Source organism: Brevibacillus sp. 7WMA2 (assembly GCF_010748895.1).
Classification (GTDB): domain Bacteria; phylum Bacillota; class Bacilli; order Brevibacillales; family Brevibacillaceae; genus Brevibacillus_B; species Brevibacillus_B halotolerans.
Genome location: NZ_CP048799.1, coordinates 2,445,634 through 2,497,500 on the forward strand (window position 1 = coordinate 2,445,634; position 51,867 = coordinate 2,497,500).

57 protein-coding genes, 1 rRNA gene and 1 riboswitch (1 of these 59 only partly in view) are annotated in these 51,867 nt (G+C 40.5%); of the genes, 14 read left to right on the forward strand and 44 right to left on the reverse strand.

What is annotated here, in order from left to right:
• The first annotated feature begins 217 nt into the window (after positions 1-217).
• Complete coding sequence (locus GOP56_RS09735) at positions 218-1,486, forward strand: helix-turn-helix domain-containing protein (RefSeq protein ID WP_003336644.1); 1,269 nt, start codon at positions 218-220, stop codon at positions 1,484-1,486.
• Between the two features lie 203 nt (positions 1,487-1,689).
• On the opposite strand, the gene GOP56_RS09740 is transcribed toward GOP56_RS09735, so the two are convergent.
• A complete protein-coding gene (locus tag GOP56_RS09740; protein WP_003336643.1) occupies positions 1,690-2,154 on the reverse strand; it encodes a pyridoxamine 5'-phosphate oxidase family protein in 465 nt (154 codons plus the stop codon).
• Between the two features lie 118 nt (positions 2,155-2,272).
• Here GOP56_RS09740 and GOP56_RS09745 point away from each other — a divergent pair, with 118 nt between their 5' ends.
• Positions 2,273-2,611: a DUF5665 domain-containing protein gene (locus GOP56_RS09745; RefSeq protein ID WP_022584272.1), complete on the forward strand. Its 339-nt coding sequence runs from the start codon at positions 2,273-2,275 to the stop codon at positions 2,609-2,611.
• Positions 2,612-2,680: 69 nt separating this feature from the next.
• Here the strand turns inward: GOP56_RS09745 and GOP56_RS09750 are convergent, their stop codons facing one another.
• On the reverse strand, positions 2,681-4,141 hold the full coding sequence (locus tag GOP56_RS09750) for a hypothetical protein (protein WP_163245455.1): 1,461 nt from the start codon (positions 4,139-4,141) through the stop codon (positions 2,681-2,683).
• 130 nt (positions 4,142-4,271) lie between these two features.
• Here GOP56_RS09750 and GOP56_RS23360 point away from each other — a divergent pair, with 130 nt between their 5' ends.
• Entirely contained in the window at positions 4,272-4,445 is a 174-nt protein-coding gene (locus GOP56_RS23360) for a hypothetical protein (protein WP_003336640.1), read from the forward strand.
• A 130-nt stretch (positions 4,446-4,575) separates the two neighbouring features.
• On the opposite strand, the gene GOP56_RS09755 is transcribed toward GOP56_RS23360, so the two are convergent.
• The 4 genes from GOP56_RS09755 to typA all read right to left on the reverse strand — a co-directional run bounded on the left by GOP56_RS09755 (position 4,576) and on the right by typA (position 8,017).
• Positions 4,576-4,848, reverse strand: a complete 273-nt coding sequence (locus GOP56_RS09755) for a hypothetical protein (RefSeq protein ID WP_121472647.1) — start codon at positions 4,846-4,848, stop codon at positions 4,576-4,578.
• Positions 4,845-5,183 carry a YlaH-like family protein gene (locus GOP56_RS09760; RefSeq protein ID WP_003336638.1) on the reverse strand — a complete coding sequence of 113 codons (339 nt, stop codon included), beginning with the start codon at positions 5,181-5,183 and terminating at the stop codon, positions 4,845-4,847. Before GOP56_RS09760 ends, GOP56_RS09755 begins: the two co-directional genes overlap by 4 nt.
• 21 nt (positions 5,184-5,204) lie before the next feature.
• Entirely contained in the window at positions 5,205-6,035 is an 831-nt protein-coding gene (locus GOP56_RS09765) for a deoxyribonuclease IV (RefSeq protein WP_163245456.1), read from the reverse strand.
• A gap of 155 nt (positions 6,036-6,190) precedes the next feature.
• Complete coding sequence (gene typA / locus GOP56_RS09770) at positions 6,191-8,017, reverse strand: translational GTPase TypA (RefSeq protein ID WP_003345512.1); 1,827 nt, start codon at positions 8,015-8,017, stop codon at positions 6,191-6,193.
• A 194-nt stretch (positions 8,018-8,211) separates the two neighbouring features.
• Between typA and GOP56_RS09775 the strand changes: the two genes are divergently transcribed.
• The 3 genes from GOP56_RS09775 (at position 8,212) to GOP56_RS09785 (ending at position 11,678) form a co-directional block, all read left to right on the forward strand.
• Positions 8,212-9,528, forward strand: a complete 1,317-nt coding sequence (locus tag GOP56_RS09775) for a hypothetical protein (RefSeq protein WP_163245457.1) — start codon at positions 8,212-8,214, stop codon at positions 9,526-9,528.
• A gap of 101 nt (positions 9,529-9,629) precedes the next feature.
• On the forward strand, positions 9,630-10,817 hold the full coding sequence (locus tag GOP56_RS09780; RefSeq protein ID WP_163245458.1) for a hypothetical protein: 1,188 nt from the start codon (positions 9,630-9,632) through the stop codon (positions 10,815-10,817).
• 51 nt (positions 10,818-10,868) lie between these two features.
• Positions 10,869-11,678: a YhcN/YlaJ family sporulation lipoprotein gene (locus GOP56_RS09785; RefSeq protein ID WP_163245459.1), complete on the forward strand. Its 810-nt coding sequence runs from the start codon at positions 10,869-10,871 to the stop codon at positions 11,676-11,678.
• Positions 11,679-11,793: 115 nt separating this feature from the next.
• Here GOP56_RS09785 and speD read toward each other — a convergent pair whose 3' ends face one another.
• From speD to GOP56_RS09805, 4 genes are all read right to left on the reverse strand, one after another.
• Positions 11,794-12,198, reverse strand: coding sequence for an adenosylmethionine decarboxylase (speD, locus tag GOP56_RS09790; protein WP_003336632.1), 405 nt, complete (start codon positions 12,196-12,198; stop codon positions 11,794-11,796).
• 324 nt (positions 12,199-12,522) lie between these two features.
• Positions 12,523-13,119: a hypothetical protein gene (locus GOP56_RS09795; protein ID WP_003336631.1), complete on the reverse strand. Its 597-nt coding sequence runs from the start codon at positions 13,117-13,119 to the stop codon at positions 12,523-12,525.
• Between the two features lie 342 nt (positions 13,120-13,461).
• Complete coding sequence (locus GOP56_RS09800) at positions 13,462-13,968, reverse strand: DUF4446 family protein (protein WP_022584266.1); 507 nt, start codon at positions 13,966-13,968, stop codon at positions 13,462-13,464.
• Between the two features lie 218 nt (positions 13,969-14,186).
• Complete coding sequence (locus tag GOP56_RS09805; protein ID WP_003345517.1) at positions 14,187-14,789, reverse strand: hypothetical protein; 603 nt, start codon at positions 14,787-14,789, stop codon at positions 14,187-14,189.
• Between the two features lie 405 nt (positions 14,790-15,194).
• On the opposite strand from GOP56_RS09805, the gene GOP56_RS09810 reads away from it, so the two are divergent.
• Positions 15,195-15,827, forward strand: a complete 633-nt coding sequence (locus GOP56_RS09810; RefSeq protein WP_003336628.1) for a YktB family protein — start codon at positions 15,195-15,197, stop codon at positions 15,825-15,827.
• Positions 15,828-15,931: 104 nt separating this feature from the next.
• On the opposite strand, the gene GOP56_RS09815 is transcribed toward GOP56_RS09810, so the two are convergent.
• Positions 15,932-16,915 carry an NAD(P)H-dependent flavin oxidoreductase gene (locus tag GOP56_RS09815; protein WP_163245460.1) on the reverse strand — a complete coding sequence of 328 codons (984 nt, stop codon included), beginning with the start codon at positions 16,913-16,915 and terminating at the stop codon, positions 15,932-15,934.
• Between the two features lie 164 nt (positions 16,916-17,079).
• Between GOP56_RS09815 and GOP56_RS09820 the strand changes: the two genes are divergently transcribed.
• Positions 17,080-18,552: an aminotransferase class I/II-fold pyridoxal phosphate-dependent enzyme gene (locus GOP56_RS09820; RefSeq protein ID WP_003345521.1), complete on the forward strand. Its 1,473-nt coding sequence runs from the start codon at positions 17,080-17,082 to the stop codon at positions 18,550-18,552.
• 68 nt (positions 18,553-18,620) lie between these two features.
• Here the strand turns inward: GOP56_RS09820 and GOP56_RS09825 are convergent.
• Positions 18,621-19,810, reverse strand: a protein-coding gene (locus tag GOP56_RS09825; protein ID WP_163245331.1) for an IS3 family transposase whose coding sequence is annotated in 2 segments (ribosomal slippage) — positions 18,621-19,522 and positions 19,522-19,810 — 1,191 coding nt in all. Because the reading frame shifts where the segments join, the coding sequence is not laid out codon by codon here.
• A gap of 220 nt (positions 19,811-20,030) precedes the next feature.
• Between GOP56_RS09825 and GOP56_RS09830 the strand changes: the two genes are divergently transcribed.
• Complete coding sequence (locus GOP56_RS09830; protein ID WP_003345523.1) at positions 20,031-20,552, forward strand: hypothetical protein; 522 nt, start codon at positions 20,031-20,033, stop codon at positions 20,550-20,552.
• Positions 20,553-20,634: 82 nt separating this feature from the next.
• On the opposite strand, the gene GOP56_RS09835 is transcribed toward GOP56_RS09830, so the two are convergent.
• From GOP56_RS09835 to GOP56_RS09850, 4 genes are all read right to left on the reverse strand, one after another.
• Positions 20,635-22,590 (reverse strand): TolB family protein, encoded by a 1,956-nt coding sequence (locus GOP56_RS09835; RefSeq protein ID WP_163245461.1) that lies wholly within the window; start codon positions 22,588-22,590, stop codon positions 20,635-20,637.
• A gap of 179 nt (positions 22,591-22,769) precedes the next feature.
• Positions 22,770-22,892 (reverse strand): GapA-binding peptide SR1P, encoded by a 123-nt coding sequence (locus GOP56_RS09840; RefSeq protein WP_081476759.1) that lies wholly within the window; start codon positions 22,890-22,892, stop codon positions 22,770-22,772.
• 294 nt (positions 22,893-23,186) lie between these two features.
• On the reverse strand, positions 23,187-23,483 hold the full coding sequence (locus tag GOP56_RS09845; protein ID WP_003336622.1) for a DUF3055 domain-containing protein: 297 nt from the start codon (positions 23,481-23,483) through the stop codon (positions 23,187-23,189).
• Between the two features lie 215 nt (positions 23,484-23,698).
• Positions 23,699-24,223, reverse strand: coding sequence for a MarR family winged helix-turn-helix transcriptional regulator (locus GOP56_RS09850; protein ID WP_003336621.1), 525 nt, complete (start codon positions 24,221-24,223; stop codon positions 23,699-23,701).
• Positions 24,224-24,405: 182 nt separating this feature from the next.
• Between GOP56_RS09850 and GOP56_RS09855 the strand changes: the two genes are divergently transcribed.
• Both GOP56_RS09855 and GOP56_RS09860 read left to right on the forward strand, forming a co-directional pair.
• Positions 24,406-24,834, forward strand: a complete 429-nt coding sequence (locus GOP56_RS09855; RefSeq protein WP_163245462.1) for a DUF1885 family protein — start codon at positions 24,406-24,408, stop codon at positions 24,832-24,834.
• Positions 24,835-25,061: 227 nt separating this feature from the next.
• Complete coding sequence (locus tag GOP56_RS09860) at positions 25,062-25,610, forward strand: glycoside hydrolase family 73 protein (protein ID WP_254068680.1); 549 nt, start codon at positions 25,062-25,064, stop codon at positions 25,608-25,610.
• Positions 25,611-25,658: 48 nt separating this feature from the next.
• Here GOP56_RS09860 and GOP56_RS09865 read toward each other — a convergent pair whose 3' ends face one another.
• The 17 genes from GOP56_RS09865 to GOP56_RS09940 form a co-directional block, all read right to left on the reverse strand.
• Positions 25,659-26,024, reverse strand: coding sequence for a DUF4912 domain-containing protein (locus tag GOP56_RS09865; protein ID WP_003345537.1), 366 nt, complete (start codon positions 26,022-26,024; stop codon positions 25,659-25,661).
• A 96-nt stretch (positions 26,025-26,120) separates the two neighbouring features.
• Complete coding sequence (locus GOP56_RS09870; RefSeq protein WP_003336617.1) at positions 26,121-26,714, reverse strand: hypothetical protein; 594 nt, start codon at positions 26,712-26,714, stop codon at positions 26,121-26,123.
• 334 nt (positions 26,715-27,048) lie between these two features.
• Positions 27,049-28,191 carry an N-acetyldiaminopimelate deacetylase gene (locus GOP56_RS09875; protein WP_121472652.1) on the reverse strand — a complete coding sequence of 381 codons (1,143 nt, stop codon included), beginning with the start codon at positions 28,189-28,191 and terminating at the stop codon, positions 27,049-27,051.
• Positions 28,192-29,412 (reverse strand): aspartate aminotransferase family protein, encoded by a 1,221-nt coding sequence (locus GOP56_RS09880; RefSeq protein ID WP_121472653.1) that lies wholly within the window; start codon positions 29,410-29,412, stop codon positions 28,192-28,194.
• Between the two features lie 74 nt (positions 29,413-29,486).
• Positions 29,487-30,197: a 2,3,4,5-tetrahydropyridine-2,6-dicarboxylate N-acetyltransferase gene (dapD, locus tag GOP56_RS09885; protein ID WP_003336613.1), complete on the reverse strand. Its 711-nt coding sequence runs from the start codon at positions 30,195-30,197 to the stop codon at positions 29,487-29,489.
• Positions 30,198-30,332: 135 nt separating this feature from the next.
• Positions 30,333-30,517, reverse strand: a riboswitch (Lysine riboswitch).
• Positions 30,518-30,591: 74 nt separating this feature from the next.
• Entirely contained in the window at positions 30,592-30,858 is a 267-nt protein-coding gene (locus tag GOP56_RS09890) for a hypothetical protein (protein ID WP_068791615.1), read from the reverse strand.
• A gap of 132 nt (positions 30,859-30,990) precedes the next feature.
• The gene (locus GOP56_RS09895; RefSeq protein ID WP_003336611.1) at positions 30,991-31,191 is read right to left on the reverse strand and encodes a hypothetical protein; all 201 of its coding nucleotides are present in this window, start codon (positions 31,189-31,191) and stop codon (positions 30,991-30,993) included.
• A gap of 141 nt (positions 31,192-31,332) precedes the next feature.
• Positions 31,333-32,505, reverse strand: coding sequence for a WG repeat-containing protein (locus tag GOP56_RS09900; protein WP_163245463.1), 1,173 nt, complete (start codon positions 32,503-32,505; stop codon positions 31,333-31,335).
• 316 nt (positions 32,506-32,821) lie between these two features.
• Entirely contained in the window at positions 32,822-33,565 is a 744-nt protein-coding gene (locus GOP56_RS09905) for an amino acid ABC transporter ATP-binding protein (protein WP_163245464.1), read from the reverse strand.
• Positions 33,566-33,580: 15 nt separating this feature from the next.
• A complete protein-coding gene (locus GOP56_RS09910) occupies positions 33,581-34,261 on the reverse strand; it encodes an amino acid ABC transporter permease (RefSeq protein WP_003345549.1) in 681 nt (226 codons plus the stop codon).
• A 15-nt stretch (positions 34,262-34,276) separates the two neighbouring features.
• Positions 34,277-35,104 carry an amino acid ABC transporter substrate-binding protein gene (locus GOP56_RS09915; protein ID WP_163245465.1) on the reverse strand — a complete coding sequence of 276 codons (828 nt, stop codon included), beginning with the start codon at positions 35,102-35,104 and terminating at the stop codon, positions 34,277-34,279.
• A gap of 113 nt (positions 35,105-35,217) precedes the next feature.
• A complete protein-coding gene (locus tag GOP56_RS09920) occupies positions 35,218-36,456 on the reverse strand; it encodes an MFS transporter (protein WP_003336606.1) in 1,239 nt (412 codons plus the stop codon).
• A gap of 139 nt (positions 36,457-36,595) precedes the next feature.
• Complete coding sequence (locus tag GOP56_RS09925) at positions 36,596-36,910, reverse strand: YbjQ family protein (RefSeq protein ID WP_003336605.1); 315 nt, start codon at positions 36,908-36,910, stop codon at positions 36,596-36,598.
• Between the two features lie 79 nt (positions 36,911-36,989).
• Positions 36,990-37,139, reverse strand: a complete 150-nt coding sequence (locus GOP56_RS23365) for a hypothetical protein (RefSeq protein WP_003336603.1) — start codon at positions 37,137-37,139, stop codon at positions 36,990-36,992.
• Positions 37,140-37,318: 179 nt separating this feature from the next.
• Positions 37,319-37,729 (reverse strand): phage holin family protein, encoded by a 411-nt coding sequence (locus tag GOP56_RS09930; RefSeq protein WP_003336602.1) that lies wholly within the window; start codon positions 37,727-37,729, stop codon positions 37,319-37,321.
• Positions 37,730-37,793: 64 nt separating this feature from the next.
• Positions 37,794-38,570: a HipA family kinase gene (locus GOP56_RS09935; RefSeq protein ID WP_163245466.1), complete on the reverse strand. Its 777-nt coding sequence runs from the start codon at positions 38,568-38,570 to the stop codon at positions 37,794-37,796.
• A 147-nt stretch (positions 38,571-38,717) separates the two neighbouring features.
• Entirely contained in the window at positions 38,718-38,933 is a 216-nt protein-coding gene (locus tag GOP56_RS09940; RefSeq protein WP_035319185.1) for a hypothetical protein, read from the reverse strand.
• A 207-nt stretch (positions 38,934-39,140) separates the two neighbouring features.
• Between GOP56_RS09940 and GOP56_RS09945 the strand changes: the two genes are divergently transcribed.
• On the forward strand, positions 39,141-39,377 hold the full coding sequence (locus GOP56_RS09945; RefSeq protein ID WP_003345559.1) for a hypothetical protein: 237 nt from the start codon (positions 39,141-39,143) through the stop codon (positions 39,375-39,377).
• Positions 39,378-39,447: 70 nt separating this feature from the next.
• Here the strand turns inward: GOP56_RS09945 and GOP56_RS09950 are convergent, their stop codons facing one another.
• From GOP56_RS09950 to GOP56_RS09980, 7 genes are all read right to left on the reverse strand, one after another.
• The gene (locus tag GOP56_RS09950) at positions 39,448-40,545 is read right to left on the reverse strand and encodes a glycosyltransferase (RefSeq protein ID WP_163245467.1); all 1,098 of its coding nucleotides are present in this window, start codon (positions 40,543-40,545) and stop codon (positions 39,448-39,450) included.
• 20 nt (positions 40,546-40,565) lie between these two features.
• A complete protein-coding gene (locus GOP56_RS09955; RefSeq protein WP_163245468.1) occupies positions 40,566-41,387 on the reverse strand; it encodes a glycosyltransferase family 2 protein in 822 nt (273 codons plus the stop codon).
• Positions 41,377-42,243: a dTDP-4-dehydrorhamnose reductase gene (gene rfbD / locus GOP56_RS09960; RefSeq protein WP_163245469.1), complete on the reverse strand. Its 867-nt coding sequence runs from the start codon at positions 42,241-42,243 to the stop codon at positions 41,377-41,379. Before rfbD ends, GOP56_RS09955 begins: the two co-directional genes overlap by 11 nt.
• A 27-nt stretch (positions 42,244-42,270) precedes the next feature.
• Positions 42,271-43,326: a dTDP-glucose 4,6-dehydratase gene (rfbB, locus tag GOP56_RS09965; RefSeq protein WP_003345568.1), complete on the reverse strand. Its 1,056-nt coding sequence runs from the start codon at positions 43,324-43,326 to the stop codon at positions 42,271-42,273.
• A gap of 14 nt (positions 43,327-43,340) precedes the next feature.
• Positions 43,341-43,796 (reverse strand): dTDP-4-dehydrorhamnose 3,5-epimerase family protein, encoded by a 456-nt coding sequence (locus GOP56_RS09970; protein WP_163245470.1) that lies wholly within the window; start codon positions 43,794-43,796, stop codon positions 43,341-43,343.
• 23 nt (positions 43,797-43,819) lie between these two features.
• Positions 43,820-44,554 carry a sugar phosphate nucleotidyltransferase gene (locus GOP56_RS09975; RefSeq protein WP_096885939.1) on the reverse strand — a complete coding sequence of 245 codons (735 nt, stop codon included), beginning with the start codon at positions 44,552-44,554 and terminating at the stop codon, positions 43,820-43,822.
• Between the two features lie 160 nt (positions 44,555-44,714).
• Positions 44,715-45,671 carry a glycosyltransferase family 2 protein gene (locus GOP56_RS09980; RefSeq protein ID WP_163245471.1) on the reverse strand — a complete coding sequence of 319 codons (957 nt, stop codon included), beginning with the start codon at positions 45,669-45,671 and terminating at the stop codon, positions 44,715-44,717.
• Positions 45,672-45,933: 262 nt separating this feature from the next.
• On the opposite strand from GOP56_RS09980, the gene GOP56_RS09985 reads away from it, so the two are divergent.
• The gene (locus GOP56_RS09985; protein ID WP_163245472.1) at positions 45,934-46,629 is read left to right on the forward strand and encodes a glycosyltransferase family protein; all 696 of its coding nucleotides are present in this window, start codon (positions 45,934-45,936) and stop codon (positions 46,627-46,629) included.
• A gap of 139 nt (positions 46,630-46,768) precedes the next feature.
• Here GOP56_RS09985 and GOP56_RS09990 read toward each other — a convergent pair whose 3' ends face one another.
• On the reverse strand, positions 46,769-48,193 hold the full coding sequence (locus GOP56_RS09990) for an IS1182 family transposase (RefSeq protein ID WP_163245454.1): 1,425 nt from the start codon (positions 48,191-48,193) through the stop codon (positions 46,769-46,771).
• A gap of 134 nt (positions 48,194-48,327) precedes the next feature.
• On the reverse strand, positions 48,328-49,026 hold the full coding sequence (locus GOP56_RS09995; RefSeq protein WP_163245473.1) for a class I SAM-dependent methyltransferase: 699 nt from the start codon (positions 49,024-49,026) through the stop codon (positions 48,328-48,330).
• Positions 49,027-49,193: 167 nt separating this feature from the next.
• Here GOP56_RS09995 and GOP56_RS10000 point away from each other — a divergent pair, with 167 nt between their 5' ends.
• On the forward strand, positions 49,194-49,757 hold the full coding sequence (locus GOP56_RS10000; RefSeq protein WP_003336588.1) for a class I SAM-dependent methyltransferase: 564 nt from the start codon (positions 49,194-49,196) through the stop codon (positions 49,755-49,757).
• A 79-nt stretch (positions 49,758-49,836) separates the two neighbouring features.
• On the opposite strand, the gene GOP56_RS24190 is transcribed toward GOP56_RS10000, so the two are convergent.
• Positions 49,837-49,959: a hypothetical protein gene (locus tag GOP56_RS24190; protein WP_003345578.1), complete on the reverse strand. Its 123-nt coding sequence runs from the start codon at positions 49,957-49,959 to the stop codon at positions 49,837-49,839.
• A 291-nt stretch (positions 49,960-50,250) separates the two neighbouring features.
• Positions 50,251-51,867, reverse strand: a 23S ribosomal RNA gene (locus GOP56_RS10005); it runs 1,313 nt beyond the window's last position.

The following is a 51,867-nucleotide window of genomic DNA, read 5'->3' on the forward strand; positions in this document are numbered from 1 at the left end:
CTTTTAACAAACACGAAAAAGAGGCTTTATATCGCCTCTTTTTCGTGTTTGTTTATATTTGCTAATAAAAAAAGACTGCTTACTTAGACTAAAACTTTAATTTTGATACTGTCTTTTTCTTTCACAACCTAAATTTAATTGTTACATTTTGTATAATAAGTTGTATAATGATAATATTCACGAAACAATCAAAATTAATAACAAGGGTGTTTGCTATATGACGCAAGTAGGAAAAAGACTGCGCGAATTCCGCAAAAGGCTAAAGATGACACAAGGAGATTTGGCAGAAGGCATTTGTAATCGCAGCTATGTCAGTCAAATCGAAAAAGGTCAGGTTATTCCTTCGCCTGAAATTTTGGAACAATTGGCAAAACGACTACATACCGAAATTAAAGAACTATGGACTGAAACCGAAAACCCTTCTTTCACGCTTGTCGAAATTCAAAATTCCTTACGCCACATTATTAATCGTATTGATGAACAGGAGTGGGAAATTGCCCGTAAGTGGTTGTTAAAGCTTCAAGGTGCTGTTATTCCACAATCTGAAGAGGGTGTGTATCTCTGGGCAAAAGGAAAGATAGCTGAAGTGGACGGTCGCTTGGAACAAGCAGAAGATCACTATAGCAATAGTATTGTTCTCACCCAAGACTCAGATAACCCTACTGTCCTGATTCGCGCTCTAGACTCCCTCGGTCACTTCTATTGTGAGCACGATCAACCGGAAAAAGCCGTTCATCTGTTGAACGAAGCACTTCAATTATTAAATCGATATGAAATTAGTGGCCTATTGCGTATTTCTGTTTTGTTGCATGTAGGAAGTATGCATAGTAAATTAGGTGAATTTTATTCAGCAATTGAGCACTTACAGCAAGCAAAGGAATTAAACAAAAATTATGGGATCTTATATAAGAGCGGCGATCTTTATTTATCGCTAGGAAATTGTTATCATCAAATTCAACAATATCAAGAAGCAGAATCCTTCTATAGACAAGCCCTATCTATTTTTGAAATCGCCAACAATCCGGTTCGTTTAGCGGAAGTACAATTGAACCTAGGGCTTATGTATAAAGAAACAATGGTGTACGATAAAGCAGAAACCTGTCTGAAACAAGCTCAGAAATTCTTATCGAATCAACTTGAAGACGAGCTTCTGAATTTTACACGTATCGCTCTAGCTGATGTATATCGTTTACAAAAATGTTTAGACGAAGCAAAAGCCCTTTGTCAATCCGTGATTTCTTCTGATAATGAAAAAATGCTGGCTGAAGCACAATTTATCTTAGCTGAAGTAATGTTGATGCAGGGAGAAGATGATGAAGCTCTCGTCCATCTAGAAAATGCAAGAGGTTATTTTACAATCAAGAATATGCAAGCGTTTTTAATTAAAACCTACCAATTATTGGGTCACATCCATTTAAAGAATCAGCGCTTTGAGCAAGCAGCTAAAATGTATGAGCGTTCTATTACTTTTACAGCAGAAGCTTAATGTTTCCTGATTTCTGCGTATGAAGTAATGGACAGAGGGATAACTATCCAGCTTATATGACTAGTTAGCCTTTTTTATTGCCTACGTGATATTTTTTATGTATATAAAACAAAAAGAAAGATGGGATAACCATCTTTCTTTTTTGTAAACAATTATTATTGTTTTTTTAAAAGCTTGCATGAGCCCGAATCTTTTCGCTTATGCTAAGTAATAGCTAATGTTCGAAGAGCTGTCATTACCTGTTGATCTAGCTTAGCCGCTGCATTTTGATCATAGGTCTTTTCATATTGTGGCTCTACACTGATACGAGAACCATAAAACATAATATCTCGTACGCTTTCAATTTTGACTTCTAGCATGCCTAATTTAAGCGGCACGCCTTCCATTTTGTCTGCTATAATCTTAGCGATTCCATTAATCGCATAAGTAGAACCACAGCCAATTAAATTAAGTACTACTTTTGGGTCCTGACTTACATTTGTAAGAATCCGAGAACGACTATCCAGAGCAATTCGAATCGTATGATTATCTAATGCCACTACCCAGGATATCGCACTTAAAACTGGGGCCTTTGTCTCGTAATCAATGCTTCCTACTGTTACATAACGTTCATGTTGTAGATATTCAAACAATTCTTCAGATAATGATTGTGCTACTGTTTCTGCCATATCATCATCCTCCTCTTTTCATTACATATTGTTTATTGTACATGGGCTTACGTGCTCTAGCAATGATGACATATTAAAAAGATACCATTCTTATCACAAACATAAGGAGGAGAGATTTATGAGCACCCCACCCGCTTCCCCCGATCGTCTCGTGCAAGAATTAGAAAAGGCAATAGAGGAATTGCAACAGGTTCGCCAATTGAATGTTACTCTGCACAAAATAGGTCTGTTTTTGGAAGAAATTCGATTGATTGATATCATTATTAATTATACGACCCCGCGACGTTTAATCTGGACGAATTTTGTCGCAGGCTTAGCTAGAGGATTAGGACTAACCATTGGTACGGCCATTGTTCTAGCGTTTTTAGGTTCTCTTTTATCAAAATTTTTGTCCATTCCTATTATTGGAGATTTCATAAGGGAAATTATTGCGTATGTACAATCTTATCGTCCATAAAGGTTTCAACTACGTCAAAAAGCCAGGACATAGCCGTGTCCTGACTTTTTCTATCCATTTTGCTCTACTTTATTTGTCTCGCCAATGACTTTCCCACTTTTCTTTCAAGCTCTTTCGTTTTTCCTGCTCCTTTTCTTTCTTTTTTTGTTCTTTCTCTTGCTTTTTTTGTTCTTTTTGCTGTTCTTTATCATATTGAGGGGTATCAGTTGACTTTACCTTCGCATAGTTTTTAACCTCTACGTCTTGCTCATACAACAAGTTATCCCCATGATAAAAAGCAACATGTACTGCTGTAATCTGATGATTAGAACCCTTGAACGGGAATTTTAACACATACTCATCACGATTCCCCTGTTCAATGATAGCTTCTATTTTTTGTTCATGCTTCTTGCCATCCGGGAAGGTTACTACTACTTTCATTGAATCTAAGGCCTGTTTCGGTAATTTCTCTAATTTTTCCCTTAGCTCATTCCATTTTCCCTTTAAACGAAGCATCTTATCTTTATTATCGAAAAAGGCATCCCCCTGCCATTGTTTAAACATATCCCAGACTCCATCTACACCCTTCCAGATATTTATGACCTGAATGGTTTGACGATCAATGAGCCTCCCCTTAGAAAAGACCTCCACACTAGCAGAAGATGGGATTGTATCACCTGTTACTGGCAATTGCCATGAGAAGGAACCTACATAGCTCCAGAATTGTTTGATCGGGATTTCTTTAGTTATTCCGTTATACGTAATTTTGACTTGATCAGCGGAGCTCTTTACTTTCCCTTGGAAGGAGATCTCGTTCTTTTGTGAATTATATTTTGCCAGAGAATAAATCAATGCATTTTCGGTACGTACAGGTGCTTCTTTAATTCGCAATTTAGTACTTTCTACTAATTTATTCTGCTGATAAGCCTGTAGTGTTAGCAATTCCCCTGCAGATGCTTGCGGCATGCTTACACGAAACGTCTGCTTTGAAGAGAATTGAAGCACTTCTACCTTATTTCCTTTTTCAGAAGTGATAACCACCCTTGTTATACCTGGTTCCACCTTGCCAGCGACTGTCGTTATACCGTTTGTTGTTTCTTCCGAGTAGGAATCAAACCCTTTCTCTAACGCCCGTACAGACAGATAAATATGGTCAAAATCTTCTTTGAAAATACTTTGCCACTCATCTCCATACTCTTCAATAACATCCTTGAGCTTTTTCTCAAAGTTCATATTTGGGTCTTTTACGACAACATATAGACGATCCTTATAATCTTGTAGGAGCATCTGCAAAAACAGCTTATTTTCCTTTTCTAGATTCTCTATGTTATATAAATAATTTTCCCTTACTTGGCCTGCTGGCGTCATATTTTTTGCATGGCTGGATAATAAAGGCGTCTCTTTATCTGTGGAAGCCGTTGTTTTTGTAGCTGAGGTAGCTGTGTTAGATAACTTCATTTCATTGTCAGCGTTAGCCATCATCGGAACGACAGCAAAAAGTACGCCAGCGGACACAACTCCTACCGATAAAGTCATTACTTTTTTATTCATGAAACCTGCCCCTTTGCAAATGATCTGTTCCCTAGACGGTTCTTGGTCAGGAAAGGTTGCGCAAAGTAAGCCAAAACTTACAGGAGTGGAGAATAATTAGTGTGTCATACTAAGCTCGGAGGTGATTTCGATGCCAAAGGGAATCGTCCCAATCCTGCTTGGTACAATTGTAACTGCTGCTGGACTTAGCTTCGTAAAAACAAAATATAACGATAATGGTTATACGAACCCTTATGCCTGGGGTGTAGCAGGTTTTGGACTAGCCCATATCGTATTAGGTACGATTAATGCATTACGCGATTGATTGTATTACTCAAGACGAGAAGCATTCAACAAACAAAAGCTCTGCCGCTGTTAAGCTGGCAGAGCTTTTAACCTTATTCCTTTACCATGATCGTTTTGCGTTTTAAAAGACTTGCAAGGAATGTCTTCCCTTAATCTGCATATGTAGGTTCATTCTCAATTGCAGTCAACAAAGCGTCTACAGCTTCACGATCAAAAGACATTTCATGCAGCTGGTTATCAATTGTATACGTCACAAGATATCTAGCTTCTTCCATTTGGACCTGAAGTTGATCTACCTTATGATCCTCACGCAAAATCTGCTGAAAAAAAGCCTCTGTATCGCTTGCAGAACGATCGTTATTTCGAAAATCCACGACGACTCGAATTTGCAGCCAGTTAAACAAAGCATCGGCTAGTCTCATGATTTCGCCTCTGTATCACGAGTACGCTTGGTACTCGTACGTAATTTGACAATGGTCAGAATAATAATAGCTACAAATAATCCACCACGCACCGGTAGTTGTGTATCTAGGATGGCAAAAATAACAGAACCGAGCAAGAGTAGGATAATCAATAGAGCCGTTTTTAGTATAGGCATGCGTATCCTTTCCGCAAACCCCAGATAATAAACAAGTAATAAATACACAAAAATGATCCAATAACGTTGTAAATCAGCCCACATAAAAAAATGATCATACCATGTTAATACCTCGGGATTTGCAGGGTCATAAATGGACGCTAGCTCTAATAACTCCATTCTCTACCTCTCCTTTTATTCTTATCCTTTTAGGTTACGAATGTAAACCATTTCCTCTGCGTATTCCTGTTCATCATCGACTGGTGTTTCAAGAACAACAGGCAAATGCTGCAATTTTTCAGAGCGCAAGAATTTTGCTAATGCATCGCTACCAATTTCACCTTTCCCAATCTTTTCGTGTCTGTCTTTTCGACTACCATAAGGAACTTTACTATCATTAAAATGGATGCAAACTAGATGATCCAAATACCCGGTCTGCTCCATGTCCTCCAATAATTTATCAAAGGATTCTTCATCCCATTGTCCTGCAGCAAAAGCATGACATGTATCAAAGCAATATCCAATTTTCTCTGGATATTTAGTTGCTTCGCGAATGGCAACTAATGCCCGAATGGTTAAACCAAGCTCGGTACCTTGTCCAGCCGTATTTTCCAGTAAAAGCTTCACGGGGCCATTGTATTGCTCAAGAATTAAATCAAGGGTTTCAACCATGCGCTTGGTACCGTATTCCTCGCCTTCTCCCACATGCTTACCGCAATGAACTACAGCGCCAACGGCACCATACACCTCGGCAATGTGCAAATCCTCAGCGATGGAGCGAATGGTTACTTCCTGTAAATCCTCTTTCGGTGTTGAGAGATTGGTAATATAAGGCGTATGGCACACCAGCGTAATGCCATGCTTGGTCATAATTTCTACGCCTTTGTTTGCATCTTTGTGGTCAATTTTTTTAGGTTTAAGTCCCCGTGGGTTCTTCGTGAACACCTGAAAGGATTCTGCTCCCAGATGAACGGCTTGCATAGCAGCCTTTTCTAATCCTTTTGCTACACTAATATGACATCCAATTTTCAATCTATTTCACCTCGTGGTTTTCTTGTCTATGAGCTTTATGTCTAACATGTCTACTGTAGCAATCTTTGCTTGCCTAGTCAAAAGAAAAGCCGCCTTGGAGTGCTTCCAAAACGGCTGATTTCCCTCATTTATTTGTACGCTAGCAAGACGAATTTTTAATCAAAGCGTCTTGTTTTGTTATAACGTTCACGATCTGACTTGTTCAAGTATTTTTTACGTAGTCGAACGGATTGAGGTGTTACTTCACACAGTTCGTCATCGTTTAAGTACTCAAGTGCTTCTTCCAACGATAAGATACGCGGAGTTTTCATTTTAACTGTTTCATCCTTGTTAGCAGAACGAACGTTGGTAGCGTGCTTTTCCTTGATGACATTAACAGTCAAGTCATTATCACGGCTATGTTCTCCAACAATCATACCCTCATATACATCAGTACCTGGGTGGATAAACATGACGCCACGATCTTCTACTGACATTAAGCCATATGTGCTTGCAGTACCAGTATCATTTGAAATCAATACACCTGCACGGCGGCCACCTACGATACCAGGTACAACCGGGCGATAGCTATCAAAGGAGTGATTCAGGATACCGTAACCACGTGTAATGGTCATGAACTCGGTACGATAACCGATCAATCCGCGAGAAGGAATTAGGAATTCCAAACGAACTTGTCCAAAACCATTGTTAATCATGTTCACCATTTCAGCTTTACGAGCTCCCAATGTTTCCATTACAGGACCCGTGTGCTCTTCTGGAACATCAATGATAAGGCGCTCAGTTGGTTCCATTTTCACACCATCAATTTCACGGATGATTACTTCTGGTTTGGAAACTCCTAGCTCGTAGCCTTCACGACGCATGTTTTCAACCAAGATAGACAAGTGCAACTCACCGCGTCCAGAAACAATGAATGCATCTGCTGAATCAGATTCTTCAACACGCAAGGATACATCTGTTTCAAGCTCAGCCATTAAGCGATCGCGTAGTTTACGAGAGGTAACGTGCTTTCCTTCTTTACCAGCAAATGGACTGTTGTTAACCAAGAAGGTCATTTGCAGTGTAGGCTCATCAATTTTCAATAATGGCAATGGATCTGGCTTATCAGCGTTGCAAACCGTTTCCCCTACGTTAATATCCTCTAAACCAGCAACAGCAATAATATCACCTGCACGAGCTGTTTTTTGTTCCACACGGTTCAGACCTTGGAAACCAAATAGCTTCTGTACACGCATTCTCTTAATGCTGCCGTCGCGTTTTACTACGGATACTTGGTCATTTAGATTGATAACGCCACGATAAACGCGACCAATACCAATACGACCTAGGAAATCGTTATAATCAAGCATCGTTACTTGGAATTGTAGCGGCTCCTCTTCATTTGCTTCAGGAGCTGGAATGCCTTCAATAATTGTATCAAATAATGGTTTTAAGTCTTCTGATAAGTTATCTGGCTCTTTACCAGCAATTCCTTTAATACCAGAAGCATATACGATTGGGAAGTCCAATTGCTCTTCTGTAGCATCTAGATCAATAAATAGATCATAGACTTCATTGATCACTTCTTGTGGACGAGCGTTATCACGGTCGATCTTGTTCACAACAACGATCGGCGTCACATTTGCTTCTAATGCTTTACGTAAAACGAAACGAGTTTGCGGCATGCAACCTTCAAAAGCATCAACAATCAACAAAACACCATCTACCATGCTCATGATACGCTCTACTTCTCCACCGAAATCGGCGTGTCCAGGCGTGTCCAGGATGTTAATGGTGTAATCCATATATTTTACAGATGTGGTTTTCGCTAGGATTGTAATTCCACGTTCACGTTCTAGATCGTTGGAATCCATCATACGTTCAGCCACATGTTGGTTGCTACGGAATGTACCGGACTGAATTAGAAGTTTGTCAACCAGTGTCGTTTTCCCGTGGTCAACGTGGGCAATAATTGCGATATTACGAATATCAAGGCGTTTCATAAGTTCCTCCTCGTGTTTGCATACACTCCATAATAACAGGTAATAGGCTTATTTTACAATCTATAAAATGTGGAGAAATACCCGATTCTTGTCGAGAACTTTCGCTATTTCCTCCGTCATGCTTTGCCATATCTTGACTGCCGCACATGTTACACTGAACGAAATGGCTCTATAGCACGGAAGGAGGAATTGATATGCCCCATGCCACTGATCCATTTGTCCGACCGCCTACCTCATCATCCATTTGTTCAAGATTATTACGGCTTGCTGATCAATTTGGCTTACTGCTGACTATTCACATCACCGAATGTCAGTCTCAGACCTTCTCCTGGAGCAATGGACTTGCTGACTTTCAACAATCCTGCATGCATAGTATTTTACGCGTAACGCTCTGGTCAACAAAAAAAGAGATGGGACAAGCCACCATCTTTCACCTAACCGAATCCGCTGCAATTGCCGCCTTTCATCAAGCTCGTAATAACCTTGCCTTATATGAGAATAGATGGAAAATCTTCCAAAGGTTTTGCGAACATGAAAAACAGCTCCCGCCCCCAACTACTTTAGAGACGTTAGGTGAATTTCATGATTGGCATTTCCTAATCAGTAAAATGGGCTTAGAGCATAAACGATTTTTCCAAGAAAAATTACCGAACACGTTGCAGTCTAAAATAAAAATACAACAAGAGAAGCATTGGCTCTGTCGTAGTGACGGTTGCTTTTATGAGTCGCAATTTTGGCGTGTGACACTACAAGCTACATCTCAAGTAAGACCTCAAGCTAGATTCATGCAATATCAAGATGGTGCCACCTTTTTTGATCAATGGCACCTTACTATGAACTCGCTTATAACAAATTTGTATACCCAACTGGCAAATCGGCTCTCCATTACTCAGATCAATCATAGAGATCAACAGAAAAGAGTAGCCCCATCCCAATTAAATGTCCCCCAGCTTTTCTGGGTTAATACCGAAATTTTTGCAGGTCTTTTGCGACTCTACTTGCAGCAGCCTTCTCATAGACGACAATTATTACACACGGCATCACGATTACAGCTTGCTTCATTGGAAGGCCATAAGGATTATCAACCATTTCATTCCATCGGGACCTTATACCCCTCTATCTCCATATTAGAGGAATCTGCCGTTGATCTGGACGAACCAGAGGACTTAACAGGGGCCCATTTCCTTTATTCCTTACCAACGCTGTTATCAGAGGACGAAATTCCTTCGCCGCCACTTCTTCACATGGATGAAAAAGTCCCTCCTCTTATATTGAGCGGTTATCAGCATCTATATCACAGCGAACAAATGGACTGTTATTTTTTATTAGTCCGAGACTGCTGTCATCCTACCAGTTTTAAGCAGATGCATACGGGCTGGATTCATGGTCGAATCAGCAAGATTTTTTCTTCTATTATTTGCGGATGGGGAGCGAATCGTACAGTAACCGAGCCACATTCCACTACATTTTGTGTAACAGCTCCTGCCTATCTGTTAATTGAGCTAGGATAAAAAAGTACATGTTTCACCTACTCATCTTACCGTTTTTTGGTCGTAAATGAAGTGGATTTTCCGTTACATTTGTTTAAAAATTCTGTAAAGGAGGCTTTTATTTGAATAGCTCTCTACTTTTTCATGAAGAAATTGCTACTGATGTAATCAATGCTTTCCAAGAAAAGCTACTGGCTACTTTAGCCGATTCTTCCAAAGGCTTAGCTGCTTTTCGCTTTTATTTGGAAGAAGAGCACCTTCTTCCCTCTACCGTTCACAACCAGTTATCATTTCAGGGAGAGCTTGGCTTGATTTGGCAAGATGGGAGCATTTCCTTACACGCCATTACCCCAACTTTATTGCAGCAGCCAGAATTGCCTTTAGCAAACTGGGCTTCTTACCGTTTTTTTCATTCCGATCATCGATACCTGGTTTCACGCAATATAAATTATGGATCTCCCCGTATATTTGACCGCTCCTTAGCAGAGCATATCAGCAACCATTCATTACCTGATCCGCCTGAAGGCTTTACAGCAGCTATCTCTATGCATAAACGTACCTATGCTGATTCAAGGCAGGTCCAAATTTTCGAGCAAGAAACCCGTTTATACCTAAAGCCTTTATTTACGAATCCTTTTTCCTACGAATTTCGTAGGCTGCCCGACAAGGTCGCTTGGGAATATATGCAAACAGAAGCGCTCTGGTTTGCTAGCTTTAATCCTTTGCCGATTTCATTTTTCACCCCAACAAAGCAAACGATTTGCTTGTTAAGTCCTAACGCCTTACAGGATTTGTTACTCCCTTGTTTTTTATCACAGGATTTTCAAATAGCGTATCAGCAGAAAAAATCTCCTTCTCCCAGATTAAAGGCATGGTATGATCCAAAGCGCCGGTCAGGTATAGGCAGTCATCGTTTTGATCGAAGGGGCAGTCCTCTTGTTAGGTTTTCTCTTGGTGAACAAAACCCCTATCCGCTCCCTGACCTACCAGAACAGGAGATAGCACTTGGTTTAGTAGCACAAACAAATAACCGAGTAAGCTTTCGATCTTGGTTACTGAGCCAGCCAGAAGTGTTGTTTATCCCTACATTAGAGCATCCGGATGATTACCATCCATTACAAACAGACCAGCTTTTTTGTCCACAAGCTACTCTGTTTTGTTATGGTAAGCCAGTTCTGCAAACCGCCTTGCTACTGCCAGTTTCGTGTCCTAGACTAATTTCATCCAAAAATCTAACTTCTGTTGATAAAGCCCTTTGGGATGTACCTGGACTGGCCTTTCCTGCTCTTTCCTTGGAGTGTACTTCCTAAGTAATTCGGTCGCCTTCTGCTAACACTACCTAATGGAGGTGGCCAATAAACATGAAAAAAATCCTGTATACAGCTTCATGTCTTCTACTGTTAACAGCGGTTACTGCTTGCGGAACTGCTCCAAAACAAGGTGCTCAAACCCAATCTTACAGAACGAGTGGCTATGGAACGTTAGGTACTGGTAACTACAATGGCTATGGCATGAATGGTTATGGTACAAGTGGTTACGGCATGAGTGGTTATGGTACGAGTGGTTACGGCATGAATGGTTATGGTACGAGTGGTTATGGTACGAGTGGTTACGGCATGAATGGTTATGGCACGGGTGGTTATGGTATTAATAATTATGGTGTCAATAACTATGGCTTTAATGGATTCGGTAGAGCAACTTATCCGTATACGGGCTTTTACCAATCTGCAGACACACGTATGCGTGGCTACGCAAACAATGGGTCCCATTCCCTAACCTCTTCCCATCATGTTCATAACCGTGAGCTTGCTGATCGCATTACAGCATCTGCTAAGAAGGTTAAGGGCGTTCAATCGGCTACCACCGTTGTCCATGGAAATGAAGCTGTTGTTGGTATTGAATTGAAGGATCATAAAAACCGCAAGACCATTGAACGCGAGGTAAACCATGCTGTTGTTAAAGCAGCTCCTTATCATCGGGTTTATGTTACATCCGATTCCAAGATGATACCTCGTGTAAAAAGCATCGATAACAGCTATCGCTCATACTCGTCCCACTCTAATATGATGAGTGGACCAAACACAGTAACAGGCAGTCTCAGTAATGTTGGTAGAGATTTTGGAACGCTTGTAACTGATCTTGGACGTACTGTAACTGCTCCATTCCGGTAATGAAGACAAAAACAGGGTGACGTTGTTCGTCTACCCTGTTTTTGTGTAAATAAAAAATGAGACGTCTGCTCCTAGCTAGACGCCTCTGCTTGTTTGTGTTCGATAATGGGTTGTCTTATGCGTTAGTTGTTGCGGAAAGCTTCATTTCTGGTTCCACAACTTCTAATTCACCTAAACCACGAATTAGTTTTTTAGCAAAGACTTTCTCCGGTTTTAATACAGAAACCATGTAATCAATGGCAACCTGCGGATCCACTGTCTCCCCGCATGTGTAGCAATCCAAAGCGGCAAATCCGCGCTCTGGGTAGGTGTGGATGGAAAGATGGCTTTCCGACAAAAGAACCAATACAGTTGCTCCTTGAGGTGCAAATTGTTTAGACTGTACACTTAGAACAGTCGCACCGCATGCTTCTGCTGCTTCTACCATTTGTTTTTTCAAGAAATCTGCATCATTTAGTAAATCAAATTGTACTCCCCATGTGTCAATGGCAACGTGTCTTCCGAAAGTAGAATATTCCATTCTTCCGGTTCCCCCTTCCTAGCATGTGTGATAATGAAACATCGCTAGGACCTGCGTCATTCACTAACGGGGGCGGGTCTTTGGTCCACCCTTTGAAGTGAATCCTGGTTCCTATCTAGTTTTTCCAACGAGATTTAAATTATCATGGTTTTGAGAAAAATACAATACTTTTTTAAAAATAAATTTCTGGAAATACCAAATTTTTTCACAAATAATCTCACACAAATATCAAAAAACCTGAACGAACGAAGCCTATAAGGCAATAGCAGCGATCATTTTTATACAAAAAATGGGCACCAGCAGTGCCCTTTTTTTGATTTACTTTTATGCTTCTAGTACAAACAAACGATGTGAAACAGCAGATAACTTTTGATCAATTACGGAAACCGTGTCTGGCTTGTGTATCCCTACCCAATTACGAAGATCAAGGAGACGATCCGTCTCTTCGCGCAACTTGGTAATTTCCTGTTCACTAGACGTTTGTGCATATAGATGTTGCAATTCCTTGGCGTAGTTTGCGCCGTCCTGCTCAAAGATGATGGATTCTTCGGTGTCATTTACTTCTTCAATCTTTGTCACTGAACCTTCGTCATAATGATAAATAATCGTGAAGTTTTCGTAAATTCTGTGCACAACAGCGTGACCCCTGAAGGCTTTCATCGCTTTTCGCATCACGTTGGCAAGACTGATATCTTTGATTGTATAGGAACTGTCGCAAATAAAGTGGTTTTCAAATCTCTGGAAGGCAAGATGTATTTCGGAACTACCATCCACAATGACGATGTCACGATCCCCATTTTCAAATATCTGTTCCATTAAGAGAACTCTTTCCTTTGCAAAGAGTTGAACAAATTGATTTAATTCCTGCTCTGTCATTGTAAAAAAGGCGTTTGCGTAATTTGTAGCTAAACGCTGTGCCATACAAATCTCCCCAATTCATTGTTTTTCCTAAATACCAATCGGCTACGTATGTGTATCTGGTTGGTTGACTGGTAATGCGGAAAAGGGAGCTAAGTATCCACAAAAGATCGCTGTAGAACCTGACCTTGCCGCCCCGTGAGTTTAAACTCAAAATGGGTAATGAAGGCGGATCACCTACTTTTATCTTTGTACACTTCTCTATTCTTTATTATACACAAAACAAAAATAAAAATCCTGCCTAATAAATACAGGATTCTAAAGAAAACAGCGATTTAGAGAGTTTACAGACGTTTTCATGGAAAAACCTCCTATATTATCACTATCTCGCAGATTTATACAATTTTATAGAACGGACACAGAAGAAGTCATCGCTTTTTTAATTACCATCAGCTCTTCTTCTGATAAATGGTAAACAGATGTTCCTTTTTCAATCGGCTTCGCATACGTCCGTGATTCTTCTCGACCATAAATACTGGTAATCACTACCCCGTTTTGTTGTTCATCCAAAAATGCCAAGGAAAAACTTAAATCACTTCCCATTTCTCCAAAGGCATTGTACCGATGCACCGCAACACTCCCCGCTTGTGTCGCCATTTTTTGGGACAATCGATTCACTACAAATTGCTGATCACTGAGCTTTCCTTCCCATGCATCCATATCTACAAGCAAGCGATTTACCATTTCTTCGAGGTTGTCCCCCTCGCCTCGAACAAAGAAGCGATTCATTCTTTTTCGTAAACGATTGATTTTAGTATGTAACACGATAATATACACGAGGCTCAGCACTGTAAATCCGCATAATCCCAGAAGAACATACGGTGACTGAATCGCCAGTAAAACTTGCTGCATAGAAATACTTCCTTTCTCGACCAACTTCATATTACCCCATTTTACCGCCAAGCCATTAAGAGATCAATTGCTTGAAACGGTTTCCAGTAAAAAAGTTACACATTTTATGCTCCATAACAAGAAAAACGGCCTCTCTTCCTAACGAAGAAGCCGTTTTTCATCTAAACGCCGTGTCTTGAAGGTTCATTCTCACCCTGCCCATTCCATCATGATTTCAGCTATACTTCCAGTAATAACATTTCCTTACGCAGTAATCGTAATTGTGCCTTTGAGCGTTGCATCTGTTCCTTATTTCTGTTTTGCATGGCATCGTATAGGGTTGCTAATTCATAGTCAAGCTCTAGACGTAATACAGGAATTCTTTCTTCGGCATCTCTTCTTTTCAGGGCAGCAATCACTTGGTCCATGGTCACATTACATGCTTTTTCATAGATCACTTTTTTCTCAGCTCCTTTAATCTTAACAATTCGTACAGCTTCACCGTATCTGATGTTCTTCACTAGGATTTGGTGCTCGTTAATGATTTTGACCACTGCATGCCCTTTTGCCTGTTCAATAAATTGATACAAGATCATCGCTAACCTGATGTCCCGAACAGCATAATGATATTCCTCCAGCTTGTAACGTTCTCCGCTTTTAACTAAAACGAGCTGATGTCCACCACTAGCTGCTGTAATATCCATTCGAATTGAATGAGTTGCTTCTTTAACTCTGACAGATAATCCATTCTGATGAAGCGTATCCAATAATGAAAGGAAGGTAGTTCGGTCAAACCAGACAATGATATTGCTGTACTCTAACTCGTTATAGGTTTTTTTCATACACTTCATCCCCCAAAAATATACTGAATAGTCAGATTATAAATAAGCCCTTGGGAATGGGTTGTATATTCTATTACTGTTTAGCTATTTTTGTTACACTCCCATTCACGTATTTTTGTCTTTTTCAAGAAAAACCAGTGAGAGATGGCATTTATTTCCTTTCTATTGGATACGAATGGGAATGCTGTTTTATTTCTTACTTACCCCGTTTTTCGTTCAAGAAACCAAATTAGTTACATTTCGGGAAGGTCCCCTATAGTCTGCTTATCGGTGTGGTATGATATCATATGGAGAGAGATTCGCTTTCTTCACGGCTCTTACGCCCTTTTTGTTTTGTGAGAAAGGAAAGAGGCATTTGAAAATACGTAGAACACATCGTGCACTCAATTGAAAGGAGTTTTACATATGACTACTTTTTCTGGCTTTCATTCTGAGGATTTTGAGGTATTTTCCATTGAAGGATTAGACGAAAGAATGGAAGGAATCAAAGATCGAATTCGGCCCAAATTAACCTTTCTGGGAGAACATTTTGCTCCTCATCTTGGACTAGCACTAGGAGATGAAATGTTTTATCATGTCGCTAAGCATGCGCGGCGTACAGTTAATCCACCTAAGGATACCTGGGTAGCTTGGGCAAATGACAAGCGCGGATACAAAAAACATCCTCATTTCCAAATTGGATTGTGGGGTACTCATCTGTTTGTTTGGTATGCCCTTATTTATGAGTCTCCGTTTAAACAGGAAATCGGGCATAACATGGAAAAGCATTTGAAAAAAATCATGTCCCTTGTACCAGGACACTTTCATTGGTCACCGGATCATATGCAACCGCATAGCACTTCACAAAATGAGTTAGGTGAGGAAGGACTATTACAGCTTATTCAGCGCCTACAGACGGTAAAAAAAGCTGAAATTCTTTGTGGGATCACAATTAATAAGGATGACCCTATTCTAAGAGATGGTGACTTGCTAATAGCTCGCCTAGAGGAAACATTCCAAGTCCTTACTCGTTTGTACATGTTAAATCGCCATGAATAGAAGCGTTTGCTAGGAATTCAAGATGCTTTCTACTATCTATATGCAAAAGAACAGGTCCTTTTTCATGTTATTGTAAAGAACCTGTTCTTCTTTTTAATAAAAAATTAACAACATCGCTGTTGCTTCCCTTGAAATATTTTTTGCATATTTGCTTGAAATGCATTGACATCCCCCATTATTCGATCGAACAATTCCTGAACACTAGGAACATCATGGATTAAGCCGACCACTTGCCCTGCCCAACCAAACCCGTGCTCTGCATCCCCCTCGTAAATAAAACGAAGATTGTTTCGACCACTAATATATTCTCGCAAGCCTTCATATCCTACGCCTTGTTTTTCTAGTTCAGAAATATACGCAGAGCCTTTTGTATTTATCACACGCGCTGGAGTACCTAAAGAACGTTTAATAACAGTGGTATCATGCTCTGTAGCCTGAATAAGAGCCTGCTTGTAGGCAGCATGTGCATGGAGACACTCCTTTGTAGCTATAAACCTAGTCCCCATCTCCACACCCTCCGCTCCTAATGCAAGCGCTGCCAAAAATCCACGCCCATCACCAATCCCACCACTTGCAAGTACAGGAATACTGACCGAATCAACAACACGCGGAACAAGTACTAGCGTTCCAATATCATCCCTTCCTAAATGCCCTCCTCCCTCCTGACCAACTGCCATCACCGCGTCAGCCCCAGCGGCTTCCGCTTTTTGTGCCTGTCTGACCGTTGACACGAGCACCAAGCGTTTCATATCATGTCCATCCGTTCGGCGAATTAACGGCTCAGGGTTTCCTCCCGTAATACTGATAACGGCAATCCCTTCTTCTATAGCCACATCCAACATTTCTTCAAATGGCCGATCATGTTGACCAATAGCAAAGTTAACGCCAACAGGCTTTGCGGTTAACGAGCGCACCTTTTGAATCTCAGTCCGCAAAGCGTCTGGCGAAGGAAGTGACATAGCTGTTATCTGCCCTAATCCTCCTGCCTCAGAAACTGCGGCTGCTAATTCGGCATACGCCAGATGTGCTAATCCTCCTTGTACAATGGGATATACTATATTAAGTAATGAGGTAATTCTGGTGTTCATTCCAAATCCCTCCTTTCTTTATTCTTAAACTTTCTGCTTATAAAGGGATAAATCCTGCCACTACAGGGATTAAGCAAAAAAATACTTGCTTTCCCCCCTTAATTTGCTATACTCAATTTTGTTGTTTTTCAAACAATTATAAAATAAAGTGAGGCGATACGATAATGAAACAGGATAAAACCCCCTTATTTAGCGGATTGGTGGCACATAAAGAGAGGAATCCCATTCAATTTCATATCCCAGGCCACAAAAAAGGAACGGGAATGAATCCTACGTTCCGAGAATTCATTGGAGAGAACGCGTTATCGATTGATTTAATCAATATCGCCCCACTAGATGACTTGCACCATCCTAAAGCAATGATCAAAGAGGCACAAGATTTGGCTGCAGAAGCCTTTGGTGCGGATCATACCTTTTTCTCTGTACAAGGGACAAGCGGTGCGATCATGGCCATGATCATGGCGACTTGCAATCCTGGGGACAAAATTATTTTGCCCCGAAATGTGCATAAATCTGTAACGGCTGCCATTATTTTCGCTGGTGCCATTCCAGTCTTTATCCATCCAATCATGGATGAACAGCTAGGAATTGCTCATGGTATTACGCCAAAAGCGGTGCGAAAAGCACTAACTGTACACCCTGATGCGGCTGCTCTATTAGTCATCAATCCAACTTACTTTGGCATCGCGGGAGATTTACAACAAATCGTAGAAATAGCCCATGAGTATAACATCCCTGTTTTGGTAGACGAAGCTCATGGCGTCCATATACATTTTCATGATGATATGCCATTATCTGCCATGCAGGCAGGCGCAGATATGGCTGCTACCAGCGTTCACAAGCTGGGTGGCTCTCTTACCCAAAGCTCAATTTTAAACGTAAGAGAAGGGCTTGTAGACGTTGACAGAGTGAAAACCATTCTGAGCATGCTAACAACCACTTCTACTTCTTACATTCTACTGGCTTCTCTAGATATGGCTAGACAGCACTTGGCTATACATGGAAAGCAAATGATCGAAAACTCCATTCGTCTAGCTAACACTGCTAGAGATGCGATTAACAAAATTCCTCGACTACGTTGTGTAGGAAAGGAAATACTCGGTATGCCAGCCGAATACGCAATGGACCCGACTAAATTGCTCATTCATGTGCGCAGTCTCGGTATTACTGGTTGGGAAGTCGAGAATTGGTTGCGCGAAAAATATAATATTGAGGTTGAGATGAGTGACCTCTATAACATTCTTTGCTTTGTAACCGCTGGGGATACAGAAGAAACGATCGGTACACTAGTAGCTGCCCTACAGCATTTAGCTGTTGAATTTGCTCATGCACAGCCAAGTGATTTAATTGAAATTTCACTTCCTGAAATTCCAGTTATCTCTCTGTCTCCTCGTGATGCTTTTTATGCAGAAACGGAAATTGTACCTCTGGAACACGCGGAAGGCCGTATTATTACGGAATTTATCATGGTATATCCTCCTGGAATTCCAATTTTATTCCCAGGCGAGGTTATTACAGCAGATAACATTCATTACATCAAAGAAAACCTCCGTGTAGGTTTACCTGTTCAAGGTCCTGAGGATGAAACCATTCAAACCATCAAGGTTGTAAAACGCCAAGCGGCCATACATGAATAACAAATAAAATGAAGTCCTCTCCTTGCTACTTGGTCTTACCCCTGTCAAGTAGACAGTATTAAAAAAGCCTAAGCAGCCAGTGTGTTTCGGTATTCCACCGGAGCACACTGGTTTAATTTTTTCTGGAATCGTTCATGGTTATAAAACCATATGTATTTTTTTATGGCTTGAAAGAGTTCTTCTTCTGTTTTACACTCAGAAAAGTACAATGTCTCGGTTTTGAGATGCGAAAAAAAGGATTCAATGCAGGCGTTATCGAGGCAGTTTCCTTTGCGAGAGTGGCTGCCTTTTATGCCAAGCTCCTTTATTAGCTTATTGTACTGCTTAGACGTGTACTGGAAGCCCTGATCAGAATGCAGGATCGCTTCCTGCACGTCTCTTTTTTTGCTCAGTTGTTCCACAGTATCCAATACGAGCTGTAAGTCATTTCGATGAGAAATCTTCCAACTAACAACTTCGTTGTTATAGAGATCCTGGATGACTGAGAGATAGTAAAATCGATTTTGAAACGATACAAAGGTGATATCTGTTACAAACAAGTGATTTGGCTTGTCCGTTTTAAACTTACGGTTAAGTAAATTAGGATGAATAACAGATACTGTTTTACCAAAATAACGTCTCTTCTTTCGGATAATAGACCGAAGGTTTAGCTCCTTCATCAACCGGTATACTCGTTTGTGATTCACATTCCATCCTTTCTTTCTTAATGCAATTTGCATTCTTGGATATCCGAAATATGGATGAGTTTGGTGGATCGCTATTAGATGTTCCTTCAGATTTTGATTCTGCTCTTGTCTCAATGATGGTTTTCCTTTTGCGTTGAGCCATTTGTAGTAACCGGATCGAGACACTCTCGCAATTTCTACTAACCAAGTAAGGGGATATTTTTTACGCAGCTCATTTATGATTAAAAACCGATTTACTTTCCATACCTTCCCCCCAGATGCAGATTCGGATTGCGCTTTTTTAGGTATTCTACCTGCGCTTTAAGATAATCTCTTTCTTCTTCCACAGTAGCAAATTTGGTGCGTGGACGACCAATAAAAGGGTGGTCACCAGAACGGCTCTTCCCTCGTTTATCCATAACCCCTTCTCCGCTATTGAACTTTCGAACCCACTGCTTAACCTGAGTTGAACTTGGTATTCCTAATGCTTTAGTTATCGCTTTATAAGACATCCCTTTTTCTTGATACAAATTTACAGCCTTCAGCTTAAACTCCTCGGAATAACGTTTGAATTTTTGACCTTTTTTAGCCATAGGAAAATCCCCTCCAAGTAGAGTGTACCACCCACCGTCAGGTGGGCGGGCTTTTTACACTGTCTACTCAAAGGGGATAATACCAACTATTGACAAGAAGAGGGCTTTTTTGATAATCATCTAATAAACTTCGAAACTTTTCTAGACTCTATGACGTATAGTAAATAGATAGATCATACATAAGATACGCCCTACGTCGCCTGAGAAAAGGAGAAATGACATGAACACTACTACCACATCCACATCCACCACCACGAATCCCTATTCCTACCTGTTATGGATTGGATATCTTATCCTTGCTATAGGCGGCTCTGCCTTATATGGAGCTAGTCTCAGTTTACATTTTGAACATTGGTCATTTGATCTCGGTGCGTACTGGGTCATCATATCCGCTAGTTGTAGTTGGATTCTTTTATTTGGAACCACCTACCTGATAGGCTATAAAAAAATCAGTCTGCGTTGGCTAATCCAGATTAGTTTAGAGACTGTCGTATATGGGGTTACTGTACTGATTGCTGCCTCGTTAGTTAACCTAATTGCAAAAGGACTGCATTTTCCAAGTTTACTGATGGTGACTCCCAATATCTTACTCGTCCTCTTCTCCAACATCTTAATGGCCGATCATTATATTGGCGAAATGAAAACGCAGCATTTTTCTCCGCCGCTATCTCTTTTGCTGTGGCTAACCCTGTTAGATGGATTCGGCATTTTCTTTCTATACTTTTTCGGTAAAATGTTTTAGTTTAAAGGATAGCAATTTGCTTACTAGATAGATAAAAAGGCTGATAGGATATCATATCCTACCAGCCTTTTTGAGTTTCATATTAATCTTTGCCGTAAAAATAATCATAATCATCATCGTAATCATCATCGTAATCATCATCGTCATCGTCGTCATCACTAGAACCAAGTACAGATGTATAGAGACCTTCCTCATCATCACGGTCATCCAACCATACTAAACGATTACCGCCAATTGCGATCTCAGATGGATCAGCGTCACTGCCAAATGGAGCTCTAAAACGGTGTTTATCCCTGTCATACATGACATATTTATCTACTGCGTCTCCGCCTTTTTCTACTTCAGTCTCATAGAAAATGATATTATTTGAAACGATTGGATTCTCTTGATCGTCTTCTTCTTCATAAAGAAGATCCGTACGATTCAGTTTAAAGGAATATACGAAAATGTCCTTGCTCTTTGTGTCGCTATTGTAAGCAGACCAAGCTGCAAATTTGTCGCCAAGACCGATTCCTTTAGCACTTTCCGCTTCTTCTTTCATAATGCGGCCGCCATCTACATAATCGTAAATGACAATGTCTTGGTAACGATCGTCCTCTCCATCAATCAACGCCACAGCCTGATTATTGATAGCTACACTGCGAACGCCAAGTTTGGAGTCATGAAGCTCAGAAGTTTTATTCTTTTTCAAATTCGTTAGGTTAACAGTATTCGAACGCTTTCCACCGCTCACCCAAACAAGATGGTCTTTATAAATAGCATACAATCCTTCTACTACGTCAGTTTTCTTCGTCGTAATTTTGGTTGATTCTCCCGTTTCGATATCGTAAGACACCAACGCCCTATCATCATTATCGTAGTAAACGACATAAGAATCACTTACCACTGGATGCTCAGCTTCGTGTTTTTCTGGAGAGATCGTAATCGTTTTGCGATCTTTTACGTTATACAGCATTACGCGAGACTCTCTTTTGCCTTCCTTCACGAAAGCTACATAGTTTTTGCTAGCTGCCGGCGAAGCCATATTTTTTATATTTTCGTCCTTACCCAGCGTTTGGCTCTTCTCTTTTTTCGTATCAAACAATTTCAATGTCAAATTATTCGTTTTACCAGTAGCATAAAGCACGTAACGTCCACTCATCACAGGAGGCAATTTACGATTGAAATCATTGTTGATTTTAACCAAATCATCTTTGTTTGTATCTAAATAATACAATGTGCTACCTGATCCATATACCAGATAACGTCCGTTAAAATCAAACAGCTCTTCGTCTCCTTTTTCATGAGTGAGCACCTTGCTTTTACTACTCTCTACTTGTGTTTTTTCGATATTACCGCTTGCTTCGTTCAAGTAAACGATGTCATCATCAGAAATGATCGGTTTTGCTGTTTTAGCTTTTCCCCAGTACGTTTTAAATTCTTTAGAAGAACCTACTTTATTTTGATACAATTCGGCTCTTCCATTACGCTCATCCTGCCAAACAATTTGATCGTCATAAATGGAAGGATGGCTTGCTTTTCCGCCTGTAGATATGCGATATTCCTTGTCATTTCTTACTTCAAGTGCATAAATATTCGTTCCACCATCGCGCTTGTCTTTCCAGGCTACAACACCGTCCTTAAAGGCAATCTCTTCAGGATCAGTTACTCTTGCATGCTGGTTTGTAAGAACGCGTTCTTTATTCTTTTTCAGATCGTACGCATATAATTCATAGCCACTTTTCTCTTCTTGAGCCCACACTACCGTGTTTCCTTCAATACGTGGAGCTACTTTCTTAGAACTATTGCTAGAAATTTTCTTCGCTATACTTTCGTCATCTACATCATAAAGCACAACGGAATAATTCTTACCAGATTCCTCTACCCAAACTGCATAATCCCCATCAAAGTCCATGCCATAGGCAGTGGCTGTCGTATCGCCATTTACTGAAATTTTTTCTTCATCATAATTAGCTGCGAAAACGGGGTTCACACTACTAATTAATGTCGTCGCCATGGCAAAAACAGCTATCCATCGCTGAAAGCTCTTCTTCCTCATACTGTAACTCCTCTCGACAAAATATTTCCATTATCTCTATCCTTCTTATTATTTATCAATTAAATGGAGAAGTAAATAAAAATCTTTGAAAGAGGGAATGAAAAAGCAAAAAACACACTCATAAAGAGTGTGCTAAATAATCAAAGAAATTGATATATTCGAAAATACATCTTCAAAATCTATTCATGTTCGTTATCATGCTGATGGCACGGGCAGTCACATAAACCATAAAGCGTTTTCACCTGAGGTGATTCTAAATGTTCAATGATGTCTCCGCATTTCTGACAAACGATTGTCGTCATGATAAGCCCCCTATGAAATAAGTGTACTCACAAAATAAAGTGAATCAAATTAATATGTCACATTAGTTCTATAAATGTGTTACATTAATCTTAATACGACATACTTTAACTGTCAATAGGCTAATGAACACAACTTCTATCCTCTAATTCTTTTATAAACTCAATCCAAGTAACTTTGACACTCCGAATTAGTATGTCACAATTATGATAAAGTCATCTTATTCATCTAAAGAAACAGCCCCCTTCACAGAATGAAGGGGGCTGTCATATTGCCAGTTATTAACTGTATCTAGGCTAGTATTGATCCTGAAAAGGCATGGACGGTAAGTTATCACGAAAGAATTGAGAGAGCTCTTTTGCTTGGGTAAGACAAGTCAATTTAAAGATTTGTTGCAAATGTTTAGGATTTATTGTGTCTTCTGAACTTAGTAACGTTGATTGCCCTGTCTGCATACATACCACCAATGGTTTCCCGAAAAAACGATGTGTATACACGATTCCAAAATCATAACGTGTCGTGTCGGTTGTATAGCCCAGAAAGCGAACCTTGGCATCTTCGTTCACGTCATACAACAATTCCATGGCTTCCATCGCGATACCCTCCCATCTTGTATGATTTTTTATCTCTTCATTCAGACTAGTCATAAGCCCTATGATGGCTTAATTAGAATATGAGAAGAAGATAAAAAAATTCCTTTCGATCAAGCCCATTTCTTACATGTAAAAAAACTGCACTTTCAAATGTAACCTTTTTTACATAATTTGAAACTTTTATCTTTATATCCCGTACTTATTACAGAAGATATTCATCCGGCAGAGCTTTGATTCTCAGGAAAGCGCTCTTCACCTTCCTGAATCCATCTCACCTTATCTGCACCGTGCAAGGTTTGAGCAAGGAATAACATGCACTCAAAAAACAGTTCTACTACTACAACGGAGTATCGTTCCTTTAATTTTTCTAAAGCCTCAGTCAAACGGAATAGACTGGGCGTATTTTTCCTACTTTTTTCAATAACCTCACGACCTGCGCTTGTAGGATAGACATGAACAACCCTTCCATCAATATCGGATTTTTCAATGCTTACTAATTGTTTTTCCATCAGCTTTTTTATATGAATGACAATAGATGAGGGATGCCAAAACGTCCAATCAGCAATCTGCGTAACACGTACTCCTTCGTAGCAGCAAATGATCCACAAAATATTTAATTGTACGGATGAATCCAAATTCGCTGCCTTGGCAGCTCTTTCCCAATCGTCTTTGTTTACAACATTGATTGCTCGTAATGTATTTAACGCTTCATGCACCTGTCGTACCGCTGTATCCTTCATTTTCCCATTCCCCCAACTGATTTTTGTCTCTCTACAAGTATAAATTTTCATCATTGTACTATTTTCAGAAAATATAATCAATTGCTTTCCGTATTTTGTGTCCGCTTGCAGAAGCCTAAACTGTAATGCTACACTAAATGTGGAAGAAAATTCGTATTTTTGATATGGGAGTGAACTGATTCGTGAATATGCAATCCGCCTATGTATACCTAGTAGATGGTTCCATCGCCTCCACGGTTACTCTTGAAGATGTCAAAACATTTTTACAAAAATACCGAAAGAACACCAGTAAAACAGGACAACAATTGGATTGGAACTATACAGATGCCTCCTTTCCCTATCATATCGAAGAACCTGCGGAAGGAAAAGACACATTTTTCATTTTAAAGGGCAAGGATCAGAATCTTTATAAATATGTGATCATTGGCGTAGGCACACGTCTAAAAGACAATCAGGAGCGGGCATTCATTCAGGTTAGTATTCCCGACACAGCTACTCAGAATGATAAAAGTAAAGGCAACGAATACTGTCGTTATTTAGCCCGCGAAGTAAAAGGAGAGCTTCACCTATTCAACGGCAGAATTCAATATTTTCAGCCACGCAAGCCTTAAATTCGGATTTTTCAAACAGATGTCCAAGCAAAATGGCACCCTTCCAATATGATACATAGTGAAGGTGCTTATCTCACTATAAGTACCTTCTTTGACTCCACCATCCGGTTATAAGGAGGTGCTTTTTTATAGAACGCTCTGATTTCATTTCACTTGTACGTACACCGGCTCAGATCGCCTTTGAAAAGTATAATATTTACGCCTCTATAACCATTGCTCAAGCCATTTTGGAATCTGGATTTGGTAACTTTATTCCAAAGGACACTGCTACAGGTCGGATATCCTATAATCTTTTTGGAATAAAAGGAGTAGGTCCCTCAGGCTCTGTTCATGTAGAAACCAAAGAATATCTTCAAGGCTCCTGGGTTACGAAAACACAAGAGTTCAAAGCCTATCATAGCTTTCTTGAATCCATTGAAGACCACTCACAGCTCTTATTACATCCTCGCTATCAATCCGTTATTCAGGCAACTACTCCTTATCAAGCAGCCCAACAGCTAGAACAAGCCGGATATGCTACCGACCCAAACTATGCAGAAAAGCTACAAAATATAATCAAAACCTATAATTTAATTCAGTATGATCAAAAAAAGTCCCCCTCTGAGAATTTTGTAGCTGCTTGGAAGCTAGAAATAGGTAAGCGTGCCCTCGCAGAAGGAATTATCACGTCTCCCGAATGGTTGCATGACTTAGATAAGCCTATGCCTGTCTGGGCTGTACTAGCAGTGGCGCTGCGTATGTATGACAAATGTCGTGAGGGTAAGGAAACGCGATGAAAAACAAAAGACAGGTTCCCTGATCGGGTCCTGTCTTTCCTATAGGTGCTACGAAAGTATTTCAGATCTGGTTAGCGAATAGAATCTTCCGTCTACCATACGTATGCCGAGATCGACACAATATTTACACCCTTCCATTACTCCGTAGAGAATCCAATTGCTTGCTCGATAGTTGATGTCATAATCTGTATAGCTGTCTAGCCCGTCATTTTTAATTTCAGTCCGGTACGTTACATCATACAGACGCAGAACTAGCGGCAGCTCATGGAATGGAATGGAAAATTCTTGCTCAATCTCTTGCTGGTATTCCTCCGTCACAAGCCAAGAGGCTAAAATCGATTGGGGGTCTTTCCAGGCAATACGTATACTCGGGCCGTCTGTATCTGTTGATGACCGCGTGGCTTTTGTCTTCATTCGCTTTCATCTTTCCTTTCTTACATTACATAATAGTAATTACTTCTAACCATTATATCATCAGGTAGCTAATTTTGAAAACGGTGGAAGAGCATTTTATCTCCCTACTGTAAAGGAATTCTCTCCCACAACGATCATGTTTGCATCCTTTTCTTTTTTCATTGTTAGCTGTACTTTATACGTACCGTTCTTTTTTAACTTTGTGGAAACAAAGGGTTGGGAGAAGAAGAATCCGCCATCGCGTACAGAGTAGGATTTCTCCTTGCTGCTATCCACCACATTGCCATCCGGACCGATAATGTTGACTTTGACGCTCATATCCTTAGCATCAATGATATTATCTACCTCTACATATACGCCAAAGTTACGCGGAATGTTTTTTTCCAGAAATCCTGTTACGGGATTAGTCAGCACAATATCATTATTTTTGTTTTGCTGAACTCCTTCAAGTACCATAATATTGACATTCGGCTTATCGATAAACAGTTTACCTGTCTCTCTATCATAAGTAGCAAAGCCACCAAGGCTAGTAATCAATTCTTGCGTCATATCAAGTGTTGAAGCCGTAACCTCTATTTTAGTATTGCGCTCTCCATTGAAATATGTACGTATGCTGGTATCTCCCCATGCAGTTGTAGCTGTAGCTGCAACAATGACAGTTGCAAGTCCTGCTATCCATTTCTTTTTCATCACAATTCCTCCATCAATCATAATATATAGAAAGCCGAAGCTTATACTTGTATGCTTTCAGATCAAAAGGATATATGTTCCTTTTTGTTTTCTTTATATCTTAGACGCATTATTTCTTAAATAGTTGTGGTTAAAAAAGAACTTTTTTACCTTCATCCACAGTATCCACAGTATGTTCTCAAATTTTATGCACAAGTGGATAATAGTGATTTGAAGCTAATTCTGATAGAAAAGCTTCCTTTTCTCATTGATGACTTAGATTAGATTGTGGATAACCAATCGGATATTTGTACATATAGCAAAAGACGACCCACAGGCCGTCTTTGGTTGCTTTTTAGTTGTTTTCATTTGACATTGCATTTTCATATTGGCGAAAGAAACGGGTGACGATTTCGATTGCATGCTCGATAGCTTGTTCGTTTGGTTCTAGCTTAGCATGGTGCAAGCCATAAGGAGTGTCTACACCAAGCCAAAATAAAAAGCCAGGGATTTCAGCCAAAAAGTATCCGAAATCTTCACCGGTCATCGCTTCGGTGCACCGAACCAATGTAACATCATCCTGACGATCCAACCAGCTCATAAATCGTTTAGACAGCTCTGGATCATTATACACCTGACAGTACATGGCACCATAATCAATTGTTGCTTCACAATCGAAGCCTATTTCTATCCCTTGGACGATCGCTTCAATCCGCTGTTTAATCTTACGCATCGAATCCTGAGACAGCGTGCGAATCGTTCCTTCTAGTCGAGCTGCCTCGGCGATAATATTTTGCTTTGTACCGCCTTCGATTTTACCTACCGTAATTACTCCAGCATCTAACGGATTTACATTTCGAGCAACAATCGTCTGTAATTGGGTCACAAGCTGTGCCGCTACAACTACCATATCATTGGCGAGATGCGGATAAGCTGCATGCCCACCCTTTCCCTTCACCTCAATAAATAATTCTGAAGTGTTGGCAAAGAAAACTCCTTCTTTCATTGCAATGGTTCCGACTGGATATTCTGGTGCGATATGCAGAGCAAAGATAGCATCGGGCTGATAGCAACGAAATTCAGGGCTGGCTAGCATTGGTTCCGCGCCGCCTGGTCCCTCTTCTGCTGGTTGAAAAACAAACAATAAATCGTCTTCAGCAGGACTTTTGGCAAACTCACTTAGGATGCCAAGCCCTATAGCCATGTGTAGATCATGTCCGCATGCATGCATATAGCCCTGATGTTGGGAACGAAAATCATAGCTGGTCTCCTCTTCAATCGGCAGTCCATCCATGTCAGCACGCCAAGCTAGCATTCGCTTCGGAGATGTCCCGTTTACTTTAACTAGCACACCTGTTTTCCAAGTTGTTACCTCAAGATGCTCCTGAGGTAACTGGGCAATAAATGAAAGCAAAAACTGCTGCGTTTTAAACTCGGAAAAACCAGGCTCCGGGATCTTGTGCAACTCACGGCGAATAGCTACAAAAGGGGATGTCATTTACATAACCTCTCCCTTCACGCGGGCCGCCTGCTCTAACACGTCGCGGAAACACACCATAAAGCGGTCGATCTCCTCGCTGGTTAGGGTGAGCGGAGGCAATAGTCGAATAATCGTTTTCTGCGTAACATCAATTAAAAAGCCGGCCTCTAGCATCCCTTGTTGGATATGGCTAACCTCTTCTGGAGCTAGCTTCGTCTGAATGCCGAGCATCATGCCTTTGCCTCGAATATCAGACAGAAGCTGTGGATATTCATCAACTAAATGAGCTATACGAGCCCATAAATACTCTGCTTGCTTTTTCCCCTCTTCAAGCAATCCATCTACCAGCAGAGCTTCCATAACCGCATTGCCCAATGCTGCACTTAAAGGGGAGGGGGCAAATGTTGTCCCATGGTCTCCAGGTTTGAAAAGATTCGCCAGTTTTTCTCCAGCGATCACCCCACCTAGCGGTAATCCACCGCCGACACCTTTGGCAAATAGGATAAGATCAGGTTCCACAGTCGTATGCTGGTAAGCAAACAGTTTACCAGTTCGCCCCATACCTGTTTGAATTTCATCCATAGCAAATAGCACGTCATGTTCTTTACACAGAGCAAAAGCTGTTTGCAAAAAGCTCTCCGAAAGCGGAATAACTCCACCCGATCCGAGAACTGGCTCCATTAATAAGCAAACAGGTGAGTACGTCGTAATAATCTCTTGCAATCCTTCTATATCACCAGGAGCTACCTCATATACAGGAAATGCCGGCAACGGGTAATCCTGATAAACATGAGCTTGTCTTGTTAGCTTGACAGCTCCAAGCGTCCTACCGTGGAAGCTATTTTTTAGCACAACAATCCCAGCATTCTCTTTTCCGGTCATTTTGGCCCATTTATGCACAAGCTTGATCGCGGCTTCTGTTGCTTCAGCTCCTGAGTTACTAAAAAAAACTTTTCCCGGAATCGTATGCGTAACTAACTGCTCTGCCAATGTGATGGCTGGCTTGTTCAAAAAAATGTTGGAGATGTGCAAGAATTTCTCTCCCTGTTCTACAAGAGCTTCTACAATTTTGGGATGAGAGTGGCCCAGAACAGAGACAGCCAGACCAGTAAACAAATCAAGATAAGCTTTCCCCTCTGTATCAAGTAAATAATTGCCCTCTCCCTTTTCAATTGCAATCGGCAATCGTTTGTAGGTGGACATCAAATAGGTTTCATCTTTTTGTAGCCAATCCGTCATGGGAAGACGCCCCTTTTATTCAGCACAATCAATGACTAGCTGATATGATATATATCTTACAGTTTTTTACACACTTATAGCTGACGCAGTTCTTGCATAATCTCTGTTTTGGATTTGGTTTTTGCATCAATTTCTTTTAGGATTCTTGCCGGTGTCCCAGCCACTACTACGTTTGCAGGAACATCCTGTGTTACAACAGCTCCCGCAGCAACCACTGAGCCTTTGCCAATCCGCACACCCTCTAAAATAACAGCATTTGCTCCAACCAATACATCATCCTCAATAATTACAGGTGTGGCAGAAGGCGGCTCGATAACACCCGCTATGACAGCTCCTGCTCCGATATGGCAATTATTACCGACCGTACCGCGTCCGCCAATAATAACGCCCATATCGATCATAGTACCTTCTCCGATAGAAGCACCGATATTAATTACTGCACCCATCATAATTACTGCATTATTTCCAATGTGTACTTGATCACGAATGATAGCACCTGGCTCAATACGCGCTTGAATTTCTTTTGTATCTAGCATCGGGATCGCAGAATTGCGACGATCGCTCTCTACCACATAGTCCTCAATGCTGTCCTTATTGGCTTCAAGCACAGGCTGTACGTCCTTCCATTCGCCAAACAATACACCTACATTGCCTGTAATAAAGGTTTTTGTATTTTGACCAAAATCAATTCCTTCTAAATTTCCCTTTACATGCACCTTCACGGGCGTCTTCTTCTCGCTCTTTTGAATAAAGCTGATAATTTCGTGGGCATTCATCATGTTCATCGAGTGTTTCCTCCTACCAATTTGGTTTATGTAATCGCTATTGCAAAATTACTGTTTTGAAAAAAGAATAACCCCTTGATAAGCAAAAAAGCAACGAGTGGATTCGCCTACTCATTGCTGGTTCTACCTTGGCAACTCATAAATAGCGCTCCACGAAAGGCACACCTTTCATGACAAGACGTACGTTATTCACGTACACCCCAGCCGTAGATTGCCGGTCAGCAACGACTTCGGCGCATTGACCTTTTATCCTGTCCTCATCGTCCCGGCGATGTAAAGCAAACAGGATGACTCATCCGCTGCGCACCTCTATTTTGGATTATTCCTATATAATTTTCACTTCACTTTATCAGATAAACCCTTACCTGACAACCGCTTTGTACAAATGGATTTTTTAAGCAAATCGGTATAAAAGAAAAATCGAACCGGGTACGATCACAAAAGCCGTAGCAACAATCCCAACCCAACTGATCCATTGCTTAGATCGTTCACCAATTAATAAATGAACGAAGCTAAAATAGATGGGAAAAACGCCTGTACCAAAAGCAACTAATAAAAATAAAGTGCTAAATTGTTCTCCTCGGTAAAAGTTTAATCCATAGAGGAGCCAGACAAACCAAACAGCTAATAACCCAAGGCCAATAAGATATGGTTTACGCATGGACGCTCTCCTTTTAAAAAAATTGACAGCTTCAAAGCCTTTCCATTTAGTTATAACATACAATTCAGGAAATTTAAAAATTACATAAGTAAAAAAGCACCCCTTAAGAGGAGTGCTCCAACCATTTTGTGTTTACATATTCTGCTTACTTTTTGCCTTTTTCTGCTGTGAGTGAGGAGTCTCCCTCATAAAGCTCGTATCGTAATCAACCCATACATGCTCCTCATCGTGCTTTGTTGTATCCTTCATAATTCCTTTATACAAGTAGTAGAACAAGATGAAAGAGAAGACTAAGACCCCTATGATCGGATACATAGCAATGCCGATTTCCATGGTTTTATATCCCCTTTCCAAATCATTACCAATATTATACTTTATTTAACAGAACATTCAAATGACTTTAGACACATTTTAGACATATTTTATTTCACAAAAAAAGCTCTCGCTACCAATATCGCGAGAGCTTCGGCACAATTAATCCAAATCCCCTGGAAACTCCTTCATCACAGAGCTTTTCCAAATGATTTCACCTTGTTTATTTACATAACAAAAGCTATATCCTTGTTCGTCATGTGTTACCACATAAGCCAAACCGTTATGAAATACACCGCCCGATTCAAACTGAGGCTTAATTACCATTTTTCCTTGCTTGTTGATAAATCCATATTTGCCATTCACCTTAACAGAAGCAAGTCCCTCGGAAAAAGGCAATGTACGTTCATAAGTAGGTGGAAGTAAAAACTCACCTTTTTTGTTAATATAGCTGGCTTTAAAATCCCCATCCACAGCAACCATCACATCGGCTACTCCTTCTGAAAAGCTCCCAGGCTCAAAACCCTCTGGTTTCACTACCTCCTGACCCTGCTTGTTGATGAGACTATATCCCTTCTCCTCACCCGCATAGACTAGGGCCAGCCCTTCTTGAAATGGATTCGCAATTTGATAAGTAAAAGGAATGATGACCTTTCCTGTTTGATCAAGATAACCTGCTTTTCCATCCTTATAGGCTACAGTGGTACCTTCTTGAAAGCCCCAGACAATCTCATATTCTGGCTGAATCACGATTTGTCCACTCTTATTGATAAAACCATATTTATGATTTTCACCTATAGCAGCTAGACCATTTTGAAAGCTACGAGCAAATTGGAACTTGGCTGGGATCACCATCTTATTTTCTTTATTGATAAAACCAAAGCGATCCCCTGCTTTAACAGCAGCTACTCCTTCTGAGAACGAATCGGCTTCCTCATACTGAGGTGGGATTACAAAAGAGCCATGCTGGTTGATAAACCCGTATTTCCCATCCTTCTTAGCAACGGCAAGCCCTTCATGAAACTCACCAACCACTTCAAATTGGGGAGCAATGACTACCTTTCCCGTTGCATCAATAAAGCCATGCTTATCTTGATCCTGTATAGAATATAGGCGAACTTCTTGTTTATCCTCGACTGAAACAGATTCTTCTGTACCGGCGGATTTGGTTGTTTGTGTGCCTTGTTTACCAGCGCCTTTAGTCTCCTCGGACACCTGAGTTACATATACCGGTTTCTCAGCCGCCTGCAAAAAATGATGTGAACCTGCTGCATGTATGAATGGTAGACAAAGAACTGCTATAATACCTGTTTTTGTCCATTTTGAGATGTTCATTACTCTCCACCTGCTTCCTCGAATTTCATATTGTTATTGAAGAAGAGACATGTCAATTTACTAAGCTACTTGCTATGTATTCTTTCCATAAAAATAAGTGCTACCTATAAAAAGCTGTCTCGGACTTTTGTGCTCGTCTTTTAGGCTTTCCTGTTTACTTATTTATTAGACGTACTTAGATGCCAAAACGTTTTCATCTTTTTTTTACCAATTTCTCTTACATCTTGCCTTATATACAGTAACCCTACCCCTGTTATTTAAATTAAAGCTCGATCTTGGTAAAAAAAAACACTGGAATAGCTCCAGTGCTCAATCGTTATGCTTGTATGCGCCGTAAAAATTGTTGCGTTCGTTCGTTTTTTGAATGCTCAAAGACTTCCTCAGGAGTCCCCTGTTCCAAAATGACACCGCCATCCATAAAGAGGATACGATCGGCTACATCTCGTGCGAAATTCATTTCATGGGTAACGATCACCATTGTCATTCCTTCTTCTGCTAGCTGTTTCATCACCTTCAATACCTCACCAACTAATTCCGGGTCTAGTGCAGAGGTTGGTTCATCAAACAGTAGCACTGCTGGATCTAGTGCCATCGCACGGGCAATACCTACACGCTGCTGTTGTCCCCCAGATAGCTGATGGGGATACATGTTCATTCGATCAGCAAGACCCACTTTTGTAAGCATTTCCTCCGCTCTCGCCTTGGCTTCTTCCTTCGAACGTTTTTTTACAATAACTTGTCCTTCGATGACATTCTCTAGGGCTGTCATATGCGGGAAAAGATTATAGCTTTGAAAAACCATACCTGATTGCTTACGAATAGGAAGCAAATCCTTTTCCTTCATTTTGGTAGCAGGTGTAAAGTCAAGACGTTGATCTCCTATTTTCATGCTTCCCAACGTAGGTATTTCCAAAAGATTCATGCATCTAAGCAATGTAGTCTTTCCAGAGCCTGAGGGGCCTATGATAACGACTGCCTCCCCTTTTTTAATCGTTACAGATATATCCTTTAAAACATCAATTTGTTGAAAGCTTTTATGAAGTCCTTTTACCTCAATCATGATGCTTCTCTCCTCCTACCTAGCCATACGGCGTTCCAGACGATGTTCCACACGGCTTTGCAATGCTGATAATATCGTACTGAAAAACAGATAGATAATCGCGACCTCACAATAGAGCACCAAGGGTTCGTATGTCATCGCAGTAATCTGTTGCGAAATCTGAAACATCTCTGTCACTGTAATAGTAGCGGCTAGAGAGGTATCCTTCACTAGACTAATAAACGAATTACCAAGCGGTGGTATCGCCACACGTAGAGCTTGAGGAAGAATAATTCGGCGTCTTGCCTGATTTTTGGTCATCCCAATTGTATAAGCCGCTTCCCACTGCCCCTTAGGCACTGATTGAATAGCTGCACGGATCACTTCGGAGTTATACGCTCCTACACTCAAAGAAAAACCAATAATGGCAGCCGGAAATGGATCAATAGTAACACCTAGCTTTGGTAGGCCATAGAAAATAATGAATAATTGCACTAATAATGGAGTACCTCTGATAACCCATACATAAAAGCTGGAAATTCCATACAACAATTTATTCGTTGATAAACGAGCAATCGCAGTAAAAAAGGCAAGTATTAATCCAATGATAAAAGAAACTAGTGTAAGAGGTATCGTGAACAAAATTCCCGCCTTTAACAGCGGGAAAAATGAATCCACGATAATACCGATAATACGATCAGATTGTTCCACTTCCATTCAGTCCTATCTGTATTATTTGGAGACGTCTGCACCAAAATATTTCTCGGATATTTTCAAATAAGTACCATCAGCCTTCATCTCTTTTAACGCTTTATTTACTGCTTCAATTAGTTCAGGATGTTTGCCTTTTGCAAACATCATTGCATTTTCAGTAGCGTTAGGATGCTCGGCTGCAATTTTTATTTTCACATCAGGCTTTTGTTTCTTAAAGTCGAGGAAAGATAGCCCATCGTTAACAGTTGCATCTACTCGCTTGGACAATAAAAGCTCAATAGCCTGATTAAACCCTTCCGATTGTACAATTTCAGCCCCATTCTCTCGTGCTAGGTCTGTTAAATTACTTGTGAGAGTTTGCGCTGATTTTTTTCCTTTTAAATCTGCAAAAGTCTTGATTTCATTATTATCCTCATTAACAATTAACACTGCTTTTGACACGATGTATGGGTCGGAGAAATCAAATTTTTCTTTCCGATCTGGTCGTATACCCACCTCATTTACAACCATTTCAAAGCGATTTGCTTCCAGTCCTGCAATCATGCCATCCCATTTGCTTTCAATGAATTCAGGTTCTACCCCGAGACGTTTTGCAACTTCACGAGCGATTTCCACATCAAAGCCTGTTAGCTGTCCTGTAGAATCATGGTAGGTGAAGGGTGCGTAAGTGCCTTCTGTACCAATGCGAATCTTCCCAGCCGTTTTGATCGCTTCCAAGGAGTTTTTCGCTGTTGTGTTTCCTCCTTGCCCGCCTGTGGCCCCCTGATTAGATGACCCACAACCAGCTACAAATAGAGAGAGCGCTAAAATAGAAACAAGTGCAGTAGAGTACCAAGCTTTCTTCATTTGTTAAACCCCCAGTTATCTTATCGGATTTTACTCCTTTGAAAATCATAGTAACATTTTAACGACTTGTCAATAATGAGTAAAGCAAATTTTTGCATGAAATGTATTTATCATTATTTTGATTCATTCTGTGATCCAAGATGTGTTACCACTAGGTTTTGTCTTTTTCCGTATAGGTATGTAAGTAGCCCCGTACATACCGTGAAAATACTCATTAGGATAAGAAAGGGAGAAACCCCAATAAAATCCAGACTTGCTGATGTAAGAAGCATAGCGACCTGAATAATAATCCGGTCCACGATTTCTTTAAAACTAAAAAATCGTCCCTGGACCATTTCGGGCAGCCTTTTTTGAAACACGGTAGTTACCATCGGAAAAATAAAGCCTAGAGTAAAACCGAGCAATCCAAATGAAAGTAGCACCATCACCGGACTTGTACTAAATGACATGCCCCATTCTGCAATTCCGATGACAACTACAAGTAAGGAGGATACTCTTACTAAGTTTACTTGACTTACCAATTTTTGTACAAAAACCCCTGCAAGAAGTACACTTGCTCCTTCTATCGCATAGATATATCCCATAATCGTCGAGGAATCTTGAAGTTTTCCAAAGGCTAAAACCAATAAATTAAATCCGCCTAAGAAGAGTGTCACTACCCCAGTGCTAATCAGCCCAACGGTTACCGATGGCTCTTTTTTCATTATTTCGAAAACTTCTATAAATTTCAATTTTTCTGTTTGCTTACGTTTATGGTGTGACTTCGGAATACGCACAAATAGCACAATAATTACTAGTATGAGAAAGCCGATAACCGCCCCCATAGTAACCGCCTGCATCGTAAACACTGTTAACAGTAGCCCCCCGACGGCTGTACCCGCAATTCTAGCCATGGTAGCAATGTTCATATACAGTGTATTTGCAGAGAGGAGATTAGCCTCCCCAACCAATGCCGGCAAGCCTGCCCGTACGGTTGGCAAATACATGGAACCAGCTACTTGATTCACAATTAACGAAGCAACTAGCCAGCCAATGGAGGTGTAACTAATGGCCAAATACATAAAAATAGGGGCCAAACACCTCAAACAGGAGGAAGCAATCAAAATCTTTTGCTTATCATACAGATCAATCATTTTCCCTACAGTTGGTAAAAATAGAATGCTAGCAAGCATCCCTGTCATGAGTAACAGGCCTGTTCCCAAATTGGTTTTCATTATCTGTGACATAAACTGTAGATTTAGCAACAGACAGACCCACATGGTAATTCCAGCAACAATTTCTCCTGACATTAATAACAGAAATGACTTGTTCTTGTGAATAGGTTGAATGGTAACCAGCTCCGTTATGTACATGTTGTATATTAACTTAATTGTAGTGATCTGAGCTTGTTTTGCAATGGCTGATTTTCTTTAATTTTATTTCATAAATAAAAAAGCCCTCTTCACGGTCGCAAAGAGTGGCCTTTCTTCCAATACGATTTAACAATAAAAATTACCGAATCCGAACAGCTGTTCCAGAAGCAACAACCATCAGCATACCGTTACCGATCGTTTCAAAATCTAAATGAATACCGATAACTGCATTCGCACCTATTTGAGCAGCCTTATCCTTCATCTCGTTAATGGCAATCGCTCTTCCTTCTGCTAGCTTATTTTCATAGGCACCGCTTCGTCCGCCTATAATGTCTCGGACCCCTGCCATGAAATCTCGAACAATGTTAGCAGCCATAATTGCTTCGCCTGTTACAATATCAAGATACTCCTCGACATCTCTACCCTGAACAGTATGTGTTGTGGTTATTAGCATGTTGTCCTCCTTAAGCTGTTAGATATCTTGTCTTAACAAGTATTACGTTTCGTAGTGGCTGGAGGTTTCAAATTTGTTTTTATAAACAATCTCTTTTAGCTGGAATCACAATGGTTTCTGTAGCATTTTGAACCTCTACAATAATGGGTTTTACATCTGAGCTACCACATATCGGGCACCTTTGTTGATCATAAAAAATACTGCAGCAATGAATGCAAGTAAATTTCATCTGTCACTCCTCCTCCCAGTACGCTGTATTATACGCTCTCTTCCTTAAAAAAACTGTCTCTTTTTGTAAAACACACGTAATAAAATATTTTATCGTAAAGCTCTTTCTCTTATGTATGAACGAGGCAAGGTACTTTGTGCATGGACAAAGTACCTTTGATCGCTGAAACCAAAAGATAATCATTTCTTTTTAAGCTTTTTTACGCTTTCCAGCGCTCGCAATAAAAAATCGGGTACAGGCAGACCCAGCCGATGACAGTTTTCGATAATAGAAATCCCTTCATTCCCAATCATAAATAAAATGATTGTATCTCGTAAAAACCCTTGATTACTTCCACTAATTAAATCCAATTGGTTGGCTATAATGATAAAAGCAAACATACCAACCTTTTTAGCTATTCCTCGAAACCCTTCCTGGCTACTAAGCGACCTGGTATACCATGCAGCAAGTACACCCGTTATATAATCGACAACGATAAAAATGCAAAATGCCGTAAACAGCTTATCTATGCCACCCACTAAATAGGTGAAAATGGCAATTACGGCCCCAGTCCAAACGAGATGAGAGCTGTCTTCCCCCGAGTACATCATATTTCTAGCTACCTCCTCCTGCCTGTTGGCTAGGTATAAACCGAGGTACCTTTCTTTTCTTATGCTATATCTTTCCCTGATATTCCAATAACCAGCGTTCCACCAAGTGATGTAGGTTTTTTTGTCGATTCAATAGAACACGTTCAGCCTGCTGTTTTTGCGTCAGACTTAATAAAGAACCTGGAATCCGTCTTACTGTTTGTTTTATAAGCACAGGTGATAGTCGTTGAATCTTTTGAATAAACGGCTTTACTTGACTGTATTCTTGGATATAGTGGGTAAGACCCCGCAAGTAGTGATGATTATAGAGGGCAACATGTTCCCACTGCTTGGAATACCATGGAATTTTGCGAAAAGTAAAGGTTCCCAACAGAGACATACTATGATCAATAGCATAAAAGTCATATGCTTTCTGAGTAGGGAATATTATGATGTTCTCATTATGGCGATCTACATTGACAATCCAAATATCAAAGACGAATAGCTCTATCAATCTTTCTGGGGATTGCAATTCGTTGATAGCCCTTGGCCCTTTTCGCCGATAGAACTCCTCCCAGCTATAAAGACGGCCTTTTCTTTTTTTATGAGACACTATGCCCCTTTTCCCTTGAATGGTGACCACTTCGATTTTAGCTACTGAGATGCCTAGCTTGCGAGCAAGTCGATAGGAAAGTAACTCCATAGCTAAAACAGGACCAAGCCTTTTTGCTGTACTTCTATTCATATATTTAAAAAAACCAATTTGTCGGTTTCCTTCCCTTCCTTTTCTAACCTGCCAAACAGGGCCTAAAGGGCGGTTATATTTTTGAACAGGTACCCAGCTTATCCCTGGCTTTCTCATAGCCATGACTCCTCTATTTATTATTATTTTCCTGCTGTAAGGTTTGGCACGGCTTATTCTCTACGAAAGCATAATTGATTGATCATCCGATTGTGGAAACAAAAAGCCATCGGCTACAGCCAATGGCCCCTTGTTACGTACACAAATTTACTTCTTAAAACCTTTATGTCTGGCATGAACCACTAGGGTTTCGCCTGGATTTAAAATCACTGTTACATGGCGATGACGACATTTTTTACGGGGCTTCTCATGATTCGTCCATACTGAACTAGTAGAGTTTTCCCAAGGAAGATCAGAATGACTTTCATGATGATGAGGATGACGATGATGACGCTGTCTACACTTGCAATGTTTTTTACTCATAAAAACACCTCCTACTGTGATACTTTAGAATATGAGCAAAAGATAAGCATTGCTTGGACGATAGAAACAGTAGATATGACCAATTTATAACCTCTCCTAAAACACCTGATTTTCTCTTTACCTCATCATGCATACAAAAAAGCTCAGTAACACACACTTATGATAAAGAAACGGTCTTAACCGAATCAGAATGATGAGGTGAAAAAAATGAATGGCATGGAATTAGTGGAATTCTTACGAGAAACAGAAAATAAAATGATGCATATTCATAGAGCCATTGACCATATTAGCAATGAGCCTACATTAAAGGAATCCGTAGCCGTTCTAACAGAAGTTATCACCGACTACCAGTCACAAACGGATAAGGTGAAGTCAACTTTAAGACATATGGATGTTAATCCCCATCAAGGGAAGCATCAAAACGAGGATGATAGTGAGGAATAATGATTTTTCCTTCAAAAAAACAGCGCTTTTCTCTTTATTACGAGAAGCGCTGTTTTTCCACTCTTTCTGTTTATGAAGGAATGGGAATCCCCAATTCTTCCAGCCGATTGGTTAGGTAGGTACGATTGCTCAGAATAATTGGATCTGTTGGTCGGTATGCTCGTGCCAATTCATTATGTTTGTATGCCTTCTCAAACTGTTCTAAGCGATCATAGCAAACACATAGTTGCAAATGTGGGAGCCAGGTCCAGCATGCTTCTTTCCGGAATCCCCACGATTTAGGTTTTGTTATTGTAGTAGCGAGATCATACCAAAAAAGCGCCCTTTTCGGTTCATTTTTTTGTAACCAATAATATCCCAGCCGACAGCATGCCTCAGCTCGTGGCAAGCCATATTCCAAACTTTTTAATGCATACTTGATTTCTTCTTCTGGAAGCTGTAGTCTCTCATAACAGAAGCATAGCTGCTCGAGTAGCATCCCCGGTTCCTCTACAGGTGGTAATTCTTTATTCACAAACTTCTTATAAATCTCGATAGCCTCTTCATATCTTTCATGATCCTTTAATTCATTGGCATAATAATATTTGTCCCTCGGGGATAATAAAATCCCATCTGCTATCGCACTTTCGTATAATTGCAAATTTCTGTTATGAAATTTTTGCTCACGTGGACGATGGGTAACGGCAATATCAACTTCAAAACACTTAGCATAGGAATACTGAATATACTCATGAACCATGCCTATCCAGGAATGCTTATGGGTTCGCTTTATCATTCTTTCACGAGAATAAGGAAGAATGATATTGCCAAATTCATCTTTACTAGTATGATAAGGCATGATGATTACATCAATACTCGGGTCAATTTTATGCTTATAGAGCTGTAGTTTTTTCCGATCAATTTCCTCCAGTACATCATCTGCGTCCATCCACATAATGTAATCCATGGTAGCTTGCTGAAATGAAAAATTACGTGCTTTAGAAAAGTCATTCACCCATTTGAAGTGAAAAATCTTTTTGGTAAACGCCTTCGCTTCCTTAATCGTTTTGTCAGTGGAACCGGTATCCACAATAATAATTTCATCAACTGCTCCCTTGACAGAACGAAGACAACGGGCGATTGATTTTTCTTCATTTTTTACAATCATACATAGGCTGATCGTAGCCATACTTCACCCCCCACCCTCAATTACAAGGGCTCGACATGCTTTTGCGGATCAAATGTACCCACCCGTCCCACGATAACGTTTGGATTATATCCCTGTGTCTCTAGCTGATGTATGCTCATAGGAAGTTGCCATTTTTCTATAAACCGCCTTGCGTTCTCCCAGGAATAGTCTCGGTACTTCACTTTATTTACTAAAAAGGAAGCATGGCCAAAGTGATAAATAAATACATCATTGGCAACCCATAGATTTTTTCCAAACAGTCGAGCGCGTAGACAAAAATCATCATCCTCATAGTTAGCTGGATGAAAGCGTTCATCCAATCCGCCAATGTGCTCAAGCAGACTCCGTCTAAATAATATGCAATGGCCTACCAGCTTTCGACTATAGAAGCCTTGATTGGCATAACGTTTGGTCCAATCAATTGCAAACGAATCAACTGTAGCAAGCTCTACGGTTTCTTCTGTGCTAATTTGCTGTCCAGGCGATACATTATTGGAACGGGGTCCAACCATACCTAATGACGAATTTTTATTTAACCAATTTATAAGTAATTCGCTCCACTGTGGAGTGACCAATGTATCATTATTTAGCATGACAATATACTCGCCCCGTGCTTCTCGAAATCCTTGATTATTGCCTGCTGCAAAACCACGATTTTCACCATTAGAGATAACGACTGCATGAGGAAGAGAATTCAGGTAGGCAACCGTCCCATCAGTCGAGCCATTATCAATACAGATTAGCTCATAATCTTTTGTATGCTTTTGAATACTTTCCACACACATTTTCGTAATAGGTAAGCCATTACGTGTCAAAATTACAATCGAGAGGTTAGAAGTCATAGCTCTCCTCCTTTATAGCCATACAATCTAGGCGGTACGCATGCAAAGCATCACGCCAATGCCGAAGAAGTTGAAAATCCTGTAAACGAATAGCCATATGATCCATCACTGAATAGACGGGTCGGGGGGCAGGACGCGGAAAATCCTGCGTTGTTATGGGGACAACCTTTACTTTTTGTTGAAATTCGGCAAATATCGCCTCTGCAAATTCATACCACGAGCAACTCCCTTGATTGGAAGCATGGTAGATACCGTAACACTCGCTTTTAGCTAGCTGCATTAAAAATAGTGCCAGATCAACAGTATAGGTAGGGGAGCCAATTTGATCAGTGACAACTGAGACTTCTGTCTGTTTTTGTCCAAGCTGTATCATTGTCTTCACAAAGTTATGACCGCTTTTACCAAATACCCAGGAAGTTCGAACAATAAAATGCTTGTGGCATAAGCATCTGGTCAATTCTTCCCCGGCTAGCTTACTTTTTCCATAGACACTTTGCGGATCAGGACGGTCAAATTCAACATACGGCTCACTTCCCTTGCCAGAAAATACATAGTCTGAGCTAATGTACACCATTTTGGCACCTATCTCTTGCGCAGCAAGGGCTACATTACGAGTGCCCCACGCATTCACTGCATAGGCCTGGTCAGGTTCGCTCTCAGCCTGATCCACATTGGTATAGGCTGCAGCATGAATAATAACATCAGGCTGATAAGCCTGCACCTGCGCTCTTACCTGATCCAATTGTGTAATATCTAATTCCTGTCGACTGTATCCCTTTACATGATCCATGTCCTGTGAGCATGCAACCAAATCTTGACCTAGTTGCCCCTGTGCCCCAGTGACCAGCACTTTCACACTGCTCCCTCCCTTTTTTCTCCTACGCTAATGGGTATGGTCATGAATGATATGACCATATTGTTGCTTATAATATTCGCGAAAAGCTCCTGATTTAGCTCGCTTCCACCATTGTTCATTTTGCTGATACCAGCGAATCGTATTAGCAAGACCTTCTTCAAAAGTATGAATCGGCTCCCAGCCTAATTCTGTTCGAATTTTGGTGGAATCAATAGCATAGCGGCGATCGTGCTTCGGACGATCCTTGCTAAACTGAAGCAAATTCTCTTCACGATGTAACTCACGGAGCAATGTTTGAAGCAAACTCAAATTCGTCCATTCATTATTGCCGCCAATATTATATACTTCGCCGGGCTTGCCACTATGCATAACAAGATCAATAGCTCGGCAATGGTCCTCTACATGTAACCAATCGCGAACATGTAGTCCATCGCCATAAACAGGAATGTTTTCATATGCAATTGCATTGGTAATAGCGAGTGGTATTAATTTTTCTGGAAATTGATACGGTCCATAATTGTTAGAACACCGTGTGATATTTGTATACATATCATAGGTTTGATGATAGGAACGGACTAATAAATCAGCTGCTGCTTTGGAGGCGGAGTATGGGCTATTGGGGGCAAGCGGAGAATCTTCAGTAAACAATCCAGTCTCGTCTAATGAACCATACACCTCGTCGGTAGATACTTGAAGAAACTGTTTGATTTTATATCGTTTAGCAAATTCTAGAAGCACCTGCGTACCGGTAATATTTGTTTTTACAAAGTAGCTTGGGTCTGAAATACTTCGATCAACATGCGATTCTGCTGCGAAATTAATAATAAGATCAATTGGAGTCTCATCATCAGAATATAAAGCTTTTTCTCCTGACAGAAGCTTTTCGACTAATTTCTTGTCATAAATAGAGCCTCTCACGAACCGATAATGAGGATGTTCCTCAATATCCTGTAAATTCTCTAAATTACCGGCATATGTGAGATAATCCAAGTTAATGATTTTATAATGGGGGTATTGATGCAGGAGATAATGAATGAAATTACTCCCAATAAATCCCGCTCCACCTGTCACCAATACTTTCATAAATGACTTCCTCCTTATTTAAATACCGTGTCCCACTTAAAATTAATGGTTTTATCATCATAGGAAATTCGATATTCATCTGGATCTTTGGGATCATAAGAATTGTTGGTTAAATAAGTAATGACGGCTGGCTGTTGCCCTAATACCCGATATCCATGTGCTACTCCTCGCGGGATGAACAAAGAGATTAAATGATTCTCACCCATATAATACACGTCGGTCTTTCCTTTAGTCGGCGATTCGTCTCTTAGGTCATGCAAAACGACCTGAGCATTGCCGGCGGGGAAGAACCAGATATCATCCTGCTTTTTATGATAATGGAACGCTTTAATCACACCTGGATATGTCAAGGAAGCTGATAATTGACCGAATTTTTCCAACAAAAAGTCGTCATCACGCCATACCTCCATAAAATACCCACGATCATCCGCAAACTTAATTAGCTTTTTGACTTTCACGCCTTCAATCACGCTTTATCTCCTCCTCAACCTATCTATTCTCCTTCTAACTTATCCAGCTCTAAGGTGGCGGCTAATTGGTTTGCGTGTAAAATCGAATGGTGGGTTCCTGCATCTGTCCACCATCCCTGAAGTACATCATATGTCATCTCATTTCGCTCAATATACGCATTATTCACATCAGTAATTTCTAATTCTCCACGGGCAGAAGGCTGTAGGGTTTTAATAATGTCAAATACCTTCCAATCGTACATATATATACCCGTTACAGCAAATTGGCTGTCTGGGTGGGACGGTTTTTCTGTGATGGAAACAATTTTTCCATCATCCAACTTTGGTACACCATAGCGCTCAGGATCAACTACCTGCTTTATCAGAATATTGGCTCCGTACCCACGTTCTTTAAACCTCTTCACATAGTTGGAAATATTATCAGAAAATACATTATCACCTAAGATAACCGTAATCAGCTCTCTATGTGCAAAATCCTCCGCCATTCCTAATGCTTGTGCAATTCCCTTGGGTTCATCCTGTACCTTATACGTGAATTGCATATTAAAATCTACTCCGCTTCCCAACAAATTTACTACATCTCCCATATGCTCACGGCTCGTGACAATTAATACCTCATGAATGTCCGCCTGTTTTAGCTTATGAATGGGGTGATAAATCATTGGATATTTTCCAATCGGTAACAAGTGTTTATTGGTAACCTTTGTTAAGGGATACAATCTAGAACCTGTTCCGCCGGCTAAAATAATTCCTTTCATGTATCGGCCTCCCTAAATCGTTTGACGTTCAGGTCAATCATGTATAGCACCGCTCAACATATCTGCACGATATGTTATTGTATGCTTACAGATAATATCCGCTCACGAAGTAAAGAATTCCCGCTTTAGCCCTATCACGAAAGCTGCACCATCAAAGATTTCATTGGGGCCCACTCTTCGTAGCTTCAAATAAATGAGCAGTGATTTTTTCTTGGTAAGCACGTAATTCTAACGTATCATCTGACTCCCGATCCGGATCAGTAACATAGAGTGCGCCATGAATAAATCGAAGTGTATTAACATAGGCCTTGATCAGCGTATCTTTTTCCTGTAAATATCCAAGCAATGGTGCTGCCTGTAAGACCAGATGTACCAAATCAATAGAGCCGCCAATGATGATATCATGTTGCTTGACTTGTTGAGCAGGATGCATGCGGAAATAGCTTAATGTATCCGTCATATAAACTCCTTTTCCATTTCGTAGCAATACGATCCAAGAGGCCATATCCACTGTGCACGTATATTTTCTATCTAATAAGGTTCCAAACGGTTCTGTTAAATATTTTTTTCGAAATAATACCGTTGTCGGCTCTCCAATGAAATTCCCCCATTGTAAACCAAGTAACATATTAATTAATTGATCACCATCTAAAATTGTATCCTGTAAGAAATCTGTTTGGGTTTCTGCGATATCAGGTTGAATGGCACCAGTCTCATTGATAATTGCCCGTTTAGAAGTGACCAAAGCGATCTCTTCTTGATGATCCATTTGAAAATAAACCATCATCCTACTAATTTTCTCTGGGTGAAATAGATCATCATCCATCAAAAAATTGATATATTCCCCACTTGCCAGCTCCAGTAGCTTTAGGTCATTTTCAAATTGCCCCAAATTTTGCGGATTTTTGGAATAGATAAGCTGTGGATGCTTCTCCAAATAAGGTTTTATTAGTTGCTCGGTTTCATCGTTCGTGCTGTCATCACCTACGATAATCTCCAAATTGGAATAATTCTGAGCTAAGGCACTTTGCAATGCTAGTTCAAAATAATGTGGTCTATTATAAGTAGGAATCAGAATACTTACCTTTGGGAGCTCCTTAGAATTATCTTTTGTCACAAGCTTTCCCTCCTTTTCTAAACGTTTACCACCTTTACTAATGTATGAAATTGGGCAGAGACGGTTCTTTGTCAGGTGGAAGAAAAAGAATAGGAGAAGGGAAGAAAATTCTCTAGTGTCGATTTTTCTTTAAGTGGAATATGGTAAGAGAAGGTATACCCTTGCTTAAAAACGCAATACCTATCAGCTTCGTATCATTCGGGAAGTAGTTAGCTATTAATCGGAAAAACACGCTTTTCCGTTAAAAAAGGAGAAATACGCAATGGAGAATAGACAGCTTTCTTTCGCGTTTATTAGTTGCGTGAACGAAGAAGTCCTCTATAAAGAATGTTTAAATCACATTAGTCAACTATGGGTTCCCCCTGGATTCTCAGTAGAAATTATTTCGATTTATGATGCAGTTAGCATGACGGAAGGCTATAACAGGGCAATGCGACAAAGTAAAGCTAAATATAAAATCTATTTACATCAGGATACTTACATTATGAACACTAGGTTTTTAGTTGATTGCCTCAAGGTTTTCATGGATAAAGAAGTTGGAATGTTTGGAGTAGCAGGTACTAACGATCTCCCTCCCTCAGGGGTTTGGTGGGAAGGCAGTAGGCCTTTTGGAAAGATAATGGCTTATATTAACTCCTTTGGTCACCATAACTTTGGAAATGTTCCCTATCCTTTTCAAGAAGTCACTAGTATTGATGGAGTTATGATGGTAACTCAATATGATATAGATTGGGATGAGAAGATAAACAACTTCCATTTTTACGATGTGTCTCAATCAATAGCTTTTCGTAAAGCAGGATATAAGGTCGTCATCCCTCATCAAGAAGAAAGCTGGATCCTCCATTACTGTTTCGACGACATTAATTTTGAGGAATACAATAAAACAAAATCTATTTTTCTCGACCATTATTCCTTTGAGGATTGGAAGGACTTTAATTCCCCTTCCTCTACAAATTAAGAAAAACATAAAGCATGATTATACCTCCTCTTTTTCGGTCAGATCACCCTTTACTTATGGAATAAAAAACATTTTTAATCATGTAATCTACAAAAAAGAACCCATCTCAGGGTTCTTTCAGGCTGTGGACAAACTCTTCTTAAGCTACTGCTATAAGGGGAGTTTGTTTTATTTTTTGCTGGTAAAAGGTTAGTAGTTGAAGAAGCTTACGCTTCTCCTTTTCAGGATTCCAAAGCCACGTAGCGAGCTTTTTTAAATTCATAGAAGCAAAAACAAGCATCACCTGCATGGTCACTTTTTTAATCCCTCGTAAAGTGGTCCATCTCAAGCCATGCTTTTCCTTCAAATCTGCAAATACTCGCTCAATCGTTTCTTTTCTTTTTGAATAGATTTCCTTATTTTTGAGTGTATGTCTAAGATGATCAGCTTCTTCTATATATTCTGCCCATATATGACGACTGATTTTTTTCACTGTATCCTTGCTATTTGTACATTGGTTCCGAAAGGCACAATCTTTGCAAATTGATGGATTCGATCTGTATATTCGATACCCCTCACGGGTTGTTGTCTCATAAGACAATACTTCATTTGCAGGGCAAACATAGCAATCATAATATTCATCATAAGCATATTCGTATTTCTTAAAGAATCCCTCCTTTGTACGTGGTCGTGTATATGGCATTGCAGGACGTATACCAGAAGTAATGAGGGTTTTAGCAATATAAGGGGTTTTATAGCCTGCATCTACTGCTACTGCATAGGGTTTTCCTACTTGATGAATAGCTTGATTTAATACATCCTGAAACATTTGACTGTCGTGAACGTTAGCAGCTGTTACTTTTGCACTCAATATAAATCCGTTCTTATCGCTTGCGGCATGGAAGGAGTATGCAAATAATCTTTCTTTTTCATCCTTAATAAACCAACCACTATCAGGATCAGTAGTGCTCAACTTCACTTCCTTTTGTATAGACTCAGACTTTTTTGGCAAGGGTTTCTTTCCGTGATCGATCCTATCCTGATTTAATTCTTCTTCTAAATAAGATAGATATTTTTTAGGTTCTTGTTCAACTATGGTCTTTCTGTATTTCTTCTTATTCGCATTAGCCTTTACGTGAGTAGAATCAATAAACATAACAGAAGAATTAACAAATCGATGCTTAAGAGCTTCTCCAAGAATATGTGCAAAAATGGTTTCAAAGAGATCTGTATCTTGAAAACGGCGAGCATAATTTTTACCGAAGGTAGAGAAATGAGGTACTGGTTGAGTGAAGTCATAACCGATAAACCACCGATAAGCTACATTCGTTTCCAGTTCTTTAATTGTCTGACGCATAGATTTTATACCAAATAAATATTGAATAAATACGATCTTTATTAGCACAACAGGGTCGATACTTGGTCTCCCATTATCTTCCGAATATTTGTCTTTTACAAGATCATATATAAAAGTAAAATCAATTGCTTTCTCAATTTTACGAACTAAATGATCAGAAGGGACAAGTTCATCTAACGAAACAAAGGACAGTTGGTAACGGCCTTCTGCATCTTGTCTTTTTAACAAGTAACTCACTCCTTTCTGCTATATTCATACATTCAACAAAAAAGCGTGCAGACCTCCATACCTTTCGGTATTTTGTCTACACGCTGAAAGAACCCATCTCAGGGTTCTTTTTTTGATGTTTATATACATAAGTCTTACATACCGGAAGAAGCAATCACATAACGGATATACGTATCTCTTTCAGGATCATTTTCATACATTACACCAAGTCCGTTTTCACTCGTTACCTTTTGGAAGGATAAGTTCAGGCTACTATCCCGTAAAAAATCCTCAATTGCTGTAAGTACCCCATTTTTCGGGCCATTTTCATATACTGCATTGTATAAATTGTGATTTATTCCTCCTTCTTCCGCTAATTCGGACTGTCCCGGAATCATCCCTTTTAATGCATATGGCTTCAAATATTCGGCAGGGATCTGCTGTGGATTATAATACATATCACGACGACCGTATGGCCAATCTACATCATGGAAGAAAACGAGTGGAAATTTACCTGTTTTTTTGGAACGTTCCTCAATTGCTTTTAATTCAAAATAGACTGTATACCAATTATGATCACCGTCAATGAGTACCACGTCATATTCGGAAATCTGGGGTAATGCATCGTGACTAAGTAAACGAATCACTTCTAAATGTTTACCAAACGCATTTTGAAAAGCATTTACATCAAACTTAGGTAGTGGATCTACAACATACACTTTTGCATTAAGCCATTTGCAATATTCCAATATACGTATGGTATTGAATCCGTAATCTGCACCAATTTCTACAATATTTTTTGGCTGTTCCTTTAGTAGTATAGGTCTAATAATTTTTTCCCAAAAACGATTCATTATTCCATCCCTCCTCTCAACAGAATATTCTTCAGATGCCATTTGATGAAAAATAATTAATATGAAGTAAGCATTTTTACACCTTCGAATTTTTTATAGAACTGACACTCTCCTATCTTTTCTTCATATAGATAAAGAGTAAATAAGCTTTTCAAGGAGGTTTATACATGCGTTTTTGCATAAAGCATTTTGTCCGGCTATGCTCAGAGGAACTCCCTCTCCTAGATCCCATCTATGAGTTTGGTTCCTTTCAAGTCCCTTCTCAAGAAATTTTTGCAGATCTTCGTCCCTTTTTCCCCGGTCGCACCTATATTGGATGCGATATGAGAGAAGGCCCTGGTGTAGATCAAATTTTGAATTTGCATAACATAGATTTACCTGATGAAACAGCAGGATCAGTACTTAGCTTAGATACATTTGAGCATGTGGAGTATCCGCGTAAGGCCATAGAAGAATGTTATCGTATCTTAAAACCTAATGGTGTCTGCGTTATCAGTTCTGTTCTTGATTTTCCAATTCATGATTATCCTTCCGACTATTGGAGATTTACACCAGAAGGATTCAAGAGCTTACTACAAGCTTTTGAGACCGTCATAGTGGAATCGTTGGGGAACCCAGAATTTCCTCATACTATAGTAGGAATAGGTGTAAAAGGGCCCCTAGCTGGTGATATAAAGGAGCGTTTACTAGAAAAACTTAGTCATTGGAAACGAACCTCTGATATAACGTAACTGTATGTATATGCCTTTTGATTAAATATGCAAAAATGCGCTTGTTCCTAATTGAACAGGCGCATTTTAATATATTGATTTAATTATTTTTCTTTAGTAAAGTTGATTCCTTGAGCAATTCCTCACGAATTACTTGCTTTTGCCAGGCAATTTGCTCTTCTTTCTTTTTCGGACGTTCCATTACCACTATTTTTCTCGTCATAAAGTTCCCTCCTTTTTTATTGCTTTCTCCTATTCACTTTACCCAATTTTCTGAGAATAACAACTCGGTTGTTCTAATTTTCACATAAATGTAATAAGTATTTGATTTATTTGTTTCATTGCTACTTTTGCATCTTGTTAGATTTTCTAAATACCTTTATTATCATTTGGTGTCTTTTTATCTAAGGAAATATGAATCTCATACAAATAAAAAACGTCCTTTCCTAATCAAGAAAGAACGTTTAGCTTTATTCTTTGAAAACTAGATAATGAAAGTCAGCATAAAGGCAATGTGGATAAGTCCTCGACCGATTAGTATTCGTCAGCTCCATGCATTACTGCACTTCCACACCGAACCTATCAACCTCATCGTCTATAAGGGGTCTTACTAGCTTGCGCTATGGGAAGTCTCATCTTGAAGGGGGCTTCACGCTTAGATGCTTTCAGCGCTTATCCCGTCCGCACATAGCTACCCAGCTGTGCCACTGGCGTGACAACTGGTGCACCAGAGGTGCGTCCATCCCGGTCCTCTCGTACTAAGGACAGCTCTCCTCAAACTTCCTACGCCCGCGACAGATAGGGACCGAACTGTCTCACGACGTTCTGAACCCAGCTCGCGTACCGCTTTAATGGGCGAACAGCCCAACCCTTGGGACCTACTTCAGCCCCAGGATGCGATGAGCCGACATCGAGGTGCCAAACCTCCCCGTCGATGTGGACTCTTGGGGGAGATAAGCCTGTTATCCCCAGGGTAGCTTTTATCCGTTGAGCGATGGCCCTTCCATGCGGAACCACCGGATCACTAAGCCCGACTTTCGTCCCTGCTCGACTTGTAGGTCTCGCAGTCAAGCTCCCTTGTGCCTTTACACTCTACGAATGATTTCCGACCATTCTGAGGGAACCTTTGGGCGCCTCCGTTACTCTTTAGGAGGCGACCGCCCCAGTCAAACTGCCCACCTGGCATGGTCCTTCCACCCGATAAGGGCGGCAAGTTAGAAACTCCGTACATCAAGGGTGGTATCCCAACGACAGCTCCACGAAGGCTGGCGCCCTCGCTTCACAGCTTCCCACCTATTCTGTACATGATGCACAAAGTTTCAATACCAGGCTACAGTAAAGCTCCATGGGGTCTTTCCGTCTTGTCGCGGGTAACCTGCATCTTCACAGGTATTATGATTTCACCGGGTCTCTTGCCGAGACAGCGCCCAAGTCGTTACGCCTTTCGTGCGGGTCGGAACTTACCCGACAAGGAATTTCGCTACCTTAGGACCGTTATAGTTACGGCCGCCGTTTACTGGGGCTTCGGTTCAAAGCTTCGCTTGCGCTAACTCATCCCCTTAACCTTCCAGCACCGGGCAGGCGTCAGCCCCTATACTTCGCCTTGCGGCTTCGCAGAGACCTGTGTTTTTGCTAAACAGTCGCTTGGGCCTTTTCACTGCGGCCTCCTCGGGCTATAAACCCTACCGAGGCGCCCCTTCTCCCGAAGTTACGGGGCCATTTTGCCGAGTTCCTTAGCAAGAGTTATCCCGCGCACCTTAGGATTCTCTCCTCGCCTACCTGTGTCGGTTTGCGGTACGGGCACCTTGTTCCTCGCTAGACGCTTTTCTTGGCAGTGTGAAATCAGGGACTTCGGTACTTATATTTCCCTCGCCATCACAGCTTGTGCTTATTGGTGTGCGGATTTGCCTACACACCACACTTACTGCTTAGACGGCCATCCAATAGGCCGCTCACCCTATCCTCCTGCGTCACGCCATTGCTCAAGCGGAACAGAGGTGGTACTGGAATATCAACCAGTTGTCCATCGCCTACGCCTTTCGGCCTCAGCTTAGGTCCCGACTAACCCTGGGAGGACGAGCCTTCCCCAGGAAACCTTAGGCTTTCGGTGGACAAGATTCTCACTTGTCTT

Bases quoted from the DNA above. Each gene is read 5' to 3' on its own strand.
- GOP56_RS09735 (WP_003336644.1), top strand. From the start codon at position 218: ATGACGCAAGTAGGAAAAAGACTGCGCGAATTCCGCAAAAGGCTAAAG.
- GOP56_RS09740 (WP_003336643.1), bottom strand. From the start codon at position 2,154: ATGGCAGAAACAGTAGCACAATCATTATCTGAAGAATTGTTTGAATAT.
- GOP56_RS09745 (WP_022584272.1), top strand. From the start codon at position 2,273: ATGAGCACCCCACCCGCTTCCCCCGATCGTCTCGTGCAAGAATTAGAA.
- GOP56_RS09750 (WP_163245455.1), bottom strand. From the start codon at position 4,141: ATGAATAAAAAAGTAATGACTTTATCGGTAGGAGTTGTGTCCGCTGGC.
- GOP56_RS23360 (WP_003336640.1), top strand. From the start codon at position 4,272: ATGCCAAAGGGAATCGTCCCAATCCTGCTTGGTACAATTGTAACTGCT.
- GOP56_RS09755 (WP_121472647.1), bottom strand. From the start codon at position 4,848: ATGAGACTAGCCGATGCTTTGTTTAACTGGCTGCAAATTCGAGTCGTC.
- GOP56_RS09760 (WP_003336638.1), bottom strand. From the start codon at position 5,183: ATGGAGTTATTAGAGCTAGCGTCCATTTATGACCCTGCAAATCCCGAG.
- typA (WP_003345512.1), bottom strand. From the start codon at position 8,017: ATGAAACGCCTTGATATTCGTAATATCGCAATTATTGCCCACGTTGAC.
- GOP56_RS09775 (WP_163245457.1), top strand. From the start codon at position 8,212: ATGCCCCATGCCACTGATCCATTTGTCCGACCGCCTACCTCATCATCC.
- GOP56_RS09785 (WP_163245459.1), top strand. From the start codon at position 10,869: ATGAAAAAAATCCTGTATACAGCTTCATGTCTTCTACTGTTAACAGCG.
- speD (WP_003336632.1), bottom strand. From the start codon at position 12,198: ATGGAATATTCTACTTTCGGAAGACACGTTGCCATTGACACATGGGGA.
- GOP56_RS09795 (WP_003336631.1), bottom strand. From the start codon at position 13,119: ATGGCACAGCGTTTAGCTACAAATTACGCAAACGCCTTTTTTACAATG.
- GOP56_RS09800 (WP_022584266.1), bottom strand. From the start codon at position 13,968: ATGCAGCAAGTTTTACTGGCGATTCAGTCACCGTATGTTCTTCTGGGA.
- GOP56_RS09805 (WP_003345517.1), bottom strand. From the start codon at position 14,789: ATGAAAAAAACCTATAACGAGTTAGAGTACAGCAATATCATTGTCTGG.
- GOP56_RS09810 (WP_003336628.1), top strand. From the start codon at position 15,195: ATGACTACTTTTTCTGGCTTTCATTCTGAGGATTTTGAGGTATTTTCC.
- GOP56_RS09815 (WP_163245460.1), bottom strand. From the start codon at position 16,915: ATGAACACCAGAATTACCTCATTACTTAATATAGTATATCCCATTGTA.
- GOP56_RS09820 (WP_003345521.1), top strand. From the start codon at position 17,080: ATGAAACAGGATAAAACCCCCTTATTTAGCGGATTGGTGGCACATAAA.
- GOP56_RS09830 (WP_003345523.1), top strand. From the start codon at position 20,031: ATGAACACTACTACCACATCCACATCCACCACCACGAATCCCTATTCC.
- GOP56_RS09835 (WP_163245461.1), bottom strand. From the start codon at position 22,590: ATGAGGAAGAAGAGCTTTCAGCGATGGATAGCTGTTTTTGCCATGGCG.
- GOP56_RS09840 (WP_081476759.1), bottom strand. From the start codon at position 22,892: ATGACGACAATCGTTTGTCAGAAATGCGGAGACATCATTGAACATTTA.
- GOP56_RS09845 (WP_003336622.1), bottom strand. From the start codon at position 23,483: ATGGAAGCCATGGAATTGTTGTATGACGTGAACGAAGATGCCAAGGTT.
- GOP56_RS09850 (WP_003336621.1), bottom strand. From the start codon at position 24,223: ATGAAGGATACAGCGGTACGACAGGTGCATGAAGCGTTAAATACATTA.
- GOP56_RS09865 (WP_003345537.1), bottom strand. From the start codon at position 26,024: ATGAAGACAAAAGCCACGCGGTCATCAACAGATACAGACGGCCCGAGT.
- GOP56_RS09870 (WP_003336617.1), bottom strand. From the start codon at position 26,714: ATGAAAAAGAAATGGATAGCAGGACTTGCAACTGTCATTGTTGCAGCT.
- GOP56_RS09875 (WP_121472652.1), bottom strand. From the start codon at position 28,191: ATGACATCCCCTTTTGTAGCTATTCGCCGTGAGTTGCACAAGATCCCG.
- GOP56_RS09880 (WP_121472653.1), bottom strand. From the start codon at position 29,412: ATGACGGATTGGCTACAAAAAGATGAAACCTATTTGATGTCCACCTAC.
- dapD (WP_003336613.1), bottom strand. From the start codon at position 30,197: ATGAACATGATGAATGCCCACGAAATTATCAGCTTTATTCAAAAGAGC.
- GOP56_RS09890 (WP_068791615.1), bottom strand. From the start codon at position 30,858: ATGCGTAAACCATATCTTATTGGCCTTGGGTTATTAGCTGTTTGGTTT.
- GOP56_RS09895 (WP_003336611.1), bottom strand. From the start codon at position 31,191: ATGGAAATCGGCATTGCTATGTATCCGATCATAGGGGTCTTAGTCTTC.
- GOP56_RS09900 (WP_163245463.1), bottom strand. From the start codon at position 32,505: ATGAACATCTCAAAATGGACAAAAACAGGTATTATAGCAGTTCTTTGT.
- GOP56_RS09905 (WP_163245464.1), bottom strand. From the start codon at position 33,565: ATGATTGAGGTAAAAGGACTTCATAAAAGCTTTCAACAAATTGATGTT.
- GOP56_RS09910 (WP_003345549.1), bottom strand. From the start codon at position 34,261: ATGGAAGTGGAACAATCTGATCGTATTATCGGTATTATCGTGGATTCA.
- GOP56_RS09915 (WP_163245465.1), bottom strand. From the start codon at position 35,104: ATGAAGAAAGCTTGGTACTCTACTGCACTTGTTTCTATTTTAGCGCTC.
- GOP56_RS09920 (WP_003336606.1), bottom strand. From the start codon at position 36,456: ATGTACATAACGGAGCTGGTTACCATTCAACCTATTCACAAGAACAAG.
- GOP56_RS09925 (WP_003336605.1), bottom strand. From the start codon at position 36,910: ATGCTAATAACCACAACACATACTGTTCAGGGTAGAGATGTCGAGGAG.
- GOP56_RS23365 (WP_003336603.1), bottom strand. From the start codon at position 37,139: ATGAAATTTACTTGCATTCATTGCTGCAGTATTTTTTATGATCAACAA.
- GOP56_RS09930 (WP_003336602.1), bottom strand. From the start codon at position 37,729: ATGATGTACTCGGGGGAAGACAGCTCTCATCTCGTTTGGACTGGGGCC.
- GOP56_RS09935 (WP_163245466.1), bottom strand. From the start codon at position 38,570: ATGAGAAAGCCAGGGATAAGCTGGGTACCTGTTCAAAAATATAACCGC.
- GOP56_RS09940 (WP_035319185.1), bottom strand. From the start codon at position 38,933: ATGAGTAAAAAACATTGCAAGTGTAGACAGCGTCATCATCGTCATCCT.
- GOP56_RS09945 (WP_003345559.1), top strand. From the start codon at position 39,141: ATGAATGGCATGGAATTAGTGGAATTCTTACGAGAAACAGAAAATAAA.
- GOP56_RS09950 (WP_163245467.1), bottom strand. From the start codon at position 40,545: ATGGCTACGATCAGCCTATGTATGATTGTAAAAAATGAAGAAAAATCA.
- GOP56_RS09955 (WP_163245468.1), bottom strand. From the start codon at position 41,387: ATGACTTCTAACCTCTCGATTGTAATTTTGACACGTAATGGCTTACCT.
- rfbB (WP_003345568.1), bottom strand. From the start codon at position 43,326: ATGAAAGTATTGGTGACAGGTGGAGCGGGATTTATTGGGAGTAATTTC.
- GOP56_RS09975 (WP_096885939.1), bottom strand. From the start codon at position 44,554: ATGAAAGGAATTATTTTAGCCGGCGGAACAGGTTCTAGATTGTATCCC.
- GOP56_RS09985 (WP_163245472.1), top strand. From the start codon at position 45,934: ATGGAGAATAGACAGCTTTCTTTCGCGTTTATTAGTTGCGTGAACGAA.
- GOP56_RS09995 (WP_163245473.1), bottom strand. From the start codon at position 49,026: ATGAATCGTTTTTGGGAAAAAATTATTAGACCTATACTACTAAAGGAA.
- GOP56_RS10000 (WP_003336588.1), top strand. From the start codon at position 49,194: ATGCGTTTTTGCATAAAGCATTTTGTCCGGCTATGCTCAGAGGAACTC.
- GOP56_RS24190 (WP_003345578.1), bottom strand. From the start codon at position 49,959: ATGACGAGAAAAATAGTGGTAATGGAACGTCCGAAAAAGAAAGAAGAG.